The organism is Nitrospirillum bahiense, assembly GCF_007828025.1.
Lineage (GTDB): Bacteria > Pseudomonadota > Alphaproteobacteria > Azospirillales > Azospirillaceae > Nitrospirillum > Nitrospirillum amazonense.
Window position 1 is genome coordinate 277,817 of record NZ_VITO01000004.1, and the last position, 55,891, is coordinate 333,707.

Annotated in this window: 53 protein-coding genes and 1 tRNA gene (2 of these 54 cut by a window edge); 39 read left to right on the forward strand and 15 right to left on the reverse strand. The window is 67.2% G+C overall.

Translation table 11 applies throughout. The annotated features are described in order from the left end of the window. Together FBZ88_RS08110 and kdsA are read left to right on the forward strand one after the other, a co-directional pair. On the forward strand, positions 1–154 hold the 3' end of the coding sequence (locus FBZ88_RS08110; RefSeq protein ID WP_145616290.1) for a CTP synthase. It extends 1,478 nt beyond the left edge of the window; only the last 154 of its 1,632 coding nucleotides appear in the window; its start codon lies beyond the left edge, outside the window; the stop codon is at positions 152–154. A gap of 78 nt (positions 155–232) precedes the next feature. Next, entirely contained in the window at positions 233–1,072 is an 840-nt protein-coding gene (gene kdsA, locus FBZ88_RS08115) for a 3-deoxy-8-phosphooctulonate synthase (protein WP_145616292.1), read from the forward strand. A gap of 69 nt (positions 1,073–1,141) precedes the next feature. Here the strand turns inward: kdsA and FBZ88_RS08120 are convergent, their stop codons facing one another. Together FBZ88_RS08120 and FBZ88_RS08125 are read right to left on the reverse strand one after the other, a co-directional pair. Then, the gene (locus FBZ88_RS08120) at positions 1,142–2,503 is read right to left on the reverse strand and encodes a DUF6438 domain-containing protein (RefSeq protein WP_186464275.1); all 1,362 of its coding nucleotides are present in this window, start codon (positions 2,501–2,503) and stop codon (positions 1,142–1,144) included. Beyond that, positions 2,500–2,826, reverse strand: a complete 327-nt coding sequence (locus FBZ88_RS08125) for a hypothetical protein (RefSeq protein WP_145616297.1) — start codon at positions 2,824–2,826, stop codon at positions 2,500–2,502. Before FBZ88_RS08125 ends, FBZ88_RS08120 begins: the two co-directional genes overlap by 4 nt. A 248-nt stretch (positions 2,827–3,074) precedes the next feature. Here FBZ88_RS08125 and eno point away from each other — a divergent pair, with 248 nt between their 5' ends. From eno to FBZ88_RS08185, 12 genes are all read left to right on the forward strand, one after another. Then, complete coding sequence (gene eno / locus FBZ88_RS08130; protein ID WP_088871570.1) at positions 3,075–4,355, forward strand: phosphopyruvate hydratase; 1,281 nt, start codon at positions 3,075–3,077, stop codon at positions 4,353–4,355. A gap of 196 nt (positions 4,356–4,551) precedes the next feature. Then, positions 4,552–4,923 (forward strand): FtsB family cell division protein, encoded by a 372-nt coding sequence (locus FBZ88_RS08135; RefSeq protein WP_004272474.1) that lies wholly within the window; start codon positions 4,552–4,554, stop codon positions 4,921–4,923. A 207-nt stretch (positions 4,924–5,130) separates the two neighbouring features. Beyond that, positions 5,131–6,144: a pyruvate dehydrogenase (acetyl-transferring) E1 component subunit alpha gene (pdhA, locus tag FBZ88_RS08140; RefSeq protein WP_145609313.1), complete on the forward strand. Its 1,014-nt coding sequence runs from the start codon at positions 5,131–5,133 to the stop codon at positions 6,142–6,144. A gap of 22 nt (positions 6,145–6,166) precedes the next feature. Beyond that, complete coding sequence (locus FBZ88_RS08145; protein ID WP_088871569.1) at positions 6,167–7,555, forward strand: pyruvate dehydrogenase complex E1 component subunit beta; 1,389 nt, start codon at positions 6,167–6,169, stop codon at positions 7,553–7,555. 114 nt (positions 7,556–7,669) lie between these two features. Continuing rightward, positions 7,670–8,992 carry a pyruvate dehydrogenase complex dihydrolipoamide acetyltransferase gene (locus FBZ88_RS08150; protein ID WP_145616299.1) on the forward strand — a complete coding sequence of 441 codons (1,323 nt, stop codon included), beginning with the start codon at positions 7,670–7,672 and terminating at the stop codon, positions 8,990–8,992. 120 nt (positions 8,993–9,112) lie between these two features. Next, positions 9,113–10,513 carry a dihydrolipoyl dehydrogenase gene (gene lpdA / locus FBZ88_RS08155; protein WP_145616301.1) on the forward strand — a complete coding sequence of 467 codons (1,401 nt, stop codon included), beginning with the start codon at positions 9,113–9,115 and terminating at the stop codon, positions 10,511–10,513. Positions 10,514–10,745: 232 nt separating this feature from the next. Then, positions 10,746–11,732, forward strand: coding sequence for a lipoyl synthase (gene lipA / locus FBZ88_RS08160; protein WP_145616303.1), 987 nt, complete (start codon positions 10,746–10,748; stop codon positions 11,730–11,732). 5 nt (positions 11,733–11,737) lie between these two features. Further along, positions 11,738–12,199 (forward strand): type II toxin-antitoxin system RatA family toxin, encoded by a 462-nt coding sequence (locus FBZ88_RS08165; RefSeq protein WP_145616304.1) that lies wholly within the window; start codon positions 11,738–11,740, stop codon positions 12,197–12,199. Between the two features lie 108 nt (positions 12,200–12,307). Beyond that, positions 12,308–12,565, forward strand: a complete 258-nt coding sequence (locus tag FBZ88_RS08170) for a type II toxin-antitoxin system Phd/YefM family antitoxin (RefSeq protein WP_145616306.1) — start codon at positions 12,308–12,310, stop codon at positions 12,563–12,565. A 33-nt stretch (positions 12,566–12,598) separates the two neighbouring features. Then, a complete protein-coding gene (locus tag FBZ88_RS08175; protein ID WP_246138558.1) occupies positions 12,599–13,006 on the forward strand; it encodes a hypothetical protein in 408 nt (135 codons plus the stop codon). Between the two features lie 105 nt (positions 13,007–13,111). Then, positions 13,112–15,259: a S9 family peptidase gene (locus tag FBZ88_RS08180; RefSeq protein WP_246138559.1), complete on the forward strand. Its 2,148-nt coding sequence runs from the start codon at positions 13,112–13,114 to the stop codon at positions 15,257–15,259. Between the two features lie 106 nt (positions 15,260–15,365). After that, the gene (locus tag FBZ88_RS08185) at positions 15,366–16,094 is read left to right on the forward strand and encodes an SDR family NAD(P)-dependent oxidoreductase (protein ID WP_246138560.1); all 729 of its coding nucleotides are present in this window, start codon (positions 15,366–15,368) and stop codon (positions 16,092–16,094) included. 5 nt (positions 16,095–16,099) lie between these two features. On the opposite strand, the gene rtcR is transcribed toward FBZ88_RS08185, so the two are convergent. Continuing rightward, positions 16,100–17,692, reverse strand: coding sequence for an RNA repair transcriptional activator RtcR (rtcR, locus tag FBZ88_RS08190; RefSeq protein ID WP_145616310.1), 1,593 nt, complete (start codon positions 17,690–17,692; stop codon positions 16,100–16,102). Positions 17,693–17,943: 251 nt separating this feature from the next. Between rtcR and FBZ88_RS08195 the strand changes: the two genes are divergently transcribed. The 4 genes from FBZ88_RS08195 to rtcA all read left to right on the forward strand — a co-directional run bounded on the left by FBZ88_RS08195 (position 17,944) and on the right by rtcA (position 22,565). Further along, on the forward strand, positions 17,944–19,503 hold the full coding sequence (locus FBZ88_RS08195; RefSeq protein WP_145616312.1) for a vWA domain-containing protein: 1,560 nt from the start codon (positions 17,944–17,946) through the stop codon (positions 19,501–19,503). Positions 19,504–19,808: 305 nt separating this feature from the next. Next, positions 19,809–19,891: transfer RNA gene (locus FBZ88_RS30150), tRNA-Cys, on the forward strand. A 397-nt stretch (positions 19,892–20,288) separates the two neighbouring features. Continuing rightward, entirely contained in the window at positions 20,289–21,521 is a 1,233-nt protein-coding gene (locus tag FBZ88_RS08200) for an RtcB family protein (protein WP_145616314.1), read from the forward strand. A 30-nt stretch (positions 21,522–21,551) separates the two neighbouring features. Then, positions 21,552–22,565, forward strand: coding sequence for an RNA 3'-terminal phosphate cyclase (gene rtcA, locus FBZ88_RS08205; protein WP_145616316.1), 1,014 nt, complete (start codon positions 21,552–21,554; stop codon positions 22,563–22,565). Between the two features lie 16 nt (positions 22,566–22,581). Here rtcA and FBZ88_RS08210 read toward each other — a convergent pair whose 3' ends face one another. Both FBZ88_RS08210 and FBZ88_RS08215 read right to left on the reverse strand, forming a co-directional pair. Next, positions 22,582–23,244, reverse strand: coding sequence for a hypothetical protein (locus tag FBZ88_RS08210; RefSeq protein WP_145616319.1), 663 nt, complete (start codon positions 23,242–23,244; stop codon positions 22,582–22,584). Between the two features lie 4 nt (positions 23,245–23,248). Further along, positions 23,249–24,241 (reverse strand): MBL fold metallo-hydrolase, encoded by a 993-nt coding sequence (locus FBZ88_RS08215; RefSeq protein WP_145616321.1) that lies wholly within the window; start codon positions 24,239–24,241, stop codon positions 23,249–23,251. 227 nt (positions 24,242–24,468) lie between these two features. Here FBZ88_RS08215 and FBZ88_RS08220 point away from each other — a divergent pair, with 227 nt between their 5' ends. Continuing rightward, positions 24,469–25,245, forward strand: coding sequence for an alpha/beta hydrolase (locus tag FBZ88_RS08220; protein WP_186464276.1), 777 nt, complete (start codon positions 24,469–24,471; stop codon positions 25,243–25,245). An 11-nt stretch (positions 25,246–25,256) separates the two neighbouring features. Here the strand turns inward: FBZ88_RS08220 and FBZ88_RS08225 are convergent, their stop codons facing one another. Together FBZ88_RS08225 and FBZ88_RS08230 are read right to left on the reverse strand one after the other, a co-directional pair. Then, positions 25,257–25,748, reverse strand: a complete 492-nt coding sequence (locus FBZ88_RS08225; RefSeq protein WP_145616325.1) for a CinA family protein — start codon at positions 25,746–25,748, stop codon at positions 25,257–25,259. A 4-nt stretch (positions 25,749–25,752) separates the two neighbouring features. After that, on the reverse strand, positions 25,753–26,928 hold the full coding sequence (locus FBZ88_RS08230; RefSeq protein WP_145616327.1) for a bifunctional 2-C-methyl-D-erythritol 4-phosphate cytidylyltransferase/2-C-methyl-D-erythritol 2,4-cyclodiphosphate synthase: 1,176 nt from the start codon (positions 26,926–26,928) through the stop codon (positions 25,753–25,755). A 251-nt stretch (positions 26,929–27,179) separates the two neighbouring features. On the opposite strand from FBZ88_RS08230, the gene dusB reads away from it, so the two are divergent. From dusB to FBZ88_RS08295, 13 genes are all read left to right on the forward strand, one after another. Then, positions 27,180–28,271 carry a tRNA dihydrouridine synthase DusB gene (gene dusB, locus FBZ88_RS08235; RefSeq protein WP_145616328.1) on the forward strand — a complete coding sequence of 364 codons (1,092 nt, stop codon included), beginning with the start codon at positions 27,180–27,182 and terminating at the stop codon, positions 28,269–28,271. Next, the gene (locus FBZ88_RS08240; RefSeq protein ID WP_145616330.1) at positions 28,271–29,395 is read left to right on the forward strand and encodes a two-component system sensor histidine kinase NtrB; all 1,125 of its coding nucleotides are present in this window, start codon (positions 28,271–28,273) and stop codon (positions 29,393–29,395) included. Before dusB ends, FBZ88_RS08240 begins: the two co-directional genes overlap by 1 nt. A gap of 3 nt (positions 29,396–29,398) precedes the next feature. Further along, entirely contained in the window at positions 29,399–30,853 is a 1,455-nt protein-coding gene (gene ntrC / locus FBZ88_RS08245; protein WP_004271807.1) for a nitrogen regulation protein NR(I), read from the forward strand. Between the two features lie 335 nt (positions 30,854–31,188). After that, entirely contained in the window at positions 31,189–33,540 is a 2,352-nt protein-coding gene (locus FBZ88_RS08250; RefSeq protein ID WP_145616332.1) for a sensor histidine kinase NtrY-like, read from the forward strand. Between the two features lie 17 nt (positions 33,541–33,557). Then, positions 33,558–34,961 (forward strand): nitrogen assimilation response regulator NtrX, encoded by a 1,404-nt coding sequence (gene ntrX / locus FBZ88_RS08255; protein ID WP_145609327.1) that lies wholly within the window; start codon positions 33,558–33,560, stop codon positions 34,959–34,961. A 65-nt stretch (positions 34,962–35,026) separates the two neighbouring features. Further along, positions 35,027–35,899, forward strand: a complete 873-nt coding sequence (locus FBZ88_RS08260) for a D-amino-acid transaminase (protein WP_145616334.1) — start codon at positions 35,027–35,029, stop codon at positions 35,897–35,899. Further along, positions 35,896–36,597, forward strand: coding sequence for an HAD family hydrolase (locus FBZ88_RS08265; RefSeq protein WP_246138561.1), 702 nt, complete (start codon positions 35,896–35,898; stop codon positions 36,595–36,597). The genes FBZ88_RS08260 and FBZ88_RS08265 overlap by 4 nt, the downstream gene beginning before the upstream one ends. Before the next feature lie 145 nt (positions 36,598–36,742). After that, a complete protein-coding gene (gene hfq / locus FBZ88_RS08270) occupies positions 36,743–36,991 on the forward strand; it encodes an RNA chaperone Hfq (RefSeq protein WP_040843434.1) in 249 nt (82 codons plus the stop codon). Positions 36,992–37,103: 112 nt separating this feature from the next. After that, positions 37,104–38,483, forward strand: coding sequence for a GTPase HflX (hflX, locus tag FBZ88_RS08275; RefSeq protein ID WP_484213845.1), 1,380 nt, complete (start codon positions 37,104–37,106; stop codon positions 38,481–38,483). A gap of 129 nt (positions 38,484–38,612) precedes the next feature. Then, a complete protein-coding gene (locus tag FBZ88_RS08280; RefSeq protein WP_145616338.1) occupies positions 38,613–38,900 on the forward strand; it encodes a co-chaperone GroES in 288 nt (95 codons plus the stop codon). A 157-nt stretch (positions 38,901–39,057) separates the two neighbouring features. Continuing rightward, the gene (gene groL / locus FBZ88_RS08285) at positions 39,058–40,716 is read left to right on the forward strand and encodes a chaperonin GroEL (protein WP_145616341.1); all 1,659 of its coding nucleotides are present in this window, start codon (positions 39,058–39,060) and stop codon (positions 40,714–40,716) included. A 165-nt stretch (positions 40,717–40,881) separates the two neighbouring features. Next, a complete protein-coding gene (locus FBZ88_RS08290; protein ID WP_186464277.1) occupies positions 40,882–41,733 on the forward strand; it encodes an inositol monophosphatase family protein in 852 nt (283 codons plus the stop codon). 89 nt (positions 41,734–41,822) lie between these two features. Continuing rightward, the gene (locus tag FBZ88_RS08295; RefSeq protein WP_145616343.1) at positions 41,823–42,839 is read left to right on the forward strand and encodes a hypothetical protein; all 1,017 of its coding nucleotides are present in this window, start codon (positions 41,823–41,825) and stop codon (positions 42,837–42,839) included. Here the strand turns inward: FBZ88_RS08295 and FBZ88_RS31510 are convergent. Beyond that, complete coding sequence (locus FBZ88_RS31510; RefSeq protein WP_145616345.1) at positions 42,834–43,127, reverse strand: type II toxin-antitoxin system RelE/ParE family toxin; 294 nt, start codon at positions 43,125–43,127, stop codon at positions 42,834–42,836. The genes FBZ88_RS08295 and FBZ88_RS31510 overlap by 6 nt on opposite strands. Next, a complete protein-coding gene (locus FBZ88_RS08305) occupies positions 43,124–43,375 on the reverse strand; it encodes a type II toxin-antitoxin system ParD family antitoxin (RefSeq protein ID WP_040846196.1) in 252 nt (83 codons plus the stop codon). Before FBZ88_RS08305 ends, FBZ88_RS31510 begins: the two co-directional genes overlap by 4 nt. A gap of 162 nt (positions 43,376–43,537) precedes the next feature. Between FBZ88_RS08305 and FBZ88_RS08310 the strand changes: the two genes are divergently transcribed. Beyond that, on the forward strand, positions 43,538–45,958 hold the full coding sequence (locus FBZ88_RS08310) for a S9 family peptidase (RefSeq protein ID WP_246138562.1): 2,421 nt from the start codon (positions 43,538–43,540) through the stop codon (positions 45,956–45,958). Here FBZ88_RS08310 and FBZ88_RS08315 read toward each other — a convergent pair. Then, the gene (locus FBZ88_RS08315; RefSeq protein ID WP_145616347.1) at positions 45,942–46,643 is read right to left on the reverse strand and encodes a glycosyltransferase family 32 protein; all 702 of its coding nucleotides are present in this window, start codon (positions 46,641–46,643) and stop codon (positions 45,942–45,944) included. The genes FBZ88_RS08310 and FBZ88_RS08315 overlap by 17 nt on opposite strands. A 3-nt stretch (positions 46,644–46,646) precedes the next feature. Continuing rightward, positions 46,647–47,447 carry a glycosyltransferase gene (locus FBZ88_RS08320; RefSeq protein ID WP_145616349.1) on the reverse strand — a complete coding sequence of 267 codons (801 nt, stop codon included), beginning with the start codon at positions 47,445–47,447 and terminating at the stop codon, positions 46,647–46,649. Positions 47,448–47,804: 357 nt separating this feature from the next. On the opposite strand from FBZ88_RS08320, the gene FBZ88_RS08325 reads away from it, so the two are divergent. Both FBZ88_RS08325 and FBZ88_RS08330 read left to right on the forward strand, forming a co-directional pair. Continuing rightward, the gene (locus FBZ88_RS08325) at positions 47,805–48,830 is read left to right on the forward strand and encodes an alpha/beta fold hydrolase (RefSeq protein WP_186464278.1); all 1,026 of its coding nucleotides are present in this window, start codon (positions 47,805–47,807) and stop codon (positions 48,828–48,830) included. Continuing rightward, on the forward strand, positions 48,827–49,279 hold the full coding sequence (locus FBZ88_RS08330; RefSeq protein ID WP_145616353.1) for a DUF6265 family protein: 453 nt from the start codon (positions 48,827–48,829) through the stop codon (positions 49,277–49,279). The genes FBZ88_RS08325 and FBZ88_RS08330 overlap by 4 nt, the downstream gene beginning before the upstream one ends. 153 nt (positions 49,280–49,432) lie before the next feature. On the opposite strand, the gene FBZ88_RS08335 is transcribed toward FBZ88_RS08330, so the two are convergent. The 3 genes from FBZ88_RS08335 to FBZ88_RS08345 form a co-directional block, all read right to left on the reverse strand. Then, a complete protein-coding gene (locus FBZ88_RS08335) occupies positions 49,433–50,209 on the reverse strand; it encodes an SDR family NAD(P)-dependent oxidoreductase (RefSeq protein WP_145616355.1) in 777 nt (258 codons plus the stop codon). A gap of 12 nt (positions 50,210–50,221) precedes the next feature. Continuing rightward, positions 50,222–51,058, reverse strand: coding sequence for a nucleoside triphosphate pyrophosphohydrolase (gene mazG, locus FBZ88_RS08340; RefSeq protein ID WP_145616357.1), 837 nt, complete (start codon positions 51,056–51,058; stop codon positions 50,222–50,224). 94 nt (positions 51,059–51,152) lie between these two features. Next, positions 51,153–51,992 carry an isopenicillin N synthase family dioxygenase gene (locus tag FBZ88_RS08345; RefSeq protein ID WP_145616358.1) on the reverse strand — a complete coding sequence of 280 codons (840 nt, stop codon included), beginning with the start codon at positions 51,990–51,992 and terminating at the stop codon, positions 51,153–51,155. A 257-nt stretch (positions 51,993–52,249) separates the two neighbouring features. On the opposite strand from FBZ88_RS08345, the gene FBZ88_RS08350 reads away from it, so the two are divergent. After that, positions 52,250–52,792 (forward strand): hypothetical protein, encoded by a 543-nt coding sequence (locus tag FBZ88_RS08350; RefSeq protein WP_145616360.1) that lies wholly within the window; start codon positions 52,250–52,252, stop codon positions 52,790–52,792. Between the two features lie 3 nt (positions 52,793–52,795). Here FBZ88_RS08350 and FBZ88_RS08355 read toward each other — a convergent pair whose 3' ends face one another. Continuing rightward, complete coding sequence (locus tag FBZ88_RS08355) at positions 52,796–53,143, reverse strand: TfoX/Sxy family protein (RefSeq protein WP_145616362.1); 348 nt, start codon at positions 53,141–53,143, stop codon at positions 52,796–52,798. 100 nt (positions 53,144–53,243) lie between these two features. Here FBZ88_RS08355 and FBZ88_RS08360 point away from each other — a divergent pair, with 100 nt between their 5' ends. The 3 genes from FBZ88_RS08360 to FBZ88_RS08370 form a co-directional block, all read left to right on the forward strand. After that, positions 53,244–53,681: an EamA family transporter gene (locus FBZ88_RS08360; RefSeq protein WP_145616364.1), complete on the forward strand. Its 438-nt coding sequence runs from the start codon at positions 53,244–53,246 to the stop codon at positions 53,679–53,681. Positions 53,682–53,759: 78 nt separating this feature from the next. Beyond that, complete coding sequence (locus tag FBZ88_RS08365; RefSeq protein ID WP_145616365.1) at positions 53,760–55,037, forward strand: hypothetical protein; 1,278 nt, start codon at positions 53,760–53,762, stop codon at positions 55,035–55,037. Positions 55,038–55,152: 115 nt separating this feature from the next. Beyond that, a protein-coding gene (locus FBZ88_RS08370; protein WP_145616366.1) for a hypothetical protein crosses the window boundary here: on the forward strand, positions 55,153–55,891 show its 5' portion. It continues 524 nt past the right edge of the window; the window shows 739 of its 1,263 coding nt (coding positions 1–739); the start codon lies at positions 55,153–55,155; the stop codon falls past the right edge of the window.

Genomic DNA, 55,891 nt, shown 5'->3' on the forward strand with positions numbered 1-55,891 from the left:
CGATGGGGAGTTGCCGGAGATCGTCGAGATCCCGTCGCACCCCTGGTTCATCGGCGTGCAGTTCCACCCGGAACTGAAGTCCAAGCCGTTCCAGCCGCACCCGCTGTTCACCAGCTTCATCAGCGCCGCCATAGCGCAGAGCCGGCTGGTTTAAGCAGCAACGCCCGTAAAAGTCGCGAGGGGCCGCCGCATCACGAGCGGCGGCCCTTTCGCTTTAAAGAGGCACCGAGAGATGACCGATATCCGCACCGTCCGCATCCGCGACCTGGACGTGGCCAACGACAAGCCCTTCATGCTGATCGCCGGCCCCTGCCAGCTGGAAAGCCGCGCGCACGCGCTGGAGATGAGCCAGGCCCTGGTGGAGATCACCGCCAAGCTGGGCATCGGCCTCGTCTACAAGACCAGCTTCGACAAGGCCAACCGCACGTCGGTCAGCACCGCGCGCGGCCTGGGCATGGAAAAGAGCCTGCCCATCCTGGCCGAGGTGCGGGAAAAGTTCGGCTGCCCCGTCCTGACCGACGTGCACACGGCGGAGCAGTGCGCCCCCGTGGCCGAGGTGGTGGACGTGCTGCAGATCCCGGCCTTCCTTTGCCGCCAGACCGACCTGCTGCTGGCTGCCGGCGAGACCGGCAAGGTCATCAACGTGAAGAAGGGGCAGTTCCTGGCGCCGTGGGACATGAAGAACGTGGCGGCCAAGATCGCCTCCACCGGCAATGAGAACATCCTGCTGTGCGAGCGCGGCGCCAGCTTCGGCTACAACACCCTGGTCAGCGACATGCGCAGCCTGCCCATCATGGCGCAGACGGGCTATCCGGTGGTGATGGACGCCACCCATTCCGTGCAGCAGCCGGGCGGGCAGGGCACCACCAGCGGCGGCCAGCGCGAATTCGTGCCGGTGCTGGCCCGCGCCGCCCTGGCCGTGGGCGTGGCCGCCGTCTTCATGGAGACGCACGAGAACCCCGACTGCGCCCCCAGCGATGGCCCCAACATGGTCAAGCTGAAAGACCTGCCGGCCCTGCTGGAAACCATGGTCGCCATCGACCGCATCGCCAAGGCCAACCCGATCTTCTGATCGGCGACTTCGGCCATCGCGTTTCAAGGATAGACACCGGCGGCGGGGCGACCTGCCGCCGGTGTTTTGTCATTGGATGTCGTGCGCCGCCAGCCAGTGGGCGGTGGCGGGCATGTCATAGATTTTGGCGCGCTGGGCCAGCGTATGCCCCTCCTCGTCGCGCCCCTCCGGGCTGGCGCCCGCCTGCAGCAGGCGTATAGCGATAGCGTCGTTCCAAGTTGCGAAGATGGGCCCCAGGCCGTTCTCATCCCGGATCGTTGCATCGGCGCCGTTGGCCAGCAGTGTCTCCACCATGTCCAAATCGTCTGCCTCGAACAGCGGAGTACGGCCCCGCCTGTCACGATGGTTGGGGTTGGCCCCCAAGGCCAGGAGCCGTTTGGCGGCGGCCAACCGGGCGTCACGGGATTTCCATCGGAAACTTTGGAGGGAGGCCAGCGCCGTCTGTCCACCGACGTTCTGCCGGCTTGGCTCAGCCACTGTGACGGCATCGACGCTGATCCCTGCCGCCACAGCGGCTTCAGCCAGGGCTGGGTCACACCCGGCGGCCCATCGTGCGAACAGATGATTGGCCTCACCGGGTCGCAACCGGGCCAGCCAACCGGCTGCGGTCAGTCGCTTGAAGACCGGTGCGCGCCCTTCCTCCATGGCATCACGCAGCAAATCAAGGCCGAGCAAGCTATCGGATTGGCCGTCGCGCCCCTTAGTAACAGTCTCCAGCGGCAGTCCGCGGTCGATCATGTCCAAGAGTGTTTCCGTGGGCGGAACATCGGGGCCGTGCAGAGCGATGGCGGCGGCGGATACGGACGTGAAGTCGAACCCGGTGGCGGCCAGCCACTCCACCAGCCCCGGCGCCCCTTCGACCCAGCGTGCCGTGTTGGCGACGCGATCAACCTCATCCTCCAGCGTTCTGACCACGGCCGGCATGCCCACCATGGTTCCGGCATAATCCTCGATGTGCTTGGTGCCTTTATCCGTTTCCAAGGTCAGGCTGTGGCGCGGCTGATCGCTGACCATGGCGACATAGCTGTCGGCCAGGTCGAAGAAATGGGCATCTTCGAAGCGGCGCGCCAGCGCTGCCACGGCCTCGCGCGGCACATGGTCCTCCTGCCGGCCGGGCACGAGCACGTCGGAAGAAAAGAAGGGCGGGCGGCGATAGGCGACGGTGGGGAAACGCTGGCCCGGTGGCAGGTCGCCGCCGCCGTCGAAGATGACACGGCCAGAGCCCTCGATCACCACGCTGTATTGCGGGCATCGTCCCATGCCACAGCCCAGGCGGGTTAAGGTTATCCGCAGCTTGCCAGCATCCAAAGCGGGAAACGGCTGCGGCTCGGGAGCCGCCCGCGCAGGTATGCCAGCCAGGGCCAGGAGCAATAGCCCGGCCGCGCTGAACCATCGGAACGGCAAGGCGGAGGCCCTGGGTAATTGTTTCATGCTCTGCCGCCTAAGGCCGTCGCTTGTCCGTACGCCGCCAGCCAGCGCGCGGTGGCTGGCATTCCATACAGCGCCACTCGGTCCGAGAGGGTGCGACCGTCCGTGCCGCGCCCCTCCAGGCTGGCGCGCACCTGCAGTTCGACGGTGGTCTCCTCCATCAGCGAGGGCTCACGGATGTTCGCCTGGTTGGTCAGGCGGCCGAAGAATGCCGTGGAACTGAGGCCTTTGGTGTCATCAGCGCCACGGCTCAGGGCGCAGGCGCCGAGGATTGGGAGCAGGGCGGCGACCAGTAGACGTCCGACACGGCGCGGCGCTTGCGGCAAGGTTGGCCCCCCAACGGCGAAGTCATGGCAACTCTGCCATAACGCGTATAAGACAGCCAATCTTCCCGTAAGAAAGAGGCTGCCCAGGCAAGCGGGGTAGGGATTGGGCCAGTCCACAACCGCAGCCTTCAAATCGTCATAGGCGATACCGCGCCTGCCGGTCTTGCCTGGGGGCGGCCCTAAAGGCTATGACGGGCACCGTCCCGCCACGACGCATCCGCCGTCACGACGCATAAAGGGAAGAACCCATGTCCGCGATCATCGATATTCAGGGCCGCCAGATTCTCGACAGCCGGGGCAACCCGACCGTTGAGGTCGACGTTCGGCTGGAGTCCGGCGCCTTCGGCCGCGCCGCCGTGCCCTCCGGCGCCTCGACCGGTGCCCATGAGGCCGTTGAGCTGCGCGATGGCGACAAGAGCAAGTACCTGGGCAAGGGCGTGCTGAAGGCGGTCGAATCGATCAACAGCGAGATCTTCGACACCATCGGCGGCCTGGAGTCCACCGACCAGGTGGCCATCGACACCGCCATGATCGAGCTGGACGGCACCCCCAACAAGGCCCGCCTGGGCGCCAACGCCATTCTGGGCGTGTCGCTGGCCGTGGCCAAGGCGTCGGCGGCCGAGCTGGACCTGCCGCTCTACCGCTATGTCGGCGGCACCAACGCCCGCATCCTGCCCGTGCCGATGATGAACATCATCAACGGCGGCGCCCACGCCGACAACCCCATCGACATCCAGGAATTCATGGTGATGCCGGTGGGCGCGGAGAGCTGCGCCGACGCCATCCGCATCGGCGCCGAGATCTTCCACGCCCTGAAGAAGAAGTTGAAGGATGCCGGCCACAACACCGCCGTGGGTGACGAGGGCGGCTTCGCCCCCAACCTCGCCTCCACCGACGAGGCCCTGTCCTTCATCATGAAGGCCGTCGAGGCCGCCGGCTACAAGCCCGGTGACGACGTGGTGCTGGCGCTGGACGCCGCCTCCACCGAGTTCTTCAAGGACGGCAAGTACGTGCTGGCCGGCGAGAACAAGACCCTCGATCCGGACGCCATGGTGCGTTACTGGACCGACCTGGTGGGCCGCTACCCCATCGTCAGCATCGAAGACGGCATGGCCGAGGATGACTGGGCCGGCTGGAAGGCCCTGACCGACGCCATCGGGTCCAAGGTGCAGCTGGTGGGCGACGACCTGTTCGTCACCAACCCGGCCCGCCTGTCCGACGGCATCAAGAAGGGCGTCGCCAACTCCATCCTGGTGAAGGTCAACCAGATCGGCAGCCTGACCGAGACGCTGGAGGCCGTGCGCATCGCCCAGAGCAACGGCTACACCGCCGTGATGTCGCACCGCTCGGGCGAGACCGAGGACGCCACCATCGCCGACCTGGCCGTGGCCACCAACTGCGGCCAGATCAAGACCGGCTCGCTGTCGCGTTCCGACCGGATCGCCAAGTACAACCAGCTGATTCGGATTGAAGAGGCGCTGGACCTGGCGGCGGTGTTCCCGGGCCGTGGCGCCTTGAAGCGCGGCTGAAACCGGGCATCGTTCCGGTATCGTCCGGAATAGCCGGAAAGTGGGGGTGGAGGCGCTGCTTCCACCCCTTTTTCTTTGTGAAGTCGTGATTCAACGCCGACCGGCGGTTGGTATTCACGTGAATTAAATACGGCGCACAGACTAGACGCCGCTTTCCATTTGACGGTTGCGGAACCCTTGTGGAACCATGGCACCCATGATTGGCGCCCGTTCTTTCCGCACCGCATTGAACCGCGCCCTACGCCAGGTGGTCGCACCGGTGGTGGGGGCGTCCGTTGTCGCATACTTCGCCTACCACACGGTCCAGGGCGAACGCGGGCTGATGGCGCTGACCCAGCTGCAGACCCAGGTGACCCAGGCCAAGGCGCAGCTGGACCAGGTTCGCGCGGAACGCGAGGCCATGGAGCGCCGCGCCCGCCTGCTGCGCCCCGACAATCTGGACCCCGACATGCTGGAGGAAGAGTCCCGCAAGGTGCTCGATTTCTCCCGTCCGGATGACCTCGTGATCCTTCTCCCGGGCAAGCCTGCCCCGCATGAAGATAAGGACGCGCCGGCGAAAACGCCGTAAACCGCTGATAATCCTTCGATTAACCTGAATTCTGTTAATCGTAAATAATCCTTTTGAAGCAATGTTTTGCAGTGCACACTCCTTGCGTTGCGCTGCACTTGTGGTTAGCAGTGATGCCGTGCCGGCCGACCCGGCCCGGAATGCCCCCGGGGCTGCCCCCCAGGGAATTGCGACGCTAAACGCCCACGCTTGAGAAGGGAGACGCCAGTGGCCACGACCACGAGACGCCGTGCCAAGCCCGCTGAGAACGCAGCGCCGGAGCCGACCCAGGAGGAACTCCTCCACTACTACAAGGAGATGTTGCTGATCCGCCGCTTCGAGGAGAAGGCCGGTCAGCTGTACGGCATGGGCCTCATCGGCGGTTTCTGCCACCTCTACATCGGCCAGGAGGCCGTGGTGGTGGGCATGCAGGCGGCGCAGCTGCCGGGCGACAGCGTCATCACCAGCTACCGTGACCATGGCCACATGCTGGCCTGCGGCATGGATGCCAAGGGCGTGATGGCGGAACTGACCGGGCGCGCGGGTGGCTATTCCAAGGGGAAGGGCGGCTCGATGCACATGTTCTCGCGCGAGAAGAACTTCTACGGCGGCCACGGCATCGTCGGCGCCCAGACGCCCATCGGCACGGGCCTGGCCTTCGCCCACAAGTACAAGAAGGATGGCTGCATCGACGTCTGCTACCTGGGCGACGGCGCCGTCAACCAGGGCCAGGTCTATGAGTCCTTCAACATGGCCGCCCTGTGGAAGCTTCCGGTGATCTACGTCATCGAGAACAACAAGTACGCCATGGGCACCTCGCAGCAGCGCGCCTCGGCGGGTGAGCTGTACCTGCGCGGCAGCGCCTACGGCATCCCCGGCAAGCAGGTCAACGGCATGGACGTGCTGGAGGTCAAGAAGGCCGCCGACGAGGCCGTGGCCTACGTCCGTGGCGGCAACGGCCCCATGATCCTGGAGATGAAGACCTACCGCTACCGCGGCCACTCCATGTCCGACCCGGCCAAGTACCGCACGAAGGAAGAGGTCAACAAGATGCGGTCGGAATATGACTGCATCGACCATCTGAAGTCGCTGCTGTTCACCAAGGGCTACGCCGATGAGGAAAGCCTGAAGGTCATCGACCGCGATGTGAAGGCCGTCGTCACCGAGGCCGCCGACTTCGCGACCACCAGCCCCGAGCCCGACGCGTCGGAGCTGTGGACCGATATCCTCGTCGAAGCCTGACCGCTGGCCGGAGAATAAGAAAATGCCCATCGATATCCTGATGCCGGCCCTGTCCCCCACCATGACCGAAGGCAAGCTGGCCAAGTGGGTGAAGAAGGAAGGCGACACGATCAAGGCCGGTGACGTCATCGCCGAGATCGAGACCGACAAGGCCACCATGGAAGTGGAAGCGGTCGACGAAGGTACCCTGGCCAAGATCCTGGTGCCGGAAGGTACCGAGAACGTGGCCGTGAACACCGCCATCGCCCTGCTGGCCGGTGAAGGCGAGAGCGCCAGCGACGTGAGCGCCGCCAAGGCCCCCGCCGCTGCCGAGGCCCCCAAGGCCGAAGCGCCCAAGGAAGAGGCCAAGCCGGCGGCCGCCCCCGCCGCCCCGGCGGTGAAGGCCCCGGTGGCCCCGCCGCCATCGGATGAGGACCGCTTCTTCAAGAACACCCAGACCATGACGGTGCGCGAGGCCCTGCGCGACGCCATGGCCGAGGAGATGCGCAAGGACGGCAGCGTCTTCGTCATGGGCGAGGAAGTGGCCGAATACCAGGGCGCCTACAAGGTGACCCAGGGCCTGCTGCAGGAGTTCGGCCCCGACCGCGTGATCGACACCCCCATCACCGAGCACGGCTTTGCCGGCCTGGCGGTGGGTGCTGCGTTCGGCGGCCTGCGCCCGGTCGTGGAGTTCATGACCTTCAACTTCTCGATGCAGGCCATCGACCACATCATCAACTCCGCCGCCAAGACGCTGTACATGTCCGGCGGCCAGATGGGCTGCCCCATCGTGTTCCGTGGCCCCAACGGCGCCGCCGCCCGCGTGGCCGCGCAGCACAGCCAGGAATACAGCAGCTGGTACGCCCACATCCCGGGCCTGAAGGTGGTGTCGCCCTATAGCGCCGCCGACGCCAAGGGCCTGCTGAAGGCCGCCATCCGCGACCCGAACCCCGTGGTCTTCCTGGAAAACGAAATCCTGTACGGCCACAGCTTCGAGGTGCCGACCGATCCGGACTTCATCATCCCGATCGGCCGCGCCAAGATCGAGCGCGCCGGCACGGACGTGACCATCACCGCCTTCTCGCTGCAGGTGGGCATGGCCCTGGCCGCCGCCGACAAGCTGGCGGAGCAGGGGATCAGTGCGGAGGTCATCAACCTGCGCAGCATCCGTCCCCTGGACGTCCACACCATCGTGGAAAGCGTGAAGAAGACCAACCGCCTGGTCTCGGTGGAAGAGGGCTGGCCCTTCGCCGGCATCGGCGCGGAAATGTCCGCGGTGATGATGGAACACGCCTTCGACTACCTGGATGCGCCCGTGGTGCGCGTGCACGGCAAGGACGTGCCCATGCCCTACGCCGCCAACCTGGAAAAGCTGGCCCTGCCGCAGGTGGATGACGTCGTCACCGCCGCCAAGGCCGTGCTGTACCGCTGAACCGGCCGGGAAGGCGCCCCGACCCTGTGATGGGAAGGGGCGCCTTCTGCCGCATCCGTCAGAGATTTGGGGCGCCTGGCCTGACGCCACGGCCCCCTGGGGGAGATCAAACCCATGCCGATCGATATCCTGATGCCGGCCCTGTCGCCCACGATGACCGAGGGCAAGCTGGCCAAGTGGGTGAAGAAGGAAGGCGACACGATCAAGGCCGGTGACGTCATCGCCGAGATCGAAACCGACAAGGCCACCATGGAAGTGGAGGCCGTGGACGAGGGCACGCTGGGCAAAATCCTGGTGCCCGAGGGGACCGAGGGCGTGGCGGTGAACGCCAAGATCGCCGTCCTGCTGGAGGAAGGCGAGAGCGCCGACGCCCTGAACGCCGCGCCCAAGGCCGCCGCTACGCCGGCGCCTGCCAAGACGGAAGCCGCCGCCCCGGCCCCGGCCAAGAGCGAGGCCGCCCCGGCCGCCGCCGCTCCGGCCGCCGCTCCGGCGCACGACGGCAAGCGCGTGTTCGCCAGCCCCTTGGCCCGCCGCATGGCCGCCCAGTCGGGCCTGGACCTGGCCAAGGTCTCCGGTACCGGCCCGTCCGGCCGCATCGTGAAGGCCGACGTGGAGGCCGCCTTGAAGGGTGGTGCCGCCAAGGCCGCCCCGGCCGCCGCCGCTGCCCCCACCGCTGCCGCTCCGGCCGCCGCCGCGCCGGCTCCGGCCGCTGCTCCGAAGGGCATCGACGCCAAGGCTTTGGCCGACAAGCTGGGCATGAAGTACAAGGTCCTGCCCAACAGCGGCATGCGCAAGACCATCGCCAAGCGCCTGACCGAAGCCTGGCAGACCATTCCGCACTTCGGCCTGCAGGTCGATTGCGAGATCGACGCCCTGCTGGCGCTGCGCGCTCAGCTGAACGAGAAGTCGGGCGAGAAGGTGTCGGTCAACGACTTCGTCGTGAAGGCCGTGGCCGTCGCCCTGCGCAAGGTGCCGGAGGCCAACGTCTCCTGGCATGAGGACGGCATCCTGCAGTACGAGGGCGTGGACGTCTCCGTGGCCGTGGCCACCGATGGCGGCCTGATCACCCCCATCGTGAAGAACGCCGACCAGAAGGGCCTGGCCACCATCTCCGCCGAGGTGAAGTCCCTGGCCGCCAAGGCCAAGGAAGGCAAGCTGAAGCCCGAGGAGTTCCAGGGCGGCACCTTCAGCGTGTCCAACCTGGGCATGTTCGGGATCAAGAGCTTCACCTCCATCATCAACCCGCCGCAGAGCTGCATCCTGTCCGTGGGTGCCGGTGAGAAGCGGCCGGTGGTGAAGGGCGATGCCCTGGCCGTGGCCACGGTCATGAGCCTGACGCTGACGGTGGACCACCGCTCGGTCGATGGGGCCGTGGGGGCGAAGTACCTGCAGGTCCTGAAGAAGCTGATCGAGGACCCCATCACGCTGATGCTGTGATACCGCATCCCCGGAAGCGTCCGCCGCTTCCGGGGATTTCTCCTGTCGTTGACCAAAAGCGCAGGGCGAGCGCCCCACGGGTTGGGCGGTCCCGGCGCCTTTTGAAGGGAACAGACCGAAATGGCCGATACCGAATTCGACGTGCTGGTCCTGGGCGCTGGCCCCGGCGGTTATGTCGCCGCCATCCGCGCCGCCCAGCTGGGCCTGAAGGCCGCGGTGGTGGAACGTGAACACCTGGGCGGCATCTGCCTGAACTGGGGCTGCATCCCGACCAAGGCCCTGCTGCGCTCCGCCGAGATCTACGGCTATATGAAGCACGCCGACGCCTACGGCCTGACCGTCAGTGGCGTGGGCTTCGACCTGCCCAAGGTGGTCAAGCGCTCCCGCCAGGTGGCGAACCAGCTGTCGGCCGGTGTCAAGGGCCTGCTGAAGAAGAACAAGGTGCCGGTGTTCGACGGCACGGCCAAGCTGGCCGGCGGCGGCAAGGTCACCGTGACCGCCAAGGACGGTGCCAGCCAGACCCTGGCGGCCAAGCACATCATCATCGCCACCGGCGCCCGCGCCCGTTCCCTGCCGGGCCTGGAGCCGGACGGCAAGTTCGTGTGGTCGTACAAGGAGGCCCTGGTCCCCGACACCATGCCGAAGTCGCTGCTGGTGGTCGGTTCCGGCGCCATCGGCATCGAATTCGCCAGCTTCTTCCGCACCCTGGGTGCCGAAGTGACGGTGGTCGAGGTCATGGACCGCGTCCTGCCGGTGGAGGATGAGGAAATCTCCGCCTTTGCCCGCAAGCAGTTCGAAAAGCAGGGCATGAAGATCATCACCGGCGGCAAGGTGACCAAGCTGGACAAGGGCGCCACCACCGTCACCGCCCATGTCGAGGTGGGCGGCAAGGTGGAGACCCTGACGGTCGAGCGTGTCATCACCGCCGTCGGCATCCAGGCCAACACCGAGAACATCGGCCTGGAGAACACCAAGGTGAAGCTGGACCGCGGCCACATCGTGACCGACGGCTACCTGCGCACGGACGAGCCGGGCGTCTACGCCATCGGCGACGTGGCCGGCGCCCCCTGGCTGGCGCACAAGGCCAGCCACGAGGGCGTGATCTGCGTGGAGAAGATCGCCGGTGTGAAGGACGTCCACCCGATGGACAAGCTGAACATCCCGGGCTGCACCTACTGCAATCCGCAGGTGGCCAGCGTTGGCCTGACCGAAGCCAAGGCCAAGGCCGCCGGCTTTGAGGTCAAGGTCGGCCGCTTCCCCTTCATCGGCAACGGCAAGGCCATCGCCCTGGGCGAGGCCGAGGGCCTGGTGAAGACGGTGTTCGACGCCAAGACCGGCGAGCTGCTGGGCGCCCATATGGTGGGGGCCGAGGTGACGGAGCTGATCCAGGGCTATGTCGTCGGCAAGACCTTGGAAACCACCGAGGCCGAGTTGATGCACACCATCTTCGCCCACCCGACCCTGTCGGAAATGATGCATGAGTCGGTGCTGGCCGCCTACGGCCGCGCGATTCATTACTAAGTTTTCCCTCAGACGCCGGGCGCCGCCATCCGGCGGCTTGGCTTCCTCGCTGCGCCCTGCGGTACTCGCTGCGGGGCTGGCGGTCGCCAGCCTGGCTAGAGTTGAGGGGGAGAGTGCTGGGGCGATATCGGGGTCGGAACGGAGGGGCGATGCATGCGTGGGGTTCGCCCGGCGCACTTGGCCTTCCGCTCCGGCCCCCTTATGTTTCAGGAACATTCGTTTCAAAGGCTGCATGCCCATGACCGCCGACAAGATCCGCCATCCGGAAAAGCAGAACCGCCCGGACAACCCCATCCAGCGCAAGCCGGAATGGTTGCGGGTGAAGGCCCCGGCCGGCGGCGTGTTCAACGAGACGCGCAACCTGATGCGCGGCCTGAAGCTGAACACGGTGTGTGAGGAGGCGGCGTGCCCCAACATCGGGGAATGCTGGAAGCAGCGCCACGCCACCTTCATGATCCTGGGCGCCGTCTGCACCCGCGCCTGCGCCTTCTGCAATGTGGCCACCGGCCGGCCGGACCTGCTGGACCCGCATGAGCCCGACAACGTGGCCGAGGCCGTGGCGCGGCTGAAGCTGCAGCACGTGGTGGTCACCTCCGTCGACCGCGACGACCTGCCCGACGGCGGCGCCGGGCATTTCGCCCGCACCATCCGCGCCATCCGCCGCGAGGCGCCAGAGGCCACCATCGAGGTGCTGACGCCCGACTTCATGAAGAAGCAGGGCGCCATCGAGACGGTGGTGGAGGCCCGCCCCGACGTCTTCAACCATAATCTGGAGACGGTGCCGCGCCTGTACCCGGGCATCCGCCCCGGCGCCCGCTATTTCACCTCGCTGTCCCTGTTGTCGCGCGTGCGTGAGCTGGACCCCAGCATCTTCACCAAGTCCGGCATCATGGTCGGCCTGGGCGAAACCAAGGAAGAGGTGGGCCAGGTCATGGACGACCTGCGCGCGGCGGATGTGGACTTCATCACCATCGGCCAGTACCTGGCGCCCACGCCCAAGCATGCGCCGGTGGACCGTTTCGTTACCCCGGATGAGTTCGCCAGCTATGCAACCATGGCCCGGGGCAAGGGTTTCCTGATGGTGTCCAGCTCCCCGCTGACCCGTAGCAGCCATCACGCCGGCGACGATTTCGTGAAGCTGCGCGCCGCCCGCGAGGCCAAGCTGGCCGGTCGCCCGCTGCCTGTAGCGGCCGCTGCCGCCGAAGCCGCCGCCGAGTAAGCCTCATGCCCACGCATGCCGAGAAGCGCGTCCTGCCCTACACGCCGGAACAGCTGTTCCAGCTGGTGGCGGACGTGGAGAAGTATCCTGAGTTCCTGCCCTGGGCGGTGGCGGCCCGCATCCGCCGCCGCGAGGGCAATACCTTCTGGGCCGACCTGGTGATCGGCTTCAAGATGGTGCGGGAGCGCTTCACCTCCAAGGTGGTGCTGAGCGAGCCCGGCCGCCGCATCGACGTGGCCTATACCGAGGGCCCGTTCCACTACCTGAACAACCACTGGATCTTCGAGCCGCACGCCGACGGCTGCCTCTTGGACTTCTACGTGGATTTCGAGTTCCGCAACCTCATCCTGCAGAAGATCATCGGCGCCCTGTTCGGCGAAGCCGTCCGCCGCATGGTCGCCGCCTTCGAGGCCCGGGCGCACCAGCTGTACGGCGCGCCCGGCGGCCGGCCGGTGAACGCCGTCTAAGGCGGGGCGGACTTTCGGACTGATTGACTGTTCAGGGCGTCCCACCCATTTGCTCGTTATGGGCAAATTGCATAAACTGCTCAGATCGACGCGGTGGGAGCGGTGGAAATGCTAAAGGTATCGGCGACTGACTTTCAGCGCGATATTGGGCGCTATCAGGACATCGCCCAGCGTGAACCGGTGGCGGTCATCCGTGACGGCCGGGAGCCGACCATTCTGATTTCCACTGAGGAATATGCACGTCTCAAACGACGCGATCGGCAAGTACTCGCGCTGAGTGACTTCACGGATGCCGACATTGAGGCGTTGGAGCGCTCGCGTCCCGACCCACGGGCCGCGACATTCGACGCTGAAAATCCTCATTGAGCTGTGGCTTTTCCAAAACCGACGCAGGGGCTGGTGCTGCGCTACAGTTATTTGTGGCGACGGGAGTATTTGCGCGGCCAGGATGAGGGCAGCAAAGATCGGCCGTGTGCTGTCATTCTTGTGACGGCCACGCAGGACGGCGATGAAGTGGTGACGGTTCTCCCGGTCACGCATTCATTCCCTTCCAACCCCGATCACGCAGTTGAAATTCCATCCGCCACGAGGCACCGATTGGGCTTGGATGGCGAGCGGTCATGGGTGGTCCTTACCGAAGCCAACCGCTTTGTCTGGCCGGGGCCCGATCTGCGGCCACTACGCCCCGGCGACGCAGCCAGCGTTGTCTATGGGCTACTGCCTTACAGCTTGATGGACACGATCCGTCTCAAATTCATTGCGTTGTTGAAGGCGAACCGCGAAGCCGTCGTGCATCGGACCGAGTAGGTGGTCTGGACGCGACGACTTAACCCAGGCTTAAATTTTGATGCCGCTCTACCTCCCTGGTATGGTTACCCCCAACGTGGGAACCATAAACAGGCAGGGATAAGAATGAGGCATTCTGTGATGCGCGCGCTGGCGGGCGCGCTGTTGGTCGGCTGCGCCTTCACGGCGCTGGGCGCGTCGGCCCAGGAGAAAAAGCCCCTCACGCACGAGACCCTGTGGATGATGAAGCGCGTGGGCGCGCCCATCACCAGCCCCAACGGCAAGTGGGTGCTGTTTTCCGTGGTCGAGCCTTCCTATGAGCAGGATAAGTCGGTCACCGACCTGTGGCTGGTGCCGACCGACGGCAGTGCCGCCCCCCGGCGCCTGACCAACACCAAGGGCGGCGAGAACGACCCCGTCTGGTCGCCCGACAGCGGCAGCATCGCCTTCGCCGCCAAGCGCGAGGGTGATGAGGTCGAGCAGATCTATGTGCTGGACCTGGCCCAGGGTGGGGAGGCGCGGCGTGTCACCACCGTGTCCACCGGCGCCGGCCACCCGCAATGGCGCCCAGACGGCAAGGCCATCCTGTTCGAGAGCCGCGTTTTCCCCGGTGCCACGGATGATGAGGCCAACAAGAAGATCGCGGCGGAGCGCAAGGCCCGCAAATACAACGTCCGCACCTATGAGCATTTCCCGGTGCGGTACTGGAACGAATGGCTGGACGACCGGCAGCCCACGGTGATGGTGCAGGGGCTGGAGCCAGGGGCCGTGGCCAAGGACATCCTGTCGCCCACGGCCTTCGCCCACACCGATGGTTTCAGCGGCATGCAGGGGGAGAGCAGCGTCTCGCTGTCCCCCATCTGGAGCCCGGACGGCACCGAGATCGTCTTCCAGGCGACGCAGGCGCGCTGGAACGCCGCCTTCGCCCATGTGCCCTATCATCTCTACCGCATCCCGGCGGCGGGCGGGGCGGAACCGCGAGAGATCACGACAGCGCCTGGCGGCTATGGCCACGCGGCCTTCAGCCCGGACGGCAAGAACCTCTACTTCACCTACATGCCGCAGAACGAGGAGGTATACAACCTGCCGCGCCTCTCCCGGGTGGCTTGGCCGGCCGGTGGTGCCGCCACCCTGGTGGCGCGCGACTTCGACCGCCAGCCGACGCAATACGCCCTGTCGCCCGACAGCCGCACCGTCTATCTGCTGGCGCCCGACGGCGCGTCGGAGAACCTGTACAGCGTGCCGGCCGAGGGCGGCAAACCTGCCCTGGTGGCCCAGCCCAAGGTCGGCGGCTACACCGCGCTGTCCCTGCCCAAGTCGGGCAAGCTGCAGCTGATCGCCCAGTACGGCAGTTCGGTGAACCCGGCAGAAATCGTGAGGATCGATCCCAATGGGAAAGCCAGCGGGATGGAAGGCGAGAAGGGTGGACATACCAACCTGACCAATATCGACACCGCCATCGCCGCCGGTATCGACTGGCAGCCGCCGCGGCACTTCACCTTCACCTCGGCCAAGGGGCGGACCATCCACAGCATGATCGTGCTGCCGCCCCATTTCGATCCCAACATGAAATACCCGCTGTTCGTCTTCATCCACGGCGGGGCGGCCAGCAACAACCCGGATCAGATCGGCCTGCGCTGGAACTATCACCTGCTGGCGGCCAGCGCCGGCGGCACCGTCATCCTGATGACGGACTACACGGGCTCCACTGGCTTCGGCGAGGCGTTCGCCCAAGCCATCAAGCTGGACCCGCTGAAGACCCCGGCCGATGAGATCAACCAGGCGGCGGATGAGGCCATCAGGCGCTTCCCCTTCATCGACGCCAGCCGCCAGTGCGCCGGCGGCGCCAGCTACGGCGGCCACCTGACCAACTGGCTGGAGGCCACCACCACCCGCTACCGCTGCCTGGTCAGCCACGCCGGTGAGGTCGATTTGCTGACCCAGTGGGGCGAGAGCGACGGCATCTATAATCGCGAGATCAACAACGGCGGCCCGCCCTGGGAAGGCAACGCCATCTGGCGCGAGCAGAGCCCCATCACCTATGCGGCCAACTGGAAGACGCCCATGCTGATGAGCATCGGCGAGCGCGATTACCGCGTGCCCCTGGGCAACACGCTGGAGGCCTGGGCGGTGCTGCAGCACCAGCACGTGCCCAGCCGCCTGCTGGTCTGGCCCGACGCCTGGCACTGGATCACCAAGCCCGAGGACAGCCGCCACTTCTACCAGGAGGTGGGGGACTGGCTGACCAAGTACCTGCAGGCGACCTCACCTTAAGGCTAGGGACTGATCCTTTTCGCCGTCTTACGCGTACCGCTCACGACCTCTGGTCCACCCGGGCCGGCGGTGTGGTGGCGTGGTTGGGATGCGTGAGGGTGATGGAATGATGGGCTACAACGGTCTGGCGCCGGACGGATGCGCCCTGGTGGTCGGGGCAGGGGGGCTGGGCCGGGCCCTGGCCGTCGCGTTGGAGGAACGTGGCGCCCATGCCCATGTGATCCTGACCGGCAGGCGGGAGGACCCGCCCTGCGACATCACCGACGAACGCGCGGTGGCCGCCCTGGCCCAGCGGGTATGGGACACGGGCCTGTCCCTGCGCACCGTCATCGTCGCGTCGGGTTTCCTGCACGGGCCGGGGCCGGAGCCGTATCAGGCCTTCGCCCCGGAGAAGACCTGGCGCCAGCTGGACCCCGCCCACATGGCGCACGCCTTCGCCGTCAACACCATCGGTCCGGCGCTGCTGGCCAAGCACCTGCTGCCCCTATTCCCAGCCAGCCGGCGCTGCGTCTTCGCCGCCCTGTCCGCCAAGGTCGGCTCCATCACCGACAACAGCGCCGGCGGCTGGTATGCCTATCGCGCCAGCAAGGCCGCGCTGAACCAGATCATCCGCACCGCGGCCATCGAGTTGGCCCGAACCCGCCCCCTGTCGCTCTGCGTTGCCGTCCACCCCGGCACCGTGGACACGCCCCTGTCGGCCCCCTTCGCCAAAACCGGCTTGGAGGTGCGCAAGCCGGACCGGGCGACATCGCAAATCCTGGACATGCTGGACCGCCTGACCCCCGATGACACCGGCCGCTTCTGGGCGTACGACGGGCGGGAACTGCCGTGGTGACGGGCTCAGGCCCCCGCCAGGGCCGCCCACTCCAACCCGAACCGCTGCAGATACTTCCGCAGCCGGTCGGCGTCGTTCGATGACGCGCGGCGGGTGCGCGACGCGCTGAACAGGGTGCGGCCGGCTTCCGACAGGCTGCGGCAGGTGCGGCAGACGCGGACAACCTCGGCCAGTTGCACCCGGTCGAAGGGGTCGAGGGTGGCTAGGATGTCGGCGGCCAGTAGGATGGCCAAGCCGTCATCCGGCGCGGCGGGGCCCCACAGGCGGCGTAGACGGGCGATCTCTTGCTCCACCATGTCCTGGTCGATGCGGGCTGAGGGGGCCAAGGTGGCCATGCGGGTGACGCTGGCGGCGAGATCGCGGAAGTTGCCAGGCCAGGGCGCGTCGGGACCGGTGGCGAAGGCCAGGTAGCGCGCCCGCGCCTCCTTGTTGAAGGTCACGCGCTGGCCATCGCGCTGGGCGTGGCGGTCCAGTTCATAGTCCAGGTTGGGCTCGATATCCTCCCGGCGCTGGGCCAGGCCGGGCAGGGTGAAGGTCCACAGGTTCAGGCGGGCGTAGAGGTCGTCGCGAAAGGCGCCCTTGGCCACGGCGGCGCCTAGATCGCGGTTGGTGCCAGCGATCAGCTGGAAGTCCGACGCCACCTCCTTATCCGAGCCCACGGGCAGGAAGCGCTTGTCCTCGATGGCGCGCAGGATCATGGCCTGCTCGTCCAGGCCCAATTCCCCGATCTCATCCAGGAACAGCATGCCGGTGTCGGCGGCGCGCAGCAGGCCGGGCCGGTCGCTGACGGCGCCGGTGAAGGCACCCTTGCGGTGGCCGAACAGGGCGGACATGGCGCCCTCGCCCCGCAGGGTGGCGCAGTTCACCTCCACGAACGGGCCCGCCACCTGATGCTTCAGGCGCTTCAGCTCATAGACGCGGCGGGCCAGGTGGCTCTTGCCGGCGCCGGTGGGGCCCATCAGCAGCAGGGGCGCCTTGCTGCGCAGGGCCACGCGCTCGATCTCATCCACCATGCGGTTGAAGGCGGCGTTGCGCGTCTCGATGCCGGACTTCAGGAAGGAGGAGCCCTCTGCCGCCGCCGCCGCGAACCGGGTGGCGATGCTGTCATAGCGCGACAGGTCCAGATCGATGGCGCTCCACTCCCCCGCCGGGTTGAGGCCCTCGCCACGGGAGGGTTGGGTCTGCAGCAGGCGTCCGGGCAGGAAACGCGCCTCCGTCAGCAGGAACAGGCAGATCTGGATGACATGGGTGCCGGTGGTGATGTGGACCAGATAGTCCTCCTGCTCCGGCTCGAAGGGGAAGGCGCGGGCGAAGTCCAGCAGCTTGCCGTAGACCTCCTCGAAGTCCCACGGGTTGGTGAAGCCCAAGGTGCGCTGTTCCACCGTCGTCTCGGGGGAGACGGTGCGGATGTCCTCCACCACCTGCTCGGCCAAGCGGCCGTGCCGCTCCCCATGCAGCAGCACGAAGCGGTCCACCCGCAAATCCTCATGCATGCAGATACCCACGCTGGGCCGCCATTTCTGCCAGCGGCTGGGCCCGAACTTGGCGGCGTCCAGGGTGGAGCCCAGGAAACCGATGACGGTGAGGGGGCGGGACACAGGACTTATCCATTTTTATAAAGTCGTATCGTTTAATATCCTATTTTCTTGATCACCAAAAGAGGCTTTACGGACGCCGATTTTGAATATCCGATGAATAATCGTTTATTATCAATATGATGTAAAATTTCCTCATTCTATCACCGCTCTCTGGCACGGCCGTTGCTCTATATCCCGGCATCGGATCGGGGCCGCCGGAATGTGCCGGCGGCCCCCGGGGCGGTAAGCCCCAGGAGAGAGGAGTGAGGACCATGGCCAACAAGCAGCTGTTCGCGTCGATGATCGCGAAACTGATGCCGGATACGCGGAACCGCGAGGGCGCGCCGGCCTACAGCTATGGTCCGGAGCACAAGCTGGCCCAGCTGGCCGCCACCGGCACGCTGAACGATGGTTTTTATGGCACGGCCGAGGCCCAGTTGGCCGAGGTGCTGGCGGTGGCGAAGGCCGTTGACCCGCGCTTCGTGGCCCAGGCCGCCGTCTACGCCCGCACCAGGGGGGTGATGAAGGACATGCCGGCGTTGCTGACCGCCTGGCTGACCGTGGCCGATCCCGACCTGTCGGTGGCCGTGTTCCGCCGCGTCATCGACAATGGCCGCATGCTGCGCACCTTCGTGCAGATCATGCGGTCCGGCGTGGTGGGCCGCACCTCCCTGGGGACGCGACCCAAGCGTCTGGTGACCCAGTGGCTGGAGCAGGCGTCGATGGCGCAGTTGATGCGGGCGGCCACGGGCAATGACCCGTCGCTGGCCGATATCGTCAAGATGGTGCACCCCAAGCCGGTCGACGCGACCGCCCGCGCCTTCTATGGCTGGCTGATCGGCAAGCCGTATGACGTGGCGGCCCTGCCCGTGGAGGTCGCGGCGTTCGAGGCCTGGAAACGGGACCGCTCGCTGCCCCTGCCGCCGGTGCCCTTCGAATGGCTGACGGCCGAACCGCTGACGCCTGCGCAATGGGCGGAGGTGGCGGACCGCATGGGCTGGCAGGCGCTGCGCATGAACCTGAACACCCTGGCGCGCCACGGCGCGTTCGCGGTGGACGGGTTGGCGGAGCGTGTCGCCGCCCGGCTGGCGGATGCCGAAGCCATCGCCAAGGCCCGTGTCCTGCCCTATCAGCTGATGGCGGCGCGGGGCATGGTGGCCAAAGACGTGCCGCTCATGGTGGTCGCGGCGCTGGAGACGGCGCTGGAACTGTCGCTGGCATCCGTGCCGGTGCTGCCCGGCCGCGTGGTGGTGTGCCCCGACGTGTCGGGGTCCATGGCCAGTCCCATTACCGGTCACCGCAAGGGGGCGACGACGGCGGTGCGCTGCATCGATGTCGCGGCCCTGGTGGTGGCGGCGGTGATGCGGCGCAACCCCGGTACCCTGGTGCTGCCGTTCGAGACCAAGGTGGTGCCGCTGGACCTGGACCCCCGGGCCCCGGTGTCGGTGAACGCCACCAAGCTGGCCGCCATCGGCGGCGGCGGCACCACCGTTTCGGCCCCGCTGGCCTTGCTGAACGCGCAGCGGGCGGTGGCGGACCTGGTGGTGATCGTTTCGGACAACCAGTCCTGGGTCGACGCCCGGCGCCACGGCGCCACGGCGACGATGCAGGAGTGGGAACGCCTGAAGCGGCGCTGCCCCCGGGCCAAGCTGGTCTGCATCGACTTGCAGCCCTATGGCACCACCCAGGCGGTGGAGCGCCCCGACGTGCTGAACGTCGGCGGCTTCTCCGACGCCGTGTTCGAAACCCTGGCCCGTTTCGCCGCCGGTTATCAGGCAGGGGGCGGAGCGGATCGGGATTGGGTTGCGGAGGTGAGCGCGACGGTCGTCTGACCGGGGATGATGCGTTGGGACGTGGCGAATGCCGGATGGAACTACATCCACACCAAGCCCGTGGTAGAGCGCCCGGCCCGCGAGGGAGGGGAGATGCGGTTCGATCCCGCCTTGGAAATGTAGCTCAAGGGGCGGTTCCGTCCCCCCTGGTCGCCACGACCCAGCCCGTCCGTCCTTGGTTACCGACGGTGAATGCGGTGGGGAGTACATGTAAGGAAGGGCCGAAAGGCCTGCGGTTCGACTCCGCAGTCTCCCCATTCCCCTTGTCACCGGCGGCTCGGCCGTCGTGCTTTCCGACGCGAGCGGCGCTGGCGAATGCTGGCCGGACTACAGGTAGAGCGCCCGCCGCAAGGCGGGAGGTCGGCGGTTCAAACCCGCCTCCGGTGCGCCCTCGGGCAAATCGGGTAGCTCAGTAACAAAACGTCCGGCCATCCCTGGTCGCCAGTGTCGTTTTTCAGATCAGTCTTCCGGGCGAATGCCATGGGGAACTACAGGGGCGCCGGTTCGAGTCCGGCCAAGCCTTCGATGGCTTGTAGCTCAGTGGGTAGAGCATGTGCCGTTTCCCGCACTCTACTCGTCGCCGATTTTTGAATTCCAAAGCTTGTGGCGATCCCGGGCGAATGCCGCGGGGAACTACAGGACCACGGGGTCCGCCGGTTCGAATCCGGCCGGTCCTTCCCACGCGGAAAGATCGTAGCTCAGTTGGTAGAGCACGTGGCTGTTTCCCGCACTCTCTCGTCGCCACCCCGCCCAAGCTGCTAAACCTATGAAAGGACAAAAAGGGAATGACCATGAGTGAACATGGCTATGAGGTGACGGTGGCCGATGGCGCCGCGCCCATCAAGATGTGGACCAAGGGCGTGGCCGTGGACGACCAGGCCCGCGCCCAGCTGTCGCGGGTGGCGCGTATGCCCTTCGTGTTCAGGCATGTGGCGGCCATGCCCGACGTCCATGTCGGCATCGGCGCCACCGTCGGTTCTGTCATCCCCACACTGGGCGCCATCATCCCGGCGGCGGTGGGGGTGGACATCGGCTGTGGCATGATGGCGGCCCGCACCTCGCTGGCGGCCGCCGACCTGCCGGACACCCTGGCAGGCCTGCGTACGGCCATCGAGCGCGCGGTGCCCCATGGCCGGGACGTCGGGCGGGGCCGGCGCGACAGCGGGTCCTGGGGCGACCCGCCTGCCGACATCGTCGCGGCGTGGAGCACCCTGGCGGAACGCTTCGCCGGCATCACCGCCAAATATCCCAAGCTGGCTAGCGCCAACTCGCTGGCGCATCTGGGGACGCTGGGCACCGGCAACCACTTCATCGAGCTGTGCCTGGATGAGGCGGGACAGGTGTGGGTGATGCTGCATTCCGGATCGCGCGGGATCGGCAACGCCATCGGCACCTTCTTCATCGAACTGGCGAAGAAGGACATGCGCCGCTGGTTCATCAACCTGCCGGATGAGGATTTGGCCTACTTTCCCGAGGGCACCGACCACTTCAACGACTATGTCGAGGCGGTGGGCTGGGCCCAGGACTTCGCGGCGCTGAACCGGCGCATGATGATGACCAACGTCATCACCGCGATGCGCACCATTATCACCAAACCGTTCGACGCGGCGATGGAGGCCATCAACTGCCACCACAACTACGTCCAGCGGGAGCGTCATTTCGACCGAAACGTCCTGGTCACCCGCAAGGGGGCGGTGAACGCAGGCAGTGGGGTGATGGGCATCATCCCCGGATCCATGGGCGCCAAGTCCTATATCGTGCGCGGCAAGGGGAACGCGGAGGCGTTCAACAGCTGCTCCCACGGCGCCGGGCGCCTCATGTCCCGGCATGAGGCCAAGCGGCGCTTCACGCTGGAGGACCATGCCCACGCCACCGAGGGGGTGGAGTGCCGCAAGGACGCCGACGTCATCGATGAGACGCCGGCCGCCTACAAGCCCATCGAGGCCGTCATGGCGGCGCAGGCCGACCTGGTGGAGGTCGTTCATACGTTGAAGCAGGTCCTGTGTGTGAAAGGCTGAGGCGTCCGCACAGCACCGATGGGGGTGAATGTGATCATCATTGATGGATCGGAAGGTGAGGGCGGTGGGCAGGTGTTGCGCACCGCCCTGTCCCTGGCGCTGGTGACACGCCAGGCGTTCCGCATCGACAACATCCGCGCCAAGCGGGAGAAACCCGGCCTGATGCGCCAGCATCTCACGGCGGTGGAGGCGGCGTGCGCCATCAGCGGCGCCACCGCCGACGGGGCGGCCATCGGCGCATCCTGCCTGACCTTCACGCCGGGCCAAGTGAGGGCGGGCGACTACACCTTCGCCGTGGGCACGGCGGGCAGCACGGGCCTGGTGCTTCAGGCGCTGCTGCCGCCCCTGTTGCTGGCGGATGGCCCGTCACGCCTGGTATTGGAAGGCGGGACGCACGCCCATGCGGCACCGCCCTTCGATTTCACGGCGCAGACCTTTCTGCCACTGCTGTCCCGCATGGGGCCGGCGGTGACGGCCACGCTGGTGCGTCCGGGGTTCTACCCGGTGGGGGGCGGCCGCGTGGAGGTGTCGGTGACCCCGGCCCCCTTGCAGCCCCAGGAGTTCGTGGAGCGCGGCGTCCTGCGGGGTGTGCGCGGCCGGGCGCTGCTGTCCAACTTGCCAGCCAACATCGCGGAACGCGAGGTGGCCGCCGCCCGCCAGGTGCTGGACTGGCCGGAGGAGGCTTGGAGCGTGGAAACGGTGGCGGAGGGGCGTGGCCCCGGCAACATCCTGATGCTGTCGGCCTGTTTCGACCAGGTGACGGAGGTGGTCAGCGCTGTGGGCCGCGTCGGCTTGCGGGCGGAGGATATCGGTCGCCAGACGGCCAACCGCCTAAAGGGCTACATCGCCTCGGACGCCTTCGCCGGGCCCTATCTGGCGGATCAGCTGCTGTTGCCCCTGGCGCTGGCCGGCGGCGGTTGTTTCACCACCGTGCGGCCGACGCAGCACAGCCTGACCGGTGCCGCCATCATCCGCCGTTTCCTGGATCGCGATATCCGATTCCAGGCCCGGGAGGACGGCACGCATCTGGTAACGGTGGCGTAAGCCCCAACCGGGGCGCCTACTTGCCCACCGTCGTCACCTTGACCGCGTTCTGCGGGCCGGCGGTGATGGTGGTGCCGGTGGCGTCGGGGATGAAGCGGATGGGCACCTCGATCTGCTTGGTGCAGGTACGCAGGGTCCACACCTCGCGCCAGGGCGGGGACTTGCCGCCGGGGGCGGGGGTTGCGTCACGGTCCAGAAAGCGGGTGTCGGCCACGTATTCGCGGGCGCATCCCTCCTCGGTGGCGCCGGGGGTGATCTTCACCAGTTGATCCACCTGCTGGATGGCGTCGCGCTGCAGCAGCACGTCGGTATGCGTACCGCCGGGCAGCAGGGCGCCCATGCCGATGGATTGGCCCGCCTGCTTCCAGCCGATGACGTTCAAGGTGCGGGTGACGCTGCAGCCGGCCAAGGTCACCTGCTGGCGCCAAATGCCGGTCTGCAATTGGCCGGCGGCATCGAACACCAGCGGCTGGAACACCGCCACGTCGGTCGACACCGTGGCCTGGGCGCTGGGACAGGGCTCGTTCATGACCACGGCCGATTGCTGGGCCGTGGCCAGGGTCATCTGACGCACCCCGGGATCGGCGAACAGCCTGGCCGTGTTGGCCTGGTCATCAGCCAGGGCTGTGCCGGAAGCCAGAAGCAGGGCCAGGGCGGCGGCGATCCCGGTGCGCGTCATGGTCTCATTCCCCCAGGCTGTACTGCGCCGGTTCCCAGACATAGCTCTTGGGATCGGCCTTGCCGTCGGTGGCGTCCTTGGGTCGGACGTGGCCGATGCCGGGGAAGGACAGGTGGGCGGCGGCCACCCAATAGCCGTCCTTGGCGGCCTCGGCATAAGCCTTGGCGCGCTGCTGGTAGGCGGCGGGGCTGTCGCTGTCGAACTGGATGGTGGTGGCCGGGGTGTCGAACTGCACCGCCGCCACGTGCATCAGGTCGCCCCAGAACACCATCTTCTGCCCTTTGCTCTCGGCGGCGTAGGTGGTGTGGCCGGGCGTGTGGCCGTGTGCGGGAAGGGCGGTGATGCCGGGGAACAGCGGGGTAACGCCGTCAAAGGTCTTCAGCTTGCCGGCGGCGGCGTAGGCGTCCAGCAACTTGTGGGCGGCGGCGAAGCCACCCCGCTTGTCGGCCGGCGCCTTGGCCTCGGCCTCCGCGTTCAGCCAATGGCCCTTCTCCGCCGCGTCGACATAGACGGTGGCGTTGGGGAAGTTCATGTGGCCGTCGGTGGTCAGGCCGCCGATATGGTCGCCATGCATGTGGGTGATCAGCACGGCGTCCACCTGGTCGGGCGTGTAGCCAGCGGCCTTGAGGTTGGCCAGCAGGTTGCTGGGGGCCTTGGGGCCCAGCAGGCCGTTGGCGCCGGTGTCCACCAGGATCAGTTGCGCACCGGTGTTGATCAGGAAGGCATTGACCGAGGTCGGGGTCGGGCTGGGCTGGTGGTTGCGCGCCAGGGCGGCCCGCACCTTCTCCGGCGTGGTGTTGGTCATCAGCGTGTCGATGGGCAGCGTGGCCACCGTGTCGTTCAGCGCCGTGATCTCGAAATCGCCCAGCATCAGGCGATAATAGCCTGGCGCCTGGGTCTTCACCTGCGGGGCGGCGGCCTGGGCCACGTGGGGCAGGGACAAGGACAGCGGGGTGGTGGCCAAAGCCAAGGCCAGGCCGAGGGAACGCAGGGACATGGGGAGCGGGCTCCAACAGGCGGGTATGCTTGGCGGCAGGCGCCGCCGCCGGCCCAGACTATGCCCCCGCCTTCGATCGATGCAACTGGTGGAAAACCTTCATGCCGCTTTCTCCACCATCACCTCGGGCGCCGGCGCGCTGGTGGTGGCGGCTGGTAGTGGCGATTGACGGTCTACCCTCGAGCCCCCAAGCTTGCCCCCGGGGACCGCGGAGGGCGGGGGTGGTGATGCGGTGGCGTATCGCGGGGATGGTGGCCTGCCTGCTGCTGTTCATGATGCCGCTCGCGCCGGCGGATGATCTGGTGCATCTGGCCGCCCGTCCGTTGGCCTCTCCATCAACGGCGGAGGTGCGGCCTGGACCCCTGCGGCTGGGTGATGGCGTGGTCTATGCCCCCAAGTCCTACCAGCCCGGCCACCCCCTGCCGCTGCTGGTGATGCTGCACGGCGCCAGCCAGCGGGGCGCCGACATGGTGTTGCGTCTGGCGCGGGCAGCGGAAGCCCGTGGGGTGATCATCGCGGCCCCCGACTCCGGGGATTACACCTGGGACATGCTGGCGGCGCGCAAGCACGAGGTGGATGAGCGCTGGGGACCCCGGTATGGCACCGATCCGGCGCGCATCGATGCCTTCCTGGCCCAGGTCTTCGCCCGGTACGCCGTGGAACCGTCCCGGGTGGCGCTGGCAGGATTTTCCGACGGGGCGACCTACGCCCTGTCGCTGGGGCCGGAAAACCTGGACCTGTTTACCGCGCTGATCGCCTTTTCCCCCGGCCGTGTCGCGCCTTTGCACACCGGGGGGCGGCTGACGGACGGCGGGCAAGCGCGGGTTTTCATCAGCCACGGCAAGGACGACCGCGTGTTGCCGCTGGAGGAAACGGCGCGCACCACCGTGCCGGCGTTCAAGCGACGGGGGTTCCTGGTGGATCTGCGGGTGTTCGAGGGCGGACATACAATGCCGCCGGAGGTGGTCGAGAGCGCGTTGGACTGGTGGCTGGGTCCGGCTTAGACCGCCATGCCTCAACTCTTCGCCGCGGCCAGGCCCATCGCTAGCGCCCGTGCCACGGCGGCCAGGCGCACCGCCTCGCGGTCGCCGGGGAAGACGTGGCGTTCCACCACCACAGGGCGATCTCGGCGGGCGCAGCCGAGGTAGACCAGGCCCACCGGCTTTTCCACGCTGCCCCCGCCGGGGCCGGCGATGCCGGTGACCGACAGGGCGATGTCGGCGCGGGAGCGGGCCAGCAGCCCCTCGGCCATGGCGTGCGCCACCTCGCGGCTGACGGCGCCGTGCAGGGCGATCAGGCCGTCGGGCACGCCCAGCAGATCGATCTTGGCCTGGTTGCTGTAGGTGACCACGCCCCGGTCGACCACGGCGGAAGAGCCGGCGATGGCGGTCAGGCTGGCGGAAATCAGGCCGCCGGTGCAGGATTCGGCCGTGGCCAGCCACAGACCTTTGGCTTGGCAGGCGGCCAGCAGGCGTTCGGCCGCTTTCGTGATCTCCGCCGGGAACATGGGGTCAGACCTTCGGCGTCGGCCAGGGAAGGCGCACGGTGCAGGTCGCCATGGCGGCGATGCCCTCGCGCCGGCCGGTGAAGCCCAGGCCCTCGGTGGTGGTGGCCTTCACCGACACGCGGTCGGGCGCGATCTCCAGCAGGTCGGCCACGCGGGCCACCATGGCCTCGCGGTGGGGGCCCACCTTGGGGCGCTCGCAGATGACGGTGATGTCGCAGTGGGCGATGGCGCCGCCCTTGGCCGTCACCAGGCTGGCGGCGTGCTGCAGGAACTTGCCGCTGTTGGCGCCGCGCCAGCGCTCATCCGTGGGGGGGAAGTGGCTGCCGATGTCGCCGGCCCCTATGGCGCCCAGAATGGCGTCGGTCAGGGCGTGCAGGCCCACGTCGGCGTCGGAATGGCCCTCCAGCTTGTGGGTATGCGGCACCTTCAGGCCGCAGAGGACGATGTGGTCGCCTTCCGTGAACTTGTGCACGTCATAGCCATGGCCCACGCGTACGTCGCCCAATTCGTTCATGATGATCTTCTCCGCCCGCGCCAGATCCTCGGCATGGGTCACTTTCAGGTTGTCGGGGTTGGTGGGCACCAGGCGTACGGGGAAGCCGGCCTTCTCCGCCACGGCGGCGTCATCGGTCAGTTCCTGGCCCGCCAGGTCGCGGTGCGCCTTCAGGATGTCGGGGAAGCGGAAGCCCTGCGGGGTCAGCGCCCGCCACAGGGCGGTGCGGTCCACCGTGGCGGCCACGGCGCCATCCCGGTCCGCCCGCTTCAGCGTGTCGCTGACGCTGGCCGCCGCCAGGGCGGCCGGCACCTCGGCCAGGGCCCGGATGACGGCGGAGATGCTGGCGGCGTCCACCAGGGGCCGGGCGGCGTCGTGGATCAGCACCAGGTCATAACCGCCATCGGCGGCCGCGGCCTCCAGCCCATTGCGCACGCTGTCCTGGCGGGCCGCACCCCCGGCCACGGGCGGGGGCAGGTCCAGGCCGGCGACGGCCGCCTCATACAGGTCGCGGTGGGCCGGGTTGATCACCACCCGCACGGCCGTCACCTCCGGATGGTTCTGAAACGCGGCCACGGTGCGGGCCAGGACGGGCCGGCCGGCCAGGGACAGATATTGCTTGGGCAGGTCCCCGCCGAAGCGGGAGCCGCTGCCGGCGGCGACGATCAGGGCAAGGCAGGACGGCATGGCTGGGCAAGACACCATGAATGGGAGGCGGGCGAGGGATGGTGACAATTATCCCTATTTCCCGATGAGAGATATCTCCCCTTAAGACCTTGCCGCTAGGCTTGTTTGTCCGCCGGCGTCCACGATCTGCCATGCCACCGCGCCATACCATAGTCGCATCCGCCGTCTTCGGCGGCGTCGCTTCCCTTTGGCGGGGGCTCATGATAGCTTGAACGCCTAATTTTGTAGCAGTCATGGAAAGCGCCTAGGAAATGGGCAGTAAGTTAGCGCCGATCCAGGTCGGTCCCGTCACCATTCAGGATCCGGTGATCCTGGCGCCCATGTCGGGCGTGACCGACACGCCCTTCCGCCGCCTGGTGAAGCGCGCCGGCGCGGGCCTGGTCGTTTCCGAGATGATCGCCAGCCAGGCGATGATCCGCGCCACCCGCGAGTCCGAAAAGAAGATCGACCCCAACGCCCAGGAAGGCGTGCTGTCCGTCCAGCTGGCGGGCTGCGAGCCCGAGGTGATGGCGGAGGCGGCGAAGCTGTGCGTGGACCGGGGCGCCTCCATCATCGACATCAACTTCGGCTGCCCGGTGAAGAAGGTGGTGAACGGCTATGCCGGTTCCGCCCTGATGAAGGATGAACCGCTGGCCGGCCGCATCCTGGACGCCGTGGTCAAGGCCGTGTCCGTGCCCGTCACCCTGAAGATGCGCAAGGGCTGGGATGAGCGGAACCTGAACGCCCCGCGCCTGGCCAGGATCGCGGAGGAGTGCGGCATCCGCATGATCACCGTGCACGGCCGCACCCGCAACCAGATGTACAACGGCGTCGCCGACTGGGCCTTCATCCGCCAGGTGAAGGACGCCGTGTCGCTGCCGGTCATCGCCAACGGCGACATCGTGGACTTCCCCGACGTCACCCGCTGCCTGGAAGAGAGCGGCGCCGACGGTGTCATGATCGGCCGCGGTACCTATGGCCGCCCCTGGTTCGTCAACCAGGTCATCCAGATGCTGCGTACCGGCACGGCCCCGGCCGAGCCCACGCTGGTGGAACAGCGCGACCTGGTGCTGGAGCATTACGACGCCATCCTGGAGCATTATGGCACCGACGCCGGCCTGAAGATCGGGCGCAAGCACATCGCCTGGTATTCCAAGGGTCTCCCCGGTTCCGCCGAGTACCGTGCCAAGGTGAACACCATCGAGAGGGCGGAGCTGGTGCAGGACTTCGTGCGCGGCTGGTACCAGGACCTGCTGGACCGGGGCATCGTGGGGCGCGACCTGTCCGGCCGGGGCCTGACCGCGGAGGCCGGTTGCGACGTTGAGGACGACGACAGCGCCGGCGAAAAGAAGGTGGCGGCCTGATGGGGCGGACGGCGGCCCTGCCTGCCCCGGCGCCCGGCATGGTCGATCCCACGGCCATCCTGTCCGCCCTGCCGGAACCCATCCTGGTCATCGACCGGCAGCGCCGCATTCATTTCGCCAACCTGCAGGCGGAGGAATTCTTCGACGCCAGCGCCGCCCTGCTGGTGGGCAGCCAGCTGGACACGCTGATCCCGGGCGACAGCCCCGTCCACTCCCTGATCGATCAGGCGCGGATGACGGGCGGTAGCGTGTCGGACTACAGCATCATGCTGGAGACGCCGCGCATCGGCCTGCATTTCCTGACGGCCAAGGCGGCCCCCCTGTCCGATCCGCCGGACCTGGTGGTGCTGTCGCTGCATGAGCGGTCCATCGCCCGCAAGATCGACAACCAACTGACCCACCGGGGGGCCGCCCGCTCCGTCGTCGCCATGGCGGCCATGCTGGCGCACGAGGTGAAGAACCCGCTGTCCGGCATCCGGGGGGCGGCCCAGCTGCTGGAAGAGAACGCGTCCGAAGGGGACCGCATGCTGACCCGCCTCATCTGCGATGAGGCCGACCGCATCGTGGCCCTGGTGGACCGCATGGAGGTCTTTACCGACGGCCGGCCGCTGGAAAAGACGGCGGTGAACATCCATGGCGTGCTGGAGCACGTGCGCCGCGTGGCGCAAAGCGGCTTCGGCCGCGCCATCCGCTTCATCGAGCGCTACGACCCGTCGCTGCCGCCGGTGCTCGGCAACCGCGACCAGCTGATCCAGGTCTTCCTGAACCTGGTGAAGAACGCGGCCGAGGCCTGCCCGGAAAAGGGCGGGGAAATCGTGCTGTCCACCGCCTACCAGCATGGCGTGCGCCTGGCGGTGCCGGGGTCAGACAGCCGGGTGCACCTGCCGCTGCTGATCAGCGTGCAGGACAATGGCGACGGCATTCCGGAGGACCTGCGGGCCAACCTGTTCGATCCCTTCGTCACCACGAAGATGAACGGGACCGGCCTGGGCCTGGCGCTTGTCGCCAAGATCATCGGCGACCATGGCGGGGTCATCGATTTCGACAGCGTGCCGCGTCGCACGATCTTCAAGGTTTCGCTGCCGGTCGCCCCTGGGCGGACGGCGTCAGAGGGGGGCGTTTAATCCATGGGTCCATCCACCATCCTTGTCGCTGACGACGACAGGGCCATCCGCACTGTTCTGAACCAGGCCCTGTTGCGCCTGGGCCATGACGTGCGGGTCACCGGCAATGCCGCGACCTTGTGGCGCTGGGTCCAGGATGGGGAGGGGGACCTGGTCATCACCGACGTGGTGATGCCGGATGAGAACGGCCTGGATCTGCTGCCGCGCATCAAGAAGCTGCGCCCCGAGCTACGCGTCATCGTCATGAGCGCGCAGAACACCCTGCTGACCGCCGTGAAGGCGGCGGAGCGCGGCGCCTTCGACTACCTGCCCAAGCCCTTCGATCTGAAGGACCTGATGGGCATGGTGGAGCGCGCCCTGTCCACGCCCCAGCCGGCCCCGCCGGCGGCCGCCGGGGCCGCGGCGGCACAGGCCGAGGAGGAGGCGCTGCCCCTCATCGGCCGGTCGGCGGCCATGCAGGAGATCTACCGCGTCCTGGCCCGCCTGATGGGCACGGACCTGACGGTCATGATCACCGGCGAGTCGGGCACCGGCAAGGAACTGGTGGCCCGCGCCCTGCACGATTACGGCAAGCGGCGCAACGGCCCCTTCCTGGCGGTCAACATGGCCGCCATCCCGCGTGAACTGATCGAGTCCGAGCTGTTTGGCCATGAGAAGGGGGCCTTCACCGGCGCCACCGTGCGCTCCACCGGCCGGTTCGAGCAGGCGCAGGGCGGTACCCTGTTCCTGGACGAGATCGGCGACATGCCGCTGGACGCCCAGACCCGCCTGCTGCGCGTGCTGCAGGAGGGGGAGTACACCACGGTCGGCGGCCGCACCCCGATCAAGACCGACGTGCGCATCGTCGCCGCCACCCACCGCGACCTGCGCACCCTGATCCGCCAGGGCCAGTTCCGCGAGGATCTGTTCTATCGCCTGAACGTGGTGCCCATCCGCCTGCCGCCGCTGCGCGAGCGGACGGAGGACATCCCGGCGCTGGTCCGCCACTTCTTCGGCCTGGTGAACCAGCAGGGCCTGCCGCTGAAAAGCATGGACAACGCCGCCCTGGACCGCCTGCGCCGCCATCGCTGGCCCGGCAACGTGCGTGAGCTGGAGAATATGGTGCGGCGCCTTGCCGCGCTGTACACCCAGGAAGTCATCACCATCGATGTCATCGAGCAGGAGCTGGCGGACTTCGCGCCCGCCGCCGCCCCGGCGGAAGAGCCGCAGAACGAAGGCCTGGGGGCTGCGGTGGAGCGCCACCTGAAGGACTATTTCGCCGCCCACAAGGACGGCGTTCCGGCCGCCGGCCTGTATGACCGCGTGCTGCGCGAGGTGGAGCGGCCGCTGTTGTCCCTGTCGCTGATCGCCACCCGGGGCAACCAGATCAAGGCCGCGCATATGCTGGGCCTGAACCGCAATACCCTGCGCAAGAAGATCCGCGACCTGGACATCCAGGTGGTCCGTGGCCTGAAGTAACAGGGGACACTTCTACCAACGGGCGTAAGACGGACGGCTGGAAACACGCGTGGCATTCTGGTAACAGAGGTGGGCGCCCGGGCAACAGCAGCCCCTGCCGGGCGATACCCTCCGGCTTTGGCCGAACGGGCGTCGCCTGACGGATGTTGTCCGCACCACCTCCGCGCCGGGGGTGGCGTTTGCGCCGTGCAAACCACCGGCCTGGCAGGAACCGTGCTTCGTTTCGCCTTTTACGCGGTCTCACCCCCCGTCGCAGCGACGCCCACCCTGGCGCCGGCCCTGATCATCGCGCCTCCGGCGGTGTCCGGGGCGGCCATGGTCCGGATGTCTTTGCCATGACCGAGGTTCCTCCGGCGCTGATCACACCGCCCAGCTCCCCGGTTCCACCGCAAGTCCCTCCCAAAAGCGACAGCTGGTGGCGGCGCCTGTCCGTCTGGTCGGCCCGCCTGGGCCTGGGCAACAAGCTGGCGGTGGCCCTGGCCTTCGCCGCCGTGCTGTCAGGCTTCGCGACATACGCGGCGCTGACGCAGCAGCCGCCCTTCGGCAACAGCCCCAACACGGTCAGCCTGCTGCTGACGCTGGATGGCGCGCTGCTGCTGATGCTGCTGGCGCTCATGGCCCGGCGCATCGTCGGCCTGTGGATCGAGCGGCGCCGGGGCCTGGCCGGATCGCGGCTGCACGTGCGGCTGGTGGCGGTGTTCAGCCTGCTGGCGGTGCTGCCCGCCATCGTCATGGCCGCCTTCTCCGCCTTTTTCTTTTACCTGGGCCTGCAGTCCTGGTTCAGCGACCGGGTGCGCACGGCGGTGAATGAAAGCCTGGTGGTGGCCCAGGCCTATCTGGACGAACACCAGATCGCCATCCGCAACGACGCCTCCTGGGTGGCGAACGACCTGCTGGCCGCGCGCCAGGGGCCGCTGGTCACGCTGGACCCGCTGTTCATCTACGCCTTCCTGCGCAATGAATCCTTCCAGCGCTCCTTCACCGAGGCGGTGATCTTCGACGGGCAGGGGCGGCAGTACGGCAGCTACACCCTGGGCTCCGTCTTCCAGCCCGACGTCATGCCCAAGGAACGGCTGGAGCGGGCGCGCAAGGGCGAGGTGGATTTCGAATTCAATGAGAAGGAGAAGCGTGTCACCGCTCTGATCCGCCTGGATCCGGACTTCGACATCTTCCTGCTGCTGGGCCGTCCAGTGGAAGCCAAGGTGATGGAGCACCTGAACGCGGCCCAGACGGCGGTGCGTGAATATACCGAGCTTGAAGGCCAGCGCTTCGGCCTGCAGACCAAAATGACGCTGATCTTCATCATCGTCTCGCTGCTGCTGCTGCTGGTGGCCATCTGGGCCGGCCTGAACTTCGCCAACACCCTCATCACGCCCATCAGCGCGCTGATCATCGCGGCGGAGCGCATCCGCACCGGTGACCTGACGGCGCGCGTGCCGGAAACCCTACCGGGACCGGAGGACGAGCTGACCTCACTCAGCCGCGCCTTCAACCGCATGACCAGCCAGCTGTCGTCGCAGCGCAGCGACCTGGTGGAGGCCAACCGCCAGCTGGACCTGCGACGCCGTTTCACCGAGGCGGTGCTGGCCGGCGTGTCGGCCGGCGTCATCGGCCTGGACGAGCAGGGCTTCATCAACCTGCCCAACCAATCGGCGGCCCAACTGCTGGACATCCCCGACGTGCACGAGATGATGGGGCGGGACATCCTGGCCGTGGTGCCCGAGCTGGAAGATCTCATGTCCGCCATCCGCCGGCGCCCGTCGCGCCTGGTGGAGGGGCAGGTGCAGATCCGCCGGGGCAACACCCAGCGCACCCTGCTGGTGCGGGTGGCGGCGGACACCAGCGGCAACGGCATCCGCGGCTTCGTCATCACCTTCGACGACGTGTCGGAACTCTTGTCGGCGCAGCGCAAGGCCGCCTGGGCGGACGTCGCCCGCCGCATCGCGCATGAGATCAAGAACCCGCTGACCCCCATCCAGCTGTCGGCCGAGCGCCTGCGGCGCAAGTACCTGAAGGAAATCCAGAGCGATCCGGAGACCTTCAAGGCCATGACCGACACCATTGTCCGCCACGTGGACGACATCGGCCGCATGGTGGACGAGTTCTCCGCCTTCGCCCGCATGCCCACGCCGGTGATGAAGCCGCAGAATATCCAGGAGCTGTGCCGCCAGGCCGTATTCCTGCAGGCCACTGCCCAGTCCGGCATCAAGTTCGACAGCATCCTGCCGCCTGAGAAGGTGGAGGTGGAATGCGACGGCCGCCAGATCTCCCAGGCTCTGACCAACCTGCTGAAGAACGCGGTGGAGGCCATCGAGGGACGGATGGAGGAGGACGCGGCCGATGGCCACGACACCCCACCGGGCCATATCTCCCTGAAGGTGGAGGCCATGGACGACCACATCGTCCTGACCATCGCCGACAATGGCAGGGGCCTGCCGGCCGAGGGCCGGGACCGGCTGACGGAACCCTATGTCACCACCCGGGCCAAGGGCACCGGCCTGGGCCTGGCCATCGTGAAGAAGATCCTGGAAGACCACGGCGGCACCCTGGGGCTGGGTGACAACCCCGGTGGCGGCGCCCGCGTCACCCTGATCCTGCCGCTTGTGCAAGCGGCGGCCCCGCAGGACGCGGAAACGGCCGCCAGCCCGGCCCTGGTGGCCGGGACCAGTGCCTCCAAAAGCGTTTGACCCAAAGGCGTTGACCCATGGCGCATGATATTCTGATCGTCGATGACGAGGCCGACATCCGGATGCTGATCTCCGGCATCCTGGAAGACGAAGGCATGAAGACCCGCGAGGCGGCGGACGCCGACCAGGCGCTGGCCGCCGTCGCCGCCCGTCGCCCCAGCCTGATCATCCTGGACATCTGGCTGCAGGGCAGCCGCCTGGACGGCCTGCAGATCCTGGATGAGATGAAGCGTGATCATCCCGACGTGCCGGTGGTCATGATCAGCGGCCACGGCACCATCGAGACGGCGGTGGCGGCCCTGAAGAAGGGCGCCTACGACTTCATCGAGAAGCCGTTCAAGTCCGACCGCCTGCTGCTGCTGGTGGAGCGCGCCATCGAGGCCGCCCGCCTGCGCCGCGAGAACCGCGAGCTGCGCCTGCGGGCCGGCGGCGAGGTGGAGCTGATCGGCCGCTCGCTGATGATCAACCAGCTGCGCCAATCGCTGGACAAGGTGGCGCCCACGGGCAGCCGCGTCCTGGTCAGCGGCCCGCCGGGCAGCGGCAAGGAAATCGTGGCCCGCATCATCCATGAACACTCCCGCCGCGCCGACGGCCCCTTCGTGGCGCTGAACTGCGCCACCATGCGGCCCGACCGGCTGGAGGTTGAGCTGTTCGGGACGGAGCATCCCATCGACGGGGCGGGCCGCAAGGTCGGCACCTTCGAGCAGGCGCACGGCGGCACCCTGTTCCTGGACGAGGTGGCGGACATGCCGCTGGAAACCCAGGGCAAAATCGTGCGCGTGCTGCAGGAGCAGACGTTCGAGCGCGTGGGTGGCAGCACCCGGGTGGAGGTGGACGTCCGCGTCATCGCCAGCACCAACCGCGACCTGGCGGCGGAGATCGAGGCGGGGCAGTTCCGCCAGGACCTGTACTACCGCCTGGCGGTGGTGCCGCTGAAGGTGCCGTCGCTGCGGGAACGCCGGGAGGACATCCCCCTGCTGGCGCGCTATTTCCTGCAGCGCTCCGCCACCGCGTCGGGTCTGCCGCAGCGTGTCCTGGGCGAGGACGCCATGGCCGCCCTGCAGGCCTATGAATGGCCGGGCAATGTGCGCCAGTTGCGCAACGTCATGGACTGGCTGCTGATCATGGTGCCGGGCGATCCGGATGAGCCCATCCGTGCCGACATGCTGCCGCCGGAGATCGGCTCCATCACCCCGACGGTGCTGCGCTGGGAAAAGGGCGGGGAGATCATGTCCCTGCCGCTGCGCGACGCCCGCGAGGTGTTCGAGCGTGAATATTTGCTGGCCCAGGTCACCCGCTTCGGCGGCAACATTTCCCGCACCGCGTCCTTCGTGGGCATGGAGCGTTCGGCCCTGCACCGCAAGCTGAAGTCCCTAGGCGTGCATGGCAATGAGCGCGGCGAGGGAAAGGGTGAAGAATAGGCGTCAGTTAATTGATTTTGCCGTGATTTTTGTCGCTTCTTAAGATCTAAGGTGAGGTTTTATCCATGCCGCGGACAGCCTATGTCAACGGACGCTACGTGGCCCACGGCGACGCCCATGTCCATATCGAGGACCGGGGTTTCCAGTTTGCCGACGGTGTCTATGAGGTGGTGTCGGTGGTCAACGGCGTCTTCGCCGACGAGGACGGCCATCTGGCCCGTCTGTCCCGCTCATTGAACGAGCTGGATCTGCCCTGGCCCATGCATCCCAAGAGCCTGCGCTTCGTGATGCGCGAGGTGGCGCGCCGCAACCGGGTGCGCAACGGCTTGGTTTACGTCCAGATCACCAGGGGGCAGGCGCCGCGCGACTTCCGCTTCCCGGTGGACCCGGCACCGACGCTGGTGGTCACCTGCCGTTCCACCAAGTTCAGCGCGCCGCAGCAGCTGGAGAAGGGCGTCTCGGTCATCACCATCCCGGACATCCGCTGGGCGCGGCGCGACATCAAGTCGGTGGCCCTGCTACCGCAGGTGCTGGGCAAGCAGCGTGCGGCAGAGGAGGGCGCTTTCGAGGCCTGGCAGGTCGACCCCGACGGCACGGTGACGGAGGGCTGCTCCAGCAATGCCTGGATCGTCACCAATGACGGCGTGCTGGTCACCCGCGCCGCCAGCACCCGCATCCTGAACGGCATCACCCGCCTGTCGCTGCTGGCCGAGGCCGAGGCGGCGGGTATCCCGTTCGAGGAGAGGGCGTTCACGGTGGAAGAGGCGTACGCTGCTCGGGAAGCCCTGATCTCCAGCGCCAGCACCTTCTGCGTCCCGGTCACCCGCATCGACGGCAAGCCGGTGGGCGATGGGGTGCCGGGTCCCCTGGGGCGGCGTCTGCGCCAGGCCTATCTGGCGCATGTGGGGGTGGATGACCCTGTGGTGACCAAGCTGTGACCGTGACCGCGCGCGATATCCTGTCCGTTCCCGCCTTGGCTCTGCCGCCCCTGACGTTACCAAGGGCGGTGTTGTTCGATTGGGACAACACCCTGATCACCAACTGGCGCTGCGTCCATGCCGCCACCAACGCGGCGCTGGAAGCCTTCGGCATGCCCGCCTGGACGCTGGAGGAAAGCTACACCCGCGTGCGCCAGAGCCTGCGCGACGCCTTCCCCGCCTTGTTCGGCGACGGGTGGGAACGGGCGCGCGACATCTTCTACGCCCATTTCGAGACCCACCACCTGGACTACCTCGATCCGCTGGCGGGGGCGGGCCAGTTGCTGGAGGCGCTGTCCGCGCGCGGCGTCTATGTCGGCGTGGTCAGTAACAAGACCGGCCGCTTCCTGCGCACCGAGGCCCGGGCCCTGGGCTGGGACCGCTGGTGCGGCGCCCTGGTGGGGGCCGGTGACGCCGAAGCCGACAAGCCGCATCCGGCGCCGGTGCATCTGGCGCTGCAGCCGGCGGGCTTGGCCCCAGGGCCGGATGTGTGGTTCGTGGGCGACGCCGACGTCGATATGGAGGTCGCCCACCGCACGGGCTGCGTACCCCTCATGGTGGGGGCCACCCCGCATGGGGAGGGGGCGCTGAGCGTTTACCCGCCGCATCGCCGCTTTGCCGGCTGTGACGAACTTTGCACCTTGGTGGATGGGCTCTAGCACCCCATATCACTTCCTGTGCTAGGATGGCGGACGCTCCGGGGTGTGCCCGGGGCCGCCGGCACTTTCACGCACGGCTCCATAACCGCCGGAAAGGCAACCCCGGGCGCTCCATAGAGGGCCCCAATAAAGAGCGAGGCATGCAATGTCCGAAAAGTCGCAAAACGTTCAGGACGTGTTTCTGAACCACGTGCGGAAGAACAAGACCCCTGTGACGGTCTTCCTCGTCAACGGCGTGAAGCTGCAAGGCATCATCACCTGGTTCGACAATTTCTCGGTGCTGCTGCGCCGCGACGCCCATTCGCAGCTGGTCTACAAGCATGCGATTTCGACCGTGATGCCGGCCCACCCCATCCAGTTGTTCGAATCGGCCAAGGAAGGCGACCACGATTGATGAGTGTAAACAGTCGGCGGCCCCCCGTCAGGGGATGGTCCGGCCGGTTGACGGGAAGGATGGCGGCGCTGTGACGGATCGTCCGGCGGATGAGCCCGCCCTGCTTCCTTCCCTGAATCCCGAAGGGTCGCCGGAGGCGCCGCCGGCGGAGAAATCCGCCCGGCGCGCCCTGGTGATCCACCCCATCCTGCGCGAAGAACTCGATGACAAACGTCCACCGGAGTCGCGGCTGGAAGAGGCCGTTGGCCTGACCGCCGCGATCGAGTTGGACGTGGTGGCGGCGGAGTGCGTGCGCGTCACCCGGCCCAAGCCCGCCACCCTGCTGGGCGGCGGCTACCTGGAAGAGGCGGCCAAGCGCGTCGCCGATCTGGGTATCGGCCTCGTCGTCGTCGACCACGCGCTGTCGCCTGTGCAACAGCGCAACCTCGAACGCGACCTCAAGACCAAGGTCATCGACCGCACCGGCCTGATCCTGGAGATTTTCGGGGCGCGTGCGCGTACCCGTGAAGGCCAGTTGCAGGTGGAACTGGCGGCGCTGACCTACCAGCGCTCGCGCCTGGTGCGGTCCTGGACCCATCTGGAACGCCAGCGCGGCGGCTTCGGCTTCCTGGGCGGCCCTGGTGAAAGCCAGTTGGAGATGGATCGCCGCCTCATCGGCGACCGCATCATCAAGCTGAAGGCGGAACTGGAGGAGGTGCGGCGCACCCGCGGCCTGCACCGCAAGGCGCGGGAGCGCGTGCCTTATCCCGTGGTGGCGCTGGTCGGCTATACCAACGCCGGCAAGTCCACGCTGTTCAACCGCATGGCGCGGGCCGACGTGTTCGCCAAGGACCTGCTGTTCGCCACGCTGGACCCCACCATGCGGTCCATCGTGCTGCCATCGGGGCGCAAGATCATCCTGTCGGACACGGTGGGCTTCATCTCCGACCTGCCGCACCATCTGGTGGAGGCGTTCCGCGCCACCCTGGAAGAGGTGCTGGCCGCCGACATCATCCTGCACGTGCGCGACGCCGCCCATCCGGACAGCGAGGCGCAGAAGCGGGACGTGGAGACGGTGCTGGCTGAGCTGGGTATCGAGGCAGAGACCGATCCCCGGGTGGTCGAGGTCCTGAACAAGATCGACAAGCTGCCACCCCTGGACCGCGAGACCCTGATGCGCCAGAGCCGCCGGCCGGATGGCCTGGTGGCCGTGTCGGCCCTGACCGGCGACGGGCTGGAAAGCCTGTTCAACGTCCTGGACCGCCGCATGGTGGCGGGCCGCGACGTGGTCAAGGTCAGCGTGCCGGTCAGCGACGGCGCCGCCATGGCTTGGCTCTACGCCAAGGGCGAGGTGACGGAGCGTGAGGACGACGACGACAACGCCCACCTGACGGTGGCGCTGGAGCCGGCGGACGTGGCCCGTTTCCGCGACCGTTTTCCCGCCTGTTCCGTGACCGAGACCCCGCCGCTTGCCGAACGGGTTGCCCCGGACAGGCAGGCCCAGGCGTCCTGACCCCCACCATTCGTACCGCGCCCGCGCATCCGCGCTTCCAGCCGCTGCGGCGGCTGGGGTAAGGTGCCGGCCACCCGACGCCGGTCCGCTTCAAGAGAAGGGGCCGGCGCCTATTCCTGGAGGTTCCAAATGAGTTTCAGGCCCCTGCACGACCGTGTGGTGATCCGGCCCATCGAGCAGGATCAGAAGACCGCCGGCGGCATCATCATCCCCGACACCGTCAAGGAAAAGCCCCAGCAGGGTGAAGTCCTGGCCGTGGGCAGCGGCGCCCGCAATGAGAAGGGCGAGATCGTCGCCCTGTCCGTGAAGGCCGGCGACAAGGTGCTGTACGGCAAGTGGTCCGGCACCGAGGCCAAGATCGACGGCAAGGACGTGCTGATCATGCGCGAGTCCGACCTGCTCGGCGTTCTCGAATAACACCGCAAAATCAGCGGCTGAGCTTGTCTCAGCCGTAGCCCGCGACTGCGGGCGCCGGAGATTTCTGGGGAGCCGCAGGCGGACTGGAAATCGAGGATAGCCAAGGCCACGAATGTGGCCGCCCGGCGCCTGAGGGAAAACGAAAAAGGAATTAAAAATGGCTGCCAAGGACGTGAAGTTCAACACGGATGCCCGCGACCGCATGCTGCGCGGCGTGGACATCCTGGCCGACGCCGTGAAGGTGACCCTGGGCCCCAAGGGCCGCAACGTGGTACTGGACAAGAGCTACGGCGCGCCGCGCATCACCAAGGACGGCGTCAGCGTCGCCAAGGAGATCGAGCTGGCCGACAAGTTCGAGAATATGGGCGCCCAGATGGTGCGCGAAGTGGCCTCGAAGACCAACGACGTCGCCGGTGACGGCACCACCACCGCCACCGTGCTGGCCCAGGCCATCGTGCGCGAAGGCGTGAAGGCCGTGGCCGCCGGCATGAACCCGATGGACGTGAAGCGCGGCATCGACCTGGCCGTGACCGCCATCGTCGACGACCTGAAGGGCCAGTCGCGCAAGGTCTCCACCTCCGGTGAGATCGCCCAGGTCGGCACCATCTCCGCCAACGGCGAGGCCGAGATCGGCGAGATGATCGCCAAGGCCATGGACAAGGTCGGCAACGAGGGCGTCATCACGGTGGAAGAGGCCAAGAGCTTCGACACCGAGCTGGAAGTCGTCGAGGGCATGCAGTTCGACCGCGGCTACCTGTCGCCCTACTTCGTGACCAACGCGGAGAAGATGACGGCCGAGCTGGAAAGCCCCTACATCCTGCTGCACGAGAAGAAGCTGGGCAGCCTGCAGCCCCTGCTGCCGGTTCTGGAGGCTGTCGTGCAGAGCAGCCGCCCGCTGCTGATCGTGTCGGAAGACGTGGAAGGCGAGGCGCTGGCCACCCTGGTGGTGAACAAGCTGCGCGGCGGCCTGAAGATCGCCGCCGTGAAGGCCCCGGGCTTCGGCGACCGCCGCAAGGCGATGCTGGAAGACATGGCCATCCTGACCGGCGGCCAGGTCATCTCCGAAGACCTGGGCATCAAGCTTGAGAACGTGTCGCTGGACATGCTGGGCACCGCCAAGAAGGTGGTGATCACGAAGGACGCGACCACGATCGTGGACGGCGTCGGCGCCAAGGCCGACATCGAGGCGCGCATCGGCCAGATCAAGGCGCAGATCGAGGAGACCACCTCGGACTACGACCGTGAGAAGCTGCAGGAGCGTCTGGCGAAGCTGGCGGGCGGCGTTGCCGTCATCCGCGTCGGCGGCGCCACCGAGGTCGAGGTGAAGGAGCGCAAGGACCGCGTTGACGACGCCATGCACGCCACCCGCGCCGCGGTGGAAGAGGGCGTGGTGGCCGGCGGCGGCACCGCCCTGCTGCGCGCCACCCGGTCGCTGGCCAATGTGAAGCCGGTGAACGACGACCAGCGCGTGGGCGTGGACATCATCCGCAAGGCCCTGCAGTCGCCGGTCCGTCAGATCGCCTTCAACGCCGGCACCGACGGTTCCATCGTCGTCGGCAAGCTGCTGGACAACAACGACGTGGCCTTCGGCTACAACGCCCAGACCGGTGAGTTCGGTGACATGTTCGCCTTCGGCGTCATCGACCCGACCAAGGTGGTCCGTACCGCCCTGCAGCATGCCGCCTCCGTGTCTGGCCTGCTGATCACCACCGAGGCGATGGTCGCCGAGAAGCCCGAGCCCAAGTCGGCCCTGCCGGAAGGTGGCATGGGCGGCGGTATGGGTGGCATGGGCGGCATGGGTGGCATGGGCTTCTAAGCCCTTGCGTCATCCCGACGCCCGGCTTTCCGGCCTGGTTTGAAGGAAGGGATCGCCTGCTGGTTCGTCCAGGGGGCGGTCCCTTTCTTTTTGGGGCTTTATGGTTTGGCCTATCGATTCTATTCCTAGGGGGCACGACCGCCGCCGCCAACCATAGATGTCCCCATGACCGCGCCCCTGCCTGCGACCGACATCCCCGCCATCGATGTGGCCGTTGTCGACGCCCTCATTCGTTCCGTGGCCGAAACGGAAATCCTGCCCCGCTTCCAGCACCTGGACGGCGGCGATATCCGGGAGAAGGGACCGGGTGACCTGGTGACCGTGGCGGACGAGGCCTCGGAACGGGCGCTGACCGCCCGGCTGACGGCGCTTTTGCCCGGCAGCACCGTGGTGGGGGAAGAGGCCGTTTCGGCTGACCCCGCCGTGCTGGATCGCCTGCTGGGCGCGGATCCCGTCTGGATCGTCGACCCCATCGACGGCACCGCCAACTTCGTGGCCGGCAAGCCGCGCTTCGGCGTCATCGTCGCCCTGGCCGCCCATGGCCGCACCGTGGCCGGCTGGATCCACGACCCCGTGGGGCGGCGCACTGTGCGCGGCCGGTTGGGCCAGGGCGCCTGGCTGGTGGGGGCTGACGCCGTCGAGGCCGGCACCCGCTGCGTCGCCCTCCCGCCCGTGGCGGTGGAACAGATGCGCGGCATCGCCAACATCCGCTTCTTCGACAGCGACATGCGTCGCCAGCTGACCCAGCGGCGGGAGCGGGTGGCGGAGGCCTACACCCAGCGCTGTTCCGCCCACGACTACCTGGACCTGCTGACCGGCCAGGCGCACTTCAGCCTGAACAACATGATTAAGCCCTGGGACCACGCGGCAGGCGCGTTACTGTTTGCCGAGGCCGGCGGCCACGCGGCCAAGCTGGACGCCAGCCCGTACAATCCCGCCGACCGTACCGGCGGCCTGCTGATGGGCCCCGACCCCGACAGCTGGCGGGCGTTGTATTCAGCGTTGTTCGATGCGTGATCGATGGGTCGCAGCCACCAGGCTATCCGACCCGGCATGTCGATCATGATATCCTGGGCCGGATATTCCGACTGGAAGGCGCTGCGATCATGACGTCTCGAGCCCTCTTTCCGGCGGTCGCCCCGTTTCTGCGGCTGGCGCCCGTTCCTGTCATCGCCGTGGCCTCGCTGGCCATTCGCACGCCATGGGCGACGGCGCACGCCGACCTGGCGGCCCTGCTGTTCCTGTGGATCACGGCGGACAGCTTGGCCACCGGCCTGATCGTGGCGGAGCGGATGCGTTTAGGCCGGCCGCCGGCGGCGCGGGTGGTGTTGGCCGCCATCGCCCTGGGCTTGGTCAGTGGGGTGCTTGGACTGACACCGCCCTTGCGGTCAGCCCTGGCGGGCATGCCCTGGGTTGTCGCCGTGGGCACCGCCTTGGTTGGCGGGCACCTTCTCTATGGGGTGGCCGGGGCCTGGGCCGTGTTGCGCCGGCCCGGTGTGACGAAGCTGGAGGCCGCCGTCGCTTGCCTTGTTCCACCACCGCTCGCCCAGCTTGTGGCCAAGGAATTGGCGTTGCTGCATCTGGCCTTGTTTCGCTGGCGCTCGCCGCCGGACGTGCCGCCGGGCTGCCAAGCCTACAGCTACCATCGCGACCTGACGCCCCTGATGGGGGGCCTGCTGGCGGCCCAGGTCATGGAAATCGTGGTGGTGGATGTGGCGCTGGGCATCCATCACCGCACGGCGGCGCTGATTCTATTCGCCGTGGGGGATATCGGCTTCATCTATCTGCTGGGGCTGACCAAGTCCCTTCGCCTGCGTCCCGTATTGCTGACGCCGCAGGGCGTTCGAATACGCTTTGGCCTCCTGGTCGATCGGCTGATCCCCTATGACGCCATCGCCCACGTCGGCACCGCCGACGGTCTGGAACGGCGTGGGGCGGAGAACCTCAGCCGGCTGGTTGCACCCAATGTGGCGCTGACCCTGGCGGTGCCGGAGGCGCGCCGTCGCTTCCTGCGGTCCGCCCGGACCGTGACCAGGTTGGCCTTCGCCGTCGATGAGCCCCGGGATTTCATTGGCGCTGTGCGGGAACGGCTATCTGGAGCCGAATGCCAATCGTCCCTATAAATGACGTTTAACGTCCATCCGTTCATGCAGGACACGGACAACTTCAATGCCGGTGGCTGTGGTCCTGTAGAATAGAAGATGGGAGCCGGCTGGGTATTTGTAATAGCCGGGCCGCACCTCCCCACAAGGCCGACCGAGGTCCGGCTGGGCCGCGAGCATCCTGAGATGATGCCAAAGCTGACGCAGATATGTTTCGGCTTGGCCTACGCCCCACCGCGCTTCCGTATAGTCCCAGATGGCTTCCAGGTCCTTCAGGGCGGCGGGCCTGAGCCGATAGCTGCCTGTCATCGATCCGATGGCCGGGAGGTCCGCTTGCGTGCGATGAAATCTTCAAAGTCGAAGTCTGTCGCAGGACCGCTCTCTTCGCCTTCGATCAATGCCGAGCGTAGAGCGGCCAGCTTGGTTTCGTGTTCTTCAAGAAGGCGGAGACCGGCGCGGACCACGTCATTGGCCGTATCGTAACGGCCTTCGCTGACCTGCTCCTCGACGAACTTGGCATAGTGGGGGTCGAGGCTGACGGATGTGCCCTTGCTCATGGTGGACCCTTTCACACACACATCTCAGTGTACCAATTTTTGCGACGGCTTGGTTGGTGAAATGGACCTTGGCCGCCTGACGGCTGTGGCCCGTACTCAAAAATTCCTTGAATAGGATATTGTATAAATTCTTAATATGGCTCCGATATTGGGGAGCCCTTCATGCGCCGTCGTTCGTTTATCGCCGCCCTGCCTGCTGCCGCGGCGGCGGCCCGCGCCATAGGCGCCCGTGCGGCGGTGGAAACGGCCGGGCCAGCCGCGCCGTTTCCCGCAGGGGCTGGACCGGCTCCCGCCGCCGGGCCGGTGCCGACGGAGACGGATTACGAGCGCGCGCTGTCCCTGCGCGACCGCTGGATCGGCATGACGGAGAATGTGGCCTGGCCCGCCCGTTGGGTGGGCAAAAGCGGGCGCCTGCTGTACCGCAAGACCGTGCCGGGCGGTTTCCAGTTCACAATGGTCGATGCCACCACCCTGCGGAAGGAGCCAGCCTTCGATCATGACAGGCTAGCGGCGGAGTTCAGCAAAGCCGCCGGGCAAAGCTTCAGCGGTCTGCATCTGCCGTTCGAGCGCGCGCGATTCAGTGAGGATGGCCAGACCCTGACCTTCGAGTGGGAGGAGGCGGAATGGTCCTGCCGGCTGTCGGACTATTCCTGCAAGCGGGAGCCGGAGGAGGGCGGCCGCCGGCCCCGGGGCTTCGGCGTGGTGCGCGACCTGACCCAGCAGGGCGGCAACGGCCCCAAGGCCTCGCCCGACGGACGGTGGGAGGCGCTGATCCTGAACCAGAACCTGGCGCTGCGCGAGGTTGCCACCGGTACCGTGACGCCGCTGAGCACCGATGGCAGCGAGGGCGATTTCTATGATGGCGAGACCATCGCCTGGTCGCCGGATTCGCGGAAGCTGATCCTGTACCGGGTGCGGCCAGGGTACCGGCGCGAGGTCCACAAGGTGGAGTCCTCGCCCAAGGACCAGATCGAGCCCAAGCTGCACACGCAGCTCTACCCCAAGCCGGGTGACGCCGTGGATCAGGAACAGCCGGTGCTGTTCCATGTGCCCGGCACCGGCGCGCCCGGTCGCAAGCTGGATATCGACGCGGCCCTGTTCCCCAACCCCTACCTGATGACGGATTTCGAGTGGCGGGCCGACAGCGCCACCGTGGTGTTCGAATATACCCGCCGGGGCCACCAGATGGTGCGGGTGATCGAGATCGATGCCGCCACCGGCACCCCGCGCGCCGTGGTGACGGAGACGGCCGCCACCTTCGTGAACAACGAGCGCCGCTTCCGCCATGACGTGAATAAGGGCGGCGCCGAGGTCATCTGGCTATCGGAACGGGATGGCTGGAGCCACCTCTATCTCATCGACGGCCGCACGGGGAAGGTGAAGACCCAGATCACCAAGGGCGACTGGGTGGTGCGGCACGTGACCAAGGTGGACGATGAGCGCCGCCAGATCTACTTCGCCGCCAACGGCATGCGCCCGGGTGAGGACCCATACTTCCAGCATTTCTACCGCGTGGATTTCGACGGTCGGAACCTGGTGCCGCTGACCACCGCCGATGCCTATCACGACGTCAGCCTGTCCGATGATCTGGTCTATTACGTCGACACCTATTCGCGCGTCGACATGGCCCCGGTCATGGAACTGCGCCGCACGTCCGACCGGTCGCTGGTGGCGGAGGTCGAACGCGGTGACATCAGCCGCCTGCTGGCCGCCGGTTTCCGCCCGCCGGAGGTGTTCAAGGCCAAGGGCCGCGATGGCAAGACGGACATTTGGGGCGTCATCGTCCGTCCCCTGGGCTTCGATCCCGCCCGGCGCTATCCGGTCATCGAGAATATCTATGCCGGGCCGCACGACAGCTTCGTGCCCAAGACCTTCTGGCCCTTCGGCTTCCATTCCGGCGGCGACAAGGTCATCGGCATGCAGGCGCAAGCGGAGATGGGCTTTGTCGTCGCCCAGATCGACGGCATGGGCACCATGAACCGGTCCAAGGCCTTCCACGACGTGTGCTGGAAGAACCTGAAGGACTCAGGCTTCCCCGACCGCATCAGATGGTGGCAGGCCGCCGCTGCGCAGTACCCGCAACTGGACATTGCCCGCGTGGGCATCTACGGCGGTTCCGCCGGCGGGCAGAGTTCGCTGGCCGCCCTGCTGTTCTTCGGTGACTTCTACAAGGCCGCGTTCTGCTACGCCGGCTGCCATGACAACCGCATGGATAAGATCAGCTGGAACGAGCAATGGATGGGCTGGCCGGTGGATGAGAGCTACGCCCAGTCGTCCAACGTCGACAACGCCCACCGGCTGACGGGCCAGGTGGCCCTGGTGGTGGGCGAGTTGGACGACAATGTCGATCCGTCGTCCACCATGCAGGTGGTGAATGCCCTCATCAAGGCGGACAAGACTTTCGATTTGCTGGTGGTGCCGGGCGAGGGGCATTCCGCCGGCCGCTCCACCGGGCCCGTCCGCTATGCCTTGCGTAAGCAGTACGGGTTTTTCCTGAAGGCACTGGGCGGTGCCGATGCCCCCGATTGGAACGCCCGCGCCAGCACGGCGGCCGCCGTGCCGCCAGCTAACGGTAACGGATGAAGCTGGGCTGAAGGGGCGCCTGCAGGATCTGCCCCCGGAACTCGTAAACCAGGGGGTGGAAAATGTCGCCCAGCAGTTCCGTCCACTTCAGCGGGTAGGGTGACGGCGTGCCGTCCGGCAGCAGGATGCCCTGGCGGTCCAGCGGGTGGATCGCCGGGTGGCGCCGCAATTCCGGCAGCTTCCGGTCCAGCAACGCCTCCGTCCGTGCCAGCCAGGCGGCGGTCAGGGGCGTGCCCTTGCGGAAGATGAAGGCGCAGAGGCCGATGAGGTCGGCATAGGACCGCCGCAGCTCGTCGCCCAGCGGTCCCTCGACAGGGGCGACGCCGTTGGCCAGCTCCTGATAGCCCAGGGCCAGCTTGTCCGACTGGGCCAACTGGTCGAAGAACGGGCCCCAGGCTTTCGATGTGGTCTTGATGTCGGTGTAGCCGCCACCGTAGTGGTGCATGAGATAGCAGCGCAGATAGTCCGCCTTGTGCGTGGCACTGAGGTGGGGCCAAGCGGGGTGCAGCGGATGGTCGGGCTTCACCCAGTCGCCCAGCGTGTCCCGGTTCAGGAAGGCGACGGCGCAGCCGGTGGTGCGGAAGATGGTCCACAGCGCCCGCAGGCGGTCGTCCGACATCGCCTCATGTCCCGTCCATAGGCAGAACAGGGTGCGGTTCTTTAGCGCGTCCAGGTCGTGCGGCACGGGTCACACCATCTCGGGCGTGACGGGGATGTTGAAGCTGTTCAGCAAGGCGGCGCGCCGCTGGCCCAGCTCGGCGTCGGGCGCCTTGTGGCGGCGGTAGACATAGAGGTAGTCGAACACGGCATTGTAGTCGTGGGACTGCTGGCTGACGCCGCGCCGCTCGGATTCCGCCCCGCTGTCCTTGAAGATGCGGGCGCCGATGACCGGCACGTGCTGGGCCTTCTGCCGGGCATAGACCGCCAACATGAATTCCCAATCCTCGTACGCCCGCATGTGCACGTCGAACTTCAGCCCTGCCAGCAGGGCACGGGGGAAGGCGAAGCAGCAGACCGGGATCTGGTTCTTCAGGTAGATCTCATCGGTCAGGCGGCCGGCCATATCGACGCCGCCCTCCGACAGGATGGCGGCGTCCGCGCCCCGGCGCTCGTTCACGATGGCGAAGTTGAAATAGACGGGCAGGCCCTGGCGCACCGCCGGCTGGTCCTTCAAGGCGGCCAGGAAGCCCTCATACCAGGCGTCGTCATCATCCAGGAAGAGGATGTAACTGCCCTTGGCCAGGCTCAGGCCCATGTTGCGGCTGGCGGAGGGGCCAGGCGCTCCATTGCGGCGGACGTACATGTCGGCGGGGGTCAGCAGCTCGGCGCAGACGGCGTCGGTGTCGCCGTCGGTGGTGTCGGAGACCACCAGGATTTCCACCCCGCCCACGCCCTCGCGCTGGGCGTTGATGGACGCCAGCGTCCGGCGCAGCAGGCCGGCCCGCTTGTGCGTGGGCACGATGACGGAAAAGAACGGCAGCTCGGCCATCAGGCCCCCCGACCCGGAGTGAAGACGGCCCGCACCTGGGACCCTGGCGCCAGTCTCTCAGACTGGCGTGGGGATGCCAAGGCGCGCCTGATCACTTATCGGTTTAGGCCGTGAACTCATAAATCCGCTTGGCGTTTGATCTTTCGACGCAGGAACCCGGTGAAAGGTTCTTCAACCAGATCAAAACAGTTGCGTGGCATCGCAACGCCCTACGATAAACGACCCGAACTTCCTGGCTGCCGTTAAGCCCGGCGCGGTCAGAGTTTGGTGCCAGTGTTTATGAGTCCAGGCCCTAGTTTTACATGCGACGTCTGGGCAGTTCTCGCTTTGATGCCGTGCAACGCTTCGGGGGGAAGCATGAAAGCCATTGTTGGCGCCGCCATAGGACTGGGCCTCGCTGGCCTTACGGTCAATGCGCGCGCGCAAGTCATCAAGGATGTACCGGTGGTCGAGGCGATGGCCGACTACGTCGCGCCCGAGGGCCTAGTTCCTGTCGACGGCGCGCGGCGTGTCCATCTCCGGTGTTTAGGACAGGGCTCGCCCACCGTGGTGTTCACGGCGGGCCTGGGCGGGTGGTCGGCCACCTGGGCCAAGGTGCAGCCCGAGGTTGCCAAGGTGACGCGCGCTTGCGCCTGGGATCGTGCGGGCTTCGGGCTCAGCGACGCCGACGCCAAGGCACCACAGACCGTTGGCCAGACCACCGACGATCTCGAGCGCGCCTTGAAGGTCGCGGGCGTGAAGGGGCCGTTTGTGCTGGTTGGCCATTCAGCCGGAGCGCACGAGGTCCTGACCTTTACCGATCGTCATCCGCGCGATGTCGTCGGGATCGTCCTGGTCGATCCGGTGCGGCCTCACGATCTCGCGCGTGAAGCCGGCGTCGGCCCCAAGGCCGCCGCCGCAGATCGGGCCTATCTCGCCGGCGAGGCTCAGCGACTGCGCGATTGCGCGAGCGGCGTGGAGAGCGGACGCGTCAAGACCGGCGCGCCGGCATCGCCGTGCTTTATCTATTTCCCGGAAATTCCGGAAAAGACGCAGTCGGTTCTGGCCCGTCTCGATGCCGATCCCGCACGGCTGCGCACCCAAGCTTCGGCTTTCGAGGAGTATGAGCCCAATGGAGAACGCGTCGTGAAGAATGACAGGACCTATGGCGATCTGCCCCTGATCGTGGTCAGCGCGGGTGAACCAGGTCTGTGGGCCCCGGAAGCCAAGGAGGAATATCCGGCACTGCAGGCGGACTGGGCTGACAGCCACAAGGCGCTGGCTGAGCTTTCCCGGCGTGGAGAGCGGCGCGTGGCCGACGGTTCGGGACATCTGGTCCAACTGAACCAGCCCCAGGCTGTTATCGACGCGGTTCTCGACGTTGTTCGCGCGGTGTCGAAGTGAGAGCGCCCCTCATCGCCGCGGTCGCCGCGTTGCTAGCTTCGCCCGCGCTTGCGCAGGACACTGATCCGCTGGCCTGGTTCAATGGCCGCTGGTGCACGGAGGCGGGTAAGCCGGAGCAGACCTGTGAAGTCTGGGGGCCCGCGCTTGGCGGGGTCAAGGTCGGGACCTCGCAGACCGTTCATGATGGAAAAAGCCGCACGATCGAACTTGTCACGATCGCGGTGGACGGGCCCAAAGCCCAGGTGAACGTTTTCGTGAATGGCCGCGCACCGATACCATTTACCGAGACTGCCCGCGAACCCTCGGGCATGACGTTCGAAAACCCCGCGAACAGCTACCCGCAGCGCATCCACTATTGGCGCGTCGGCGACGTCATCCATGTCGAGATCATGAAGATCGATGGCAGCGCGCTCGATCAATGGAGCTATCGCCTTCAGCAAGACCGCTAGGTCGCCGCTCCAGCACTGGAACAGCGGTATGAGATTTTTCTCATACCGCTGTAGGACGCGACCGCGTCCGCCGGACCTTTCCGCAGAACGTGGTGCAGCGGAAAGGAATGAGGCCCAGCCCGCGGAAGCGGGCGCCCGGCGCTTGAGCGAGCGCTATTTCTTGAACCGGTGGACAGCCAGGCCGGCGGGCGCCTGCACCGTGGGCATGATTTCCACGCGGTTGACGTTGAAGTGCGGGGGCAGGGTGGCGGCCCAGGTCACCGACTCCGCCACGTCTTCCGCCGTCAGCGGCGTGGTGTCGGCATAGACCTTGGCGGCCTTCTCGGCGTCGCCCTTGAAGCGCACCAGGCTGAAGCTGGTCTCCACCATGCCCGGCTCCACCGAGGTGACGCGCACGCCGGTGCCCAGCAGGTCCGCCCGCAGGCTGAGGCTGAACTGGGTGACGAAGGCCTTGGAGGCGCAATAGACATGGCCACCGGGGTAGGGGTAGCTGCCGGCGGTGGAACTGAGGTTGATGATGTGGCCGCGCCCCCGCTCCACCATCCCCGGCAGGATCAGGCCGGTCATGATCGCCAACGCCTTGTCGTTGGTATCGACCATGATCTCCCAGTCGTCCAGGTTGGCCTTCTGCGCGGGTTCCATGCCCAGGGCCAGGCCGGCGTTGTTGATCAGCAGGTCGATCTCGGCGAAGTCCGCCGGGATGCTGGCCACCGCCGCCTCCATGGCCTTGCGGTCGCGCACGTCGAAGGCCAGGGTGTGGGTGGGCACGTCCAGGCTGTCGGCCAGCGCCTTCAGCTTCTCCGTATTGCGGCCGGTCAGGATGAGGCGGCTGCCCAGGGCCGCGAAGCGGCGGGCGAAGGCGGTGCCGAAGTCACCGGTAGCCCCGGAGATCAGGACGATGCCGGGGATGTGGGGCGGGGCGTAACTCATCAGACTGCCTCCTTATTTGCTTTGGCGTTCCAGGCCCTTGGCCTTCTGCCACAGGGCTTCCATCTCTTCCAAGGTCGCGTCACCGGGCCCCCGGCCACCCTCGGCCAGCCAGGCCTCGATCTGGCGGAAGCGCCGTTCGAACTTGGCATTGGTGCCGCGCAGCGCTGTTTCCGGGTCGACGTCGATATGGCGGGCCAGGTTGGCCAGCGCGAACACCAGGTCGCCCAGCTCATCCTGCATGCGGGCCTGTTCGGGGGCGGCATGCTCCATCTCCGCCCGCAGCTCGCCGATCTCTTCCTCGATCTTGTCCAGGATCTCCTTGGCCTGGGTCCAGTCGAAGCCTACGCGGGCGGCGCGCTTCTGCAGCTTCACCGCCCGGGTCAGGGCGGGCAGGCCGCTGATGACGCCGTCGAGGGCGGAGGCCTTGGCGCCGCTGGCGGCGGCCTTGGCCGCGCGCTCCCCCGCCTTCTGGGCTTCCCAGTTCCTCACCTGGTCGGTGGCGTCGGCCACGGCGCCGACCTCTTCACCGAACACATGGGGGTGGCGGCGCACCATCTTGTCGCTCAGCGCCGTGGTGATGTCATTGAAGTCCCACAGGCCCCGCTCGCTGGCCATCTGGGCGTAGAACACCACCTGGAACAGCAGGTCGCCCAATTCCTCCTTCAACGCCGCCATGTCGCCCTGCTCGATGGCGTCGGCCACCTCATACGCCTCCTCGATGGTGTGCGGGGCGATGGTGGGGAAGTCCTGTTCCAGATCCCAGGGGCAGCCGCCGTCGGGATCGCGCAGCTTGGCCATGATGGCCAACAGGCGGTCGATGGGGGCGGTCGCGGACGGGCGGTCGGTCATGGGCTGGTCCCGGAAAGGCGAAAGGGGAGCCGGATGGCCCCCCTTCCTACACCGAACCATGCGCCCGAGGCCACCGGCCCGGCGGCATGCGACATCACTTCTTCAGGCCGATCTCGCGCAGCCGCTGGTCCAGGTATTCCCCCGCGGTGTAGGCGTCGCTGAGACGCACGTCCGGCCGGGGGTGCAGGAACATGGGCATGGAATAGCGCGAGACGTTGTGCTCCGGCGGCGGGTTCACCACGCGGTGGGTGGTCGCCGGGAAGTAGCCGCCGGACGCCTCCTTCAGCATGTCGCCGCCGTTGACGGCGATCATGCCGGCGTCGCAGGGCACGTCGTGCCAGTTGCCGGCGGTGTCCTTGGCCTGCAGGCCGGGCTCACTGCCCGTGACCAGCAGGGTGATGAGGTTGATGTCCTCATGGGCCGCGGCGCGCACGGCACCCGGCTCGAAGCCGTCCGCCAGGGGCGGGTAGTGCAGCACGCGGAACAGGCTCTGCGTGCTGCCCACCATCATGTCCGGCAGGGCGACGGAGAACTTCGCCTTCACCGCGTCCGGCGTGTGCTGTTGCAGCCAGCCCAGCAGGTCGGCGCCCAGCTGGGTCAGGGCCGCGTACATGGCCTCGGTCGCTTCCTTCACACCCGCCGGCAGGGGCCGGTTGGGATAGACGTGATAGAATTCCTTCAGGTCCTTGATGGGGCTGTCCTTGGCGTTTTCCGAGCGGAAGGGGAAATAGCCGTCCTGCGTCTCGGGCGAGAACAGGTGGTCCATCTTGGATTCCGACGCGAAGAACGCCGCCCATTCCTGATACAGGCGGTCAATCAAGGCCGGATCGATGGGGTGGTTGCGCAGCACGGCGAAGCCGGTCTCGTGCATGGAACGCACGAACTCGGCCGGGGCCGTGGACTCGGTGCAATCAACACTGGCGATATCGAACATGGGTGTTCCCTGATGGCGCCCGTCCGCCTCCAACGCTCCGCACGAAAGCGGGGAGGTTTGCGGACGCCGTTACATCCGCCCCCGGGCCGCGGGCCAGGGACTGTTTTAAGGATCAAGGCCGGCCGCGGGCAGCCATGTCGAATTTCGGCGACTATCAGCAGGCGGGCGGTCCGCCGTCAACCACGCAGATGTTGGAGAGTGTTTCCGTTTTTTGCAGGGGTATGGTGAAGTTGCAGCACCCCGTCCGGAGGTCCCCCATGCGCCTATTCCTGGCCGCCGCCCTGATGCTGGCCTCCACCGCCGCCCTGGCGCAGCAGAACCCGCCCAGCCCCAACCCGCCCACCTTGGCGCCCGTCCTGGCACCGCTGGGCTTCCTGCTTGGGGACTGGAGCGGCGGGGGCAACACGGCGGACGGCGGCACGGCGCGCGGCACCTCCACCATCCGGGCTGTTGCCGGCGGCGGCGGGCTGCTGCGTCAGGACCACACCGACCTGATGGGCAAGGATGGCAAGCCGGTGCCGGGCGCCGGCTTCGACCAGGTCATGCTGATCTACCCGCAGGACGGCACCCTGCATGCCGACTACCTGGATGGACAGCACACCATCCACTACACCAGCGCCCAGGTGGTGGCGGGCGAAAGCGTCACCTTCCTGGCCGAGGCGACGCCCGCCACACCGGGCTTTCGCCTGGGCTATACCAGGCTGGGTGCAACCACCCTGCACGTGAAGTTCGAGATGCTGCCCCCCGGCGCCCCCGGCTACATGACGGTGGCCGAGGGCGACGTGAAGCGGCGCAAATAGGCCTCAGGCCTTCTTCTTCCGGGCCGGTGCCTGGGCGGCTTGGGTGGCCGCCTTGTGCACCCAGTCGCGCAAGGCCGGTGCATCGGCCAGCAGGCCGTCCGGCACCACGACGTAGGTCTTGCTGACCGGCTGGTCCGGCCCATACTGCAACGGCTTGGCGCCCGGCAAGGCCAGCAGCGCTGCCTGCTCCGCCCCCGCCAGCTTCAGCGCCAGCCCGACATCGGAAAGCGAGGCGACGGGCTTGCCCCCGGCATAGGCCAGGATGCCGCCGAACATGGGCTTGTAGGTCAGTTCCAGACCCGGCGCCGCCGTCGCCATGATGGTCTGAAGTTTCTTGGGGTCGTGCGCCATGAGGGTCCCTGTTGTTAGGCTGGTAACGGGGAATTTAGCATCCCCGGCATGACAGGTGCTGGCAGGATGGTGGCCCCACCCCGGCGAAGGTGCTCCCGTCATGAACTCCCCCCAACTGACCTGGCAATTCTGGGCCGTGTTGTCGGCCCTGTTCGCGGCGCTGACCGCCATCCTGGCCAAGGTGGGGGTGGAGGGGGTGAACTCCGACTTCGCCACCCTGGTACGCACGGCGGTGATCCTGCTGGTTATCGCGGCCCTGCTGCCCATCACCGGGCAGTGGCAGCCGCCGGGCAGCGTGTCGGCCCGCAGCTATCTGTTCCTGGTGCTGTCAGGCCTCGCCACCGGCGGATCCTGGCTCTGTTATTTCCGGGCGCTCAAGCTGGGGGAGGCGGCGCGGGTGGCCCCCATCGACAAGATGAGCGTGGTGCTGGTGGCACTGTTCGGCGTGCTGTTCCTGGGCGAAAGGCTCAGCCTGCCCAACTGGCTGGGCGTGGCCTTCATCGCTTTGGGCGCGGTGTTGGTGGCCTGGCGGGGGTGACGCCGGTAAAGGTTTCTTAATAGCTTCGGCACCATCCTGCAGTGATAGAATCAAAATATTTTCAACGGGGGGTGGTTGATGGATGGGCTGGAGCTGGAACAGTCGAGCGAGCAGCTCCTGGCGGCGGCACCCAAGCTGCGCGCCATTTTCCGCGCGCAGAATCAAGCCTGTGCCGGCAGCCTTCACATGGTCGGGCTGGATAGCCTGCGCGAGCGGTTGGGGACCCGCTGGCCGCGGGTGGCGGACCGTGTGCACATGTTGGCGGAACGCCTGCTGGGGCAGCTGCTGACGCCCAAGGATACCTGGTTCCGCCATGGGGAGGAGGGTTACATCGTCGTCTTCGCCCAGCTGGGCAAGCGCGAGGCCGGCTTGGTATGCGCCAAGGTGGTGGAGCAGTTGCAGCGTCTTTTGCTGGGCGATGTCGACACCGCCGCCGTGCACGTGCATTCCGCCGTCCATCAGGTCGGCCGCGAGTTGCTGTTCCAAAGCAACAGCCTGAACGAAATGCTGGCGGGCGCCGCCACGCTGGCGGCGGATTCCACTGCGGCTGAGACGGCGGTGGAGACCGGCAAGGCGAATGCATGGTGGACCCATGCCGCCTTGCAGGAGCAGCCGGCGCAGGTCGTCTACCGGCCCATCTGGGATGTGCGCAAGGAAGTGCTGTCGATCTACATGGCGCGCATCATGCGGCCACGCCGGGGGCGGCAGCCCTTATGGGGCTATGACTGCATCGCCGACTCCCAGGACATGCAGCAGATTCTGGCGCTGGATATGGAGGTGCTGCGGCAGACCATGGAAGTGTATGGGGAGTTGTATGCGAACCAGTTCCGCTGCTTCCTGTCGGTGCCGGTCCATTTCGAGACGCTGGCCAGCGTGGGGCGGCGGCGGGAATACCTGTCCGCCCTCCAGGCCATTCCCCGGGAGCTGCGGGCCTTCCTGGCCTTCCACCTTGTGGGTTTCCCGCAGGGGATCCCCGCCAGCCGCGCGGCCGAGATGGTCGCCTTCCTGAAGCAGTTCAGCCGGGTGGTCACGGCCATAGTGGAAAACGGCTCTCAGGATTTGCCTGCCCTGGCCGCGGCAGGCGTCTATATTTCCATCATACTGCTGCCGCCGGGCGCCTCGCCCAAGCATTGGGGGATCGACCTCAAGCGCTTCTCGCACGAAGCTTCCCGCCTGCGCATGCGGGCGGGCATCGAAGGCGTGGATACCGCCGCCATGGCGTCCTGTGCCGATGAAGCCGGCTTTCACTACATGGCCGGCGACTTTATCGGCCCCTGGTCCGAGGTTCCGGAAAACGCCCTGCGCTTCACCCGCACCGACCTCCGGGCCCGCATGGATGCGGGCCGGAAGGGCTGACGCTCTCCACCCCCGTCATCGCGGGGCGCAGGATGTGCTTCGGTGACAAACCTTTCTTAACCACCCGACCGGCAATCTGAAGCCCTAGGGATGGGGAGTTTTGGGATTGTCGGTCATGGATGGTTTGGTTCAGCGGGAGCAGACAGGACAGTTCACGGAAGCGGCGCCCAAGCTGCGCGCCATTTTCCAGGCCCAGACCCAGGCCGCTGCGGGCAGCCTGCACATGGTGGGGCTGGACAGTCTGCGCGCGCGGCTGGGGAACCGCTGGCCGCGGGTGGCGGACAGGGTGCACATGCTGGCGGAACGCCTGTTGCGGCAGCTGTTGAGTCCCAGGGACGCCTGGTTCCGGCATGGGGAGGAGGGCTATATCGTCGTCTTCCACCAGCTGGGCCGGACAGAGGCGGGCCTGGTCTGCGCCAAGGTGGTGGAGCAGCTGCAGCGCCTGTTGCTGGGCGATGTCGATACGGCCGCCGTGCGCGTCCATTCCGCCGTGCATGAGATGGATGGGGAGTTGCTGTTCCAGAGCAGCAGCCTGCATGAAATGCTGGCGGGCGCCGCCTCGCTGGCGGGGGCCGCGGTCGCGGCGGAGACCAGCGCCGACAAGGCCAATCCCTGGTGGGCCCATGCCGCCCCGCAGGAAGAGCCGGTGCAGGTCGTCTACCGTCCCATCTGGGATGTGCGCAAGGAGGTGCTGTCCATTTACCTCGCCCGGGCCATGCGGCCCCGCCGGGGGCGCCTGCCGCTCTGGGGCTACGACTGCGCCGCCGACCCGCAGGACATGCAGCAAATACTGGGCCTGGACCTGGACGTGCTGCGCCAGAGCATGGAGGTCTATGGCGAACTGTACCGCAACC

Excerpts from the sequence above, each read along its gene's own strand:
- kdsA (WP_145616292.1), top strand. The coding sequence starts at position 233 with ATGACCGATATCCGCACCGTCCGCATCCGCGACCTGGACGTGGCCAAC.
- FBZ88_RS08120 (WP_186464275.1), bottom strand. The coding sequence starts at position 2,503 with ATGAAACAATTACCCAGGGCCTCCGCCTTGCCGTTCCGATGGTTCAGC.
- eno (WP_088871570.1), top strand. The coding sequence starts at position 3,075 with ATGTCCGCGATCATCGATATTCAGGGCCGCCAGATTCTCGACAGCCGG.
- FBZ88_RS08135 (WP_004272474.1), top strand. The coding sequence starts at position 4,552 with ATGATTGGCGCCCGTTCTTTCCGCACCGCATTGAACCGCGCCCTACGC.
- FBZ88_RS08145 (WP_088871569.1), top strand. The coding sequence starts at position 6,167 with ATGCCCATCGATATCCTGATGCCGGCCCTGTCCCCCACCATGACCGAA.
- FBZ88_RS08150 (WP_145616299.1), top strand. The coding sequence starts at position 7,670 with ATGCCGATCGATATCCTGATGCCGGCCCTGTCGCCCACGATGACCGAG.
- lpdA (WP_145616301.1), top strand. The coding sequence starts at position 9,113 with ATGGCCGATACCGAATTCGACGTGCTGGTCCTGGGCGCTGGCCCCGGC.
- lipA (WP_145616303.1), top strand. The coding sequence starts at position 10,746 with ATGCCCATGACCGCCGACAAGATCCGCCATCCGGAAAAGCAGAACCGC.
- FBZ88_RS08165 (WP_145616304.1), top strand. The coding sequence starts at position 11,738 with ATGCCCACGCATGCCGAGAAGCGCGTCCTGCCCTACACGCCGGAACAG.
- FBZ88_RS08170 (WP_145616306.1), top strand. The coding sequence starts at position 12,308 with ATGCTAAAGGTATCGGCGACTGACTTTCAGCGCGATATTGGGCGCTAT.
- FBZ88_RS08180 (WP_246138559.1), top strand. The coding sequence starts at position 13,112 with ATGAGGCATTCTGTGATGCGCGCGCTGGCGGGCGCGCTGTTGGTCGGC.
- FBZ88_RS08185 (WP_246138560.1), top strand. The coding sequence starts at position 15,366 with ATGATGGGCTACAACGGTCTGGCGCCGGACGGATGCGCCCTGGTGGTC.
- FBZ88_RS08195 (WP_145616312.1), top strand. The coding sequence starts at position 17,944 with ATGGCCAACAAGCAGCTGTTCGCGTCGATGATCGCGAAACTGATGCCG.
- FBZ88_RS08200 (WP_145616314.1), top strand. The coding sequence starts at position 20,289 with ATGACCATGAGTGAACATGGCTATGAGGTGACGGTGGCCGATGGCGCC.
- FBZ88_RS08210 (WP_145616319.1), bottom strand. The coding sequence starts at position 23,244 with ATGACGCGCACCGGGATCGCCGCCGCCCTGGCCCTGCTTCTGGCTTCC.
- FBZ88_RS08215 (WP_145616321.1), bottom strand. The coding sequence starts at position 24,241 with ATGTCCCTGCGTTCCCTCGGCCTGGCCTTGGCTTTGGCCACCACCCCG.
- FBZ88_RS08220 (WP_186464276.1), top strand. The coding sequence starts at position 24,469 with ATGCGGTGGCGTATCGCGGGGATGGTGGCCTGCCTGCTGCTGTTCATG.
- FBZ88_RS08225 (WP_145616325.1), bottom strand. The coding sequence starts at position 25,748 with ATGTTCCCGGCGGAGATCACGAAAGCGGCCGAACGCCTGCTGGCCGCC.
- FBZ88_RS08230 (WP_145616327.1), bottom strand. The coding sequence starts at position 26,928 with ATGCCGTCCTGCCTTGCCCTGATCGTCGCCGCCGGCAGCGGCTCCCGC.
- dusB (WP_145616328.1), top strand. The coding sequence starts at position 27,180 with ATGGGCAGTAAGTTAGCGCCGATCCAGGTCGGTCCCGTCACCATTCAG.
- FBZ88_RS08240 (WP_145616330.1), top strand. The coding sequence starts at position 28,271 with ATGGGGCGGACGGCGGCCCTGCCTGCCCCGGCGCCCGGCATGGTCGAT.
- ntrC (WP_004271807.1), top strand. The coding sequence starts at position 29,399 with ATGGGTCCATCCACCATCCTTGTCGCTGACGACGACAGGGCCATCCGC.
- FBZ88_RS08250 (WP_145616332.1), top strand. The coding sequence starts at position 31,189 with ATGACCGAGGTTCCTCCGGCGCTGATCACACCGCCCAGCTCCCCGGTT.
- ntrX (WP_145609327.1), top strand. The coding sequence starts at position 33,558 with ATGGCGCATGATATTCTGATCGTCGATGACGAGGCCGACATCCGGATG.
- FBZ88_RS08260 (WP_145616334.1), top strand. The coding sequence starts at position 35,027 with ATGCCGCGGACAGCCTATGTCAACGGACGCTACGTGGCCCACGGCGAC.
- hfq (WP_040843434.1), top strand. The coding sequence starts at position 36,743 with ATGTCCGAAAAGTCGCAAAACGTTCAGGACGTGTTTCTGAACCACGTG.
- FBZ88_RS08280 (WP_145616338.1), top strand. The coding sequence starts at position 38,613 with ATGAGTTTCAGGCCCCTGCACGACCGTGTGGTGATCCGGCCCATCGAG.
- groL (WP_145616341.1), top strand. The coding sequence starts at position 39,058 with ATGGCTGCCAAGGACGTGAAGTTCAACACGGATGCCCGCGACCGCATG.
- FBZ88_RS08290 (WP_186464277.1), top strand. The coding sequence starts at position 40,882 with ATGACCGCGCCCCTGCCTGCGACCGACATCCCCGCCATCGATGTGGCC.
- FBZ88_RS08295 (WP_145616343.1), top strand. The coding sequence starts at position 41,823 with ATGACGTCTCGAGCCCTCTTTCCGGCGGTCGCCCCGTTTCTGCGGCTG.
- FBZ88_RS31510 (WP_145616345.1), bottom strand. The coding sequence starts at position 43,127 with ATGACAGGCAGCTATCGGCTCAGGCCCGCCGCCCTGAAGGACCTGGAA.
- FBZ88_RS08305 (WP_040846196.1), bottom strand. The coding sequence starts at position 43,375 with ATGAGCAAGGGCACATCCGTCAGCCTCGACCCCCACTATGCCAAGTTC.
- FBZ88_RS08310 (WP_246138562.1), top strand. The coding sequence starts at position 43,538 with ATGCGCCGTCGTTCGTTTATCGCCGCCCTGCCTGCTGCCGCGGCGGCG.
- FBZ88_RS08320 (WP_145616349.1), bottom strand. The coding sequence starts at position 47,447 with ATGGCCGAGCTGCCGTTCTTTTCCGTCATCGTGCCCACGCACAAGCGG.
- FBZ88_RS08325 (WP_186464278.1), top strand. The coding sequence starts at position 47,805 with ATGAAAGCCATTGTTGGCGCCGCCATAGGACTGGGCCTCGCTGGCCTT.
- FBZ88_RS08335 (WP_145616355.1), bottom strand. The coding sequence starts at position 50,209 with ATGAGTTACGCCCCGCCCCACATCCCCGGCATCGTCCTGATCTCCGGG.
- mazG (WP_145616357.1), bottom strand. The coding sequence starts at position 51,058 with ATGACCGACCGCCCGTCCGCGACCGCCCCCATCGACCGCCTGTTGGCC.
- FBZ88_RS08345 (WP_145616358.1), bottom strand. The coding sequence starts at position 51,992 with ATGTTCGATATCGCCAGTGTTGATTGCACCGAGTCCACGGCCCCGGCC.
- FBZ88_RS08350 (WP_145616360.1), top strand. The coding sequence starts at position 52,250 with ATGCGCCTATTCCTGGCCGCCGCCCTGATGCTGGCCTCCACCGCCGCC.
- FBZ88_RS08355 (WP_145616362.1), bottom strand. The coding sequence starts at position 53,143 with ATGGCGCACGACCCCAAGAAACTTCAGACCATCATGGCGACGGCGGCG.
- FBZ88_RS08360 (WP_145616364.1), top strand. The coding sequence starts at position 53,244 with ATGAACTCCCCCCAACTGACCTGGCAATTCTGGGCCGTGTTGTCGGCC.
- FBZ88_RS08365 (WP_145616365.1), top strand. The coding sequence starts at position 53,760 with ATGGATGGGCTGGAGCTGGAACAGTCGAGCGAGCAGCTCCTGGCGGCG.